Annotated in this window: 43 protein-coding genes and 1 riboswitch (1 of these 44 running past the window's edge); of the genes, 19 read left to right on the top strand and 24 right to left on the bottom strand. The window is 53.4% G+C overall.

Features of this window, described 5'->3' with window-relative positions:
- Window positions 1-398 precede the first annotated feature (398 nt).
- Window positions 399-1,202: a mechanosensitive ion channel family protein gene (locus tag QQ91_RS15465; RefSeq protein ID WP_166275935.1), complete on the top strand. Its 804-nt coding sequence runs from the start codon at window positions 399-401 to the stop codon at window positions 1,200-1,202.
- 159 nt (window positions 1,203-1,361) lie between these two features.
- Here the strand turns inward: QQ91_RS15465 and QQ91_RS15460 are convergent, their stop codons facing one another.
- The 6 genes from QQ91_RS15460 to QQ91_RS15435 all read right to left on the bottom strand — a co-directional run bounded on the left by QQ91_RS15460 (window position 1,362) and on the right by QQ91_RS15435 (window position 7,684).
- Entirely contained in the window at window positions 1,362-2,948 is a 1,587-nt protein-coding gene (locus QQ91_RS15460; protein WP_166275933.1) for a glycoside hydrolase family 57 protein, read from the bottom strand.
- 168 nt (window positions 2,949-3,116) lie between these two features.
- Window positions 3,117-4,457, bottom strand: coding sequence for a gluconeogenesis factor YvcK family protein (locus QQ91_RS15455; protein WP_236095907.1), 1,341 nt, complete (start codon window positions 4,455-4,457; stop codon window positions 3,117-3,119).
- 216 nt (window positions 4,458-4,673) lie between these two features.
- On the bottom strand, window positions 4,674-4,961 hold the full coding sequence (gene minE, locus QQ91_RS15450) for a cell division topological specificity factor MinE (protein ID WP_166275931.1): 288 nt from the start codon (window positions 4,959-4,961) through the stop codon (window positions 4,674-4,676).
- Between the two features lie 87 nt (window positions 4,962-5,048).
- On the bottom strand, window positions 5,049-5,846 hold the full coding sequence (gene minD, locus QQ91_RS15445) for a septum site-determining protein MinD (RefSeq protein WP_166275929.1): 798 nt from the start codon (window positions 5,844-5,846) through the stop codon (window positions 5,049-5,051).
- 83 nt (window positions 5,847-5,929) lie between these two features.
- Window positions 5,930-6,646: a septum site-determining protein MinC gene (gene minC / locus QQ91_RS15440; RefSeq protein WP_250833373.1), complete on the bottom strand. Its 717-nt coding sequence runs from the start codon at window positions 6,644-6,646 to the stop codon at window positions 5,930-5,932.
- 273 nt (window positions 6,647-6,919) lie between these two features.
- Entirely contained in the window at window positions 6,920-7,684 is a 765-nt protein-coding gene (locus QQ91_RS15435) for a DUF8623 domain-containing protein (RefSeq protein ID WP_166275925.1), read from the bottom strand.
- A 241-nt stretch (window positions 7,685-7,925) separates the two neighbouring features.
- Between QQ91_RS15435 and murG the strand changes: the two genes are divergently transcribed.
- Entirely contained in the window at window positions 7,926-9,038 is a 1,113-nt protein-coding gene (gene murG / locus QQ91_RS15430) for an undecaprenyldiphospho-muramoylpentapeptide beta-N-acetylglucosaminyltransferase (protein ID WP_166275923.1), read from the top strand.
- On the opposite strand, the gene QQ91_RS15425 is transcribed toward murG, so the two are convergent.
- From QQ91_RS15425 to QQ91_RS15410, 4 genes are all read right to left on the bottom strand, one after another.
- The gene (locus QQ91_RS15425) at window positions 9,035-9,577 is read right to left on the bottom strand and encodes a thioredoxin family protein (protein ID WP_166275921.1); all 543 of its coding nucleotides are present in this window, start codon (window positions 9,575-9,577) and stop codon (window positions 9,035-9,037) included. The genes murG and QQ91_RS15425 overlap by 4 nt on opposite strands.
- A gap of 189 nt (window positions 9,578-9,766) precedes the next feature.
- Window positions 9,767-10,330: a hypothetical protein gene (locus QQ91_RS15420; RefSeq protein ID WP_166275919.1), complete on the bottom strand. Its 564-nt coding sequence runs from the start codon at window positions 10,328-10,330 to the stop codon at window positions 9,767-9,769.
- A gap of 124 nt (window positions 10,331-10,454) precedes the next feature.
- Entirely contained in the window at window positions 10,455-10,883 is a 429-nt protein-coding gene (mscL, locus tag QQ91_RS15415; protein WP_166275917.1) for a large conductance mechanosensitive channel protein MscL, read from the bottom strand.
- 136 nt (window positions 10,884-11,019) lie between these two features.
- Entirely contained in the window at window positions 11,020-12,180 is a 1,161-nt protein-coding gene (locus tag QQ91_RS15410; protein ID WP_166275915.1) for a glycosyltransferase family 4 protein, read from the bottom strand.
- Window positions 12,181-12,396: 216 nt separating this feature from the next.
- Between QQ91_RS15410 and QQ91_RS15405 the strand changes: the two genes are divergently transcribed.
- On the top strand, window positions 12,397-13,488 hold the full coding sequence (locus tag QQ91_RS15405; RefSeq protein WP_166275913.1) for a glycosyltransferase family 4 protein: 1,092 nt from the start codon (window positions 12,397-12,399) through the stop codon (window positions 13,486-13,488).
- Window positions 13,489-13,632: 144 nt separating this feature from the next.
- Window positions 13,633-14,133: a hypothetical protein gene (locus QQ91_RS15400; RefSeq protein WP_166275911.1), complete on the top strand. Its 501-nt coding sequence runs from the start codon at window positions 13,633-13,635 to the stop codon at window positions 14,131-14,133.
- Here QQ91_RS15400 and QQ91_RS15395 read toward each other — a convergent pair.
- Window positions 14,130-15,551 (bottom strand): D-alanyl-D-alanine carboxypeptidase, encoded by a 1,422-nt coding sequence (locus tag QQ91_RS15395; protein ID WP_166275909.1) that lies wholly within the window; start codon window positions 15,549-15,551, stop codon window positions 14,130-14,132. The genes QQ91_RS15400 and QQ91_RS15395 overlap by 4 nt on opposite strands.
- Before the next feature lie 423 nt (window positions 15,552-15,974).
- On the opposite strand from QQ91_RS15395, the gene QQ91_RS15390 reads away from it, so the two are divergent.
- Window positions 15,975-17,213 carry a response regulator gene (locus QQ91_RS15390; RefSeq protein WP_166275907.1) on the top strand — a complete coding sequence of 413 codons (1,239 nt, stop codon included), beginning with the start codon at window positions 15,975-15,977 and terminating at the stop codon, window positions 17,211-17,213.
- A gap of 53 nt (window positions 17,214-17,266) precedes the next feature.
- Here QQ91_RS15390 and QQ91_RS15385 read toward each other — a convergent pair whose 3' ends face one another.
- A complete protein-coding gene (locus QQ91_RS15385) occupies window positions 17,267-18,493 on the bottom strand; it encodes a M20 metallopeptidase family protein (RefSeq protein ID WP_166275905.1) in 1,227 nt (408 codons plus the stop codon).
- 185 nt (window positions 18,494-18,678) lie between these two features.
- Window positions 18,679-18,758: riboswitch (Glutamine riboswitch) on the top strand.
- Between the two features lie 43 nt (window positions 18,759-18,801).
- Between QQ91_RS15385 and gifA the strand changes: the two genes are divergently transcribed.
- A complete protein-coding gene (gifA, locus tag QQ91_RS15380) occupies window positions 18,802-19,242 on the top strand; it encodes a glutamine synthetase inactivation factor IF7A (RefSeq protein WP_166275903.1) in 441 nt (146 codons plus the stop codon).
- A gap of 183 nt (window positions 19,243-19,425) precedes the next feature.
- A complete protein-coding gene (gene uvrA / locus QQ91_RS15375) occupies window positions 19,426-22,392 on the top strand; it encodes an excinuclease ABC subunit UvrA (protein ID WP_166275901.1) in 2,967 nt (988 codons plus the stop codon).
- 118 nt (window positions 22,393-22,510) lie between these two features.
- On the opposite strand, the gene QQ91_RS15370 is transcribed toward uvrA, so the two are convergent.
- Window positions 22,511-24,622, bottom strand: a complete 2,112-nt coding sequence (locus tag QQ91_RS15370; RefSeq protein ID WP_166275899.1) for a M3 family metallopeptidase — start codon at window positions 24,620-24,622, stop codon at window positions 22,511-22,513.
- A gap of 291 nt (window positions 24,623-24,913) precedes the next feature.
- Here QQ91_RS15370 and QQ91_RS15365 point away from each other — a divergent pair, with 291 nt between their 5' ends.
- Window positions 24,914-25,792 (top strand): S1 RNA-binding domain-containing protein, encoded by an 879-nt coding sequence (locus QQ91_RS15365; RefSeq protein ID WP_166275897.1) that lies wholly within the window; start codon window positions 24,914-24,916, stop codon window positions 25,790-25,792.
- A 54-nt stretch (window positions 25,793-25,846) separates the two neighbouring features.
- Here the strand turns inward: QQ91_RS15365 and QQ91_RS15360 are convergent, their stop codons facing one another.
- The 7 genes from QQ91_RS15360 to gshA form a co-directional block, all read right to left on the bottom strand.
- On the bottom strand, window positions 25,847-26,485 hold the full coding sequence (locus QQ91_RS15360) for a hypothetical protein (RefSeq protein WP_166275895.1): 639 nt from the start codon (window positions 26,483-26,485) through the stop codon (window positions 25,847-25,849).
- Window positions 26,482-26,997: a pilus assembly FimT family protein gene (locus tag QQ91_RS15355; protein WP_166275893.1), complete on the bottom strand. Its 516-nt coding sequence runs from the start codon at window positions 26,995-26,997 to the stop codon at window positions 26,482-26,484. The genes QQ91_RS15360 and QQ91_RS15355 overlap by 4 nt, the downstream gene beginning before the upstream one ends.
- Window positions 26,975-27,703: a PilV family protein gene (locus QQ91_RS15350; protein WP_166275891.1), complete on the bottom strand. Its 729-nt coding sequence runs from the start codon at window positions 27,701-27,703 to the stop codon at window positions 26,975-26,977. The genes QQ91_RS15355 and QQ91_RS15350 overlap by 23 nt, the downstream gene beginning before the upstream one ends.
- A gap of 4 nt (window positions 27,704-27,707) precedes the next feature.
- Entirely contained in the window at window positions 27,708-29,021 is a 1,314-nt protein-coding gene (locus tag QQ91_RS15345; RefSeq protein ID WP_166275889.1) for a DUF7305 domain-containing protein, read from the bottom strand.
- Window positions 29,022-29,770: 749 nt separating this feature from the next.
- The gene (locus QQ91_RS15340) at window positions 29,771-30,112 is read right to left on the bottom strand and encodes an NAD(P)H-quinone oxidoreductase subunit M (protein WP_166275887.1); all 342 of its coding nucleotides are present in this window, start codon (window positions 30,110-30,112) and stop codon (window positions 29,771-29,773) included.
- 72 nt (window positions 30,113-30,184) lie between these two features.
- Complete coding sequence (locus QQ91_RS15335) at window positions 30,185-30,670, bottom strand: tRNA (cytidine(34)-2'-O)-methyltransferase (protein ID WP_166275885.1); 486 nt, start codon at window positions 30,668-30,670, stop codon at window positions 30,185-30,187.
- 43 nt (window positions 30,671-30,713) lie between these two features.
- On the bottom strand, window positions 30,714-31,856 hold the full coding sequence (gene gshA, locus QQ91_RS15330) for a glutamate--cysteine ligase (protein WP_166275883.1): 1,143 nt from the start codon (window positions 31,854-31,856) through the stop codon (window positions 30,714-30,716).
- Window positions 31,857-32,018: 162 nt separating this feature from the next.
- Between gshA and QQ91_RS15325 the strand changes: the two genes are divergently transcribed.
- The 5 genes from QQ91_RS15325 to QQ91_RS15305 all read left to right on the top strand — a co-directional run bounded on the left by QQ91_RS15325 (window position 32,019) and on the right by QQ91_RS15305 (window position 38,210).
- Window positions 32,019-33,125 carry a Gfo/Idh/MocA family protein gene (locus tag QQ91_RS15325; RefSeq protein WP_166275881.1) on the top strand — a complete coding sequence of 369 codons (1,107 nt, stop codon included), beginning with the start codon at window positions 32,019-32,021 and terminating at the stop codon, window positions 33,123-33,125.
- Between the two features lie 163 nt (window positions 33,126-33,288).
- Window positions 33,289-34,260 (top strand): solanesyl diphosphate synthase, encoded by a 972-nt coding sequence (sds, locus tag QQ91_RS15320; protein ID WP_166275879.1) that lies wholly within the window; start codon window positions 33,289-33,291, stop codon window positions 34,258-34,260.
- A gap of 30 nt (window positions 34,261-34,290) precedes the next feature.
- Entirely contained in the window at window positions 34,291-34,902 is a 612-nt protein-coding gene (lepB, locus tag QQ91_RS15315; RefSeq protein WP_166275877.1) for a signal peptidase I, read from the top strand.
- Window positions 34,903-35,005: 103 nt separating this feature from the next.
- Entirely contained in the window at window positions 35,006-36,115 is a 1,110-nt protein-coding gene (gene bchI, locus QQ91_RS15310; RefSeq protein ID WP_166275876.1) for a magnesium chelatase ATPase subunit I, read from the top strand.
- A 334-nt stretch (window positions 36,116-36,449) separates the two neighbouring features.
- Window positions 36,450-38,210: a coiled-coil domain-containing protein gene (locus QQ91_RS15305; RefSeq protein ID WP_166275874.1), complete on the top strand. Its 1,761-nt coding sequence runs from the start codon at window positions 36,450-36,452 to the stop codon at window positions 38,208-38,210.
- A 68-nt stretch (window positions 38,211-38,278) separates the two neighbouring features.
- Here QQ91_RS15305 and aroA read toward each other — a convergent pair whose 3' ends face one another.
- Both aroA and QQ91_RS15295 read right to left on the bottom strand, forming a co-directional pair.
- A complete protein-coding gene (aroA, locus tag QQ91_RS15300) occupies window positions 38,279-39,616 on the bottom strand; it encodes a 3-phosphoshikimate 1-carboxyvinyltransferase (RefSeq protein WP_166275872.1) in 1,338 nt (445 codons plus the stop codon).
- Window positions 39,617-39,701: 85 nt separating this feature from the next.
- Entirely contained in the window at window positions 39,702-40,526 is an 825-nt protein-coding gene (locus tag QQ91_RS15295) for a DUF3598 family protein (protein ID WP_166275870.1), read from the bottom strand.
- Window positions 40,527-41,091: 565 nt separating this feature from the next.
- Here QQ91_RS15295 and atpD point away from each other — a divergent pair.
- The 3 genes from atpD to QQ91_RS15280 all read left to right on the top strand — a co-directional run bounded on the left by atpD (window position 41,092) and on the right by QQ91_RS15280 (window position 43,967).
- Complete coding sequence (gene atpD / locus QQ91_RS15290; RefSeq protein ID WP_166275868.1) at window positions 41,092-42,546, top strand: F0F1 ATP synthase subunit beta; 1,455 nt, start codon at window positions 41,092-41,094, stop codon at window positions 42,544-42,546.
- A gap of 108 nt (window positions 42,547-42,654) precedes the next feature.
- The gene (gene atpC / locus QQ91_RS15285) at window positions 42,655-43,071 is read left to right on the top strand and encodes an ATP synthase F1 subunit epsilon (RefSeq protein WP_166275866.1); all 417 of its coding nucleotides are present in this window, start codon (window positions 42,655-42,657) and stop codon (window positions 43,069-43,071) included.
- Between the two features lie 233 nt (window positions 43,072-43,304).
- Entirely contained in the window at window positions 43,305-43,967 is a 663-nt protein-coding gene (locus QQ91_RS15280) for a hypothetical protein (RefSeq protein ID WP_166275864.1), read from the top strand.
- A gap of 145 nt (window positions 43,968-44,112) precedes the next feature.
- Here the strand turns inward: QQ91_RS15280 and QQ91_RS15275 are convergent, their stop codons facing one another.
- Window positions 44,113-44,847 carry a phycobilisome rod-core linker polypeptide gene (locus tag QQ91_RS15275; RefSeq protein WP_166275862.1) on the bottom strand — a complete coding sequence of 245 codons (735 nt, stop codon included), beginning with the start codon at window positions 44,845-44,847 and terminating at the stop codon, window positions 44,113-44,115.
- A 225-nt stretch (window positions 44,848-45,072) separates the two neighbouring features.
- On the opposite strand from QQ91_RS15275, the gene QQ91_RS15270 reads away from it, so the two are divergent.
- Both QQ91_RS15270 and QQ91_RS15265 read left to right on the top strand, forming a co-directional pair.
- Window positions 45,073-45,519 (top strand): hypothetical protein, encoded by a 447-nt coding sequence (locus QQ91_RS15270; protein WP_166275860.1) that lies wholly within the window; start codon window positions 45,073-45,075, stop codon window positions 45,517-45,519.
- 103 nt (window positions 45,520-45,622) lie between these two features.
- Complete coding sequence (locus QQ91_RS15265; RefSeq protein ID WP_166275858.1) at window positions 45,623-45,850, top strand: Calvin cycle protein CP12; 228 nt, start codon at window positions 45,623-45,625, stop codon at window positions 45,848-45,850.
- Between the two features lie 84 nt (window positions 45,851-45,934).
- Here QQ91_RS15265 and QQ91_RS15260 read toward each other — a convergent pair whose 3' ends face one another.
- A complete protein-coding gene (locus QQ91_RS15260; protein WP_166275856.1) occupies window positions 45,935-46,204 on the bottom strand; it encodes a hypothetical protein in 270 nt (89 codons plus the stop codon).
- A gap of 27 nt (window positions 46,205-46,231) precedes the next feature.
- Between QQ91_RS15260 and QQ91_RS15255 the strand changes: the two genes are divergently transcribed.
- Window positions 46,232-46,961: the 5' portion of a phosphoribulokinase gene (locus tag QQ91_RS15255; RefSeq protein WP_166275854.1), read on the top strand. It continues 179 nt past the right edge of the window; only the first 730 of its 909 coding nucleotides appear in the window; its start codon is at window positions 46,232-46,234; its stop codon lies off the right edge, out of view.

Here is a 46,961-nt window from a genome sequence, read left to right as displayed (position 1 = left end):
TGATTTCAGCTCAATGCCCCGAGTTTGCTTTGGGCGAACCGGCTGGGGAGAAGGGGTGAGAAGATCCGTGAGAATATTCATGCGCTTGCTGTGAAGAGAACCCTGAATCAGTGGAAGAATCTAGTCCCTAGCATAACGCCAAACCCGCAGCCCGTGCAGAGCGAGCCGTGCCTGGGCCAGGAGATCTGGGGGCAATTACATCATTTATTGTCACAAGAGTTTGCAATCTGCTGATTTAGCAAAAAATCTGTGGTATCAATCACTTTCTGGGGGATATCTCCTTTTAGGAGATCAGCAGTGCATAAAACCTATGTCTGTCGGTTCTCGCGTCAGGAGAAAATTAAGTTCAGCGCTCCCGCGGAATCGACAGGTTTCATCCACCTTCCGGACACCTTGCTATGAACATTGATGCTATTTTGCAAACCTACGTTATTCCCATTGGTTTGAAGATTCTAGGGGCCATCGTCCTCTGGATTGTGGGCCGCTGGTTGATTAAATTTGGCCTGGGTCTTCTCAATCGTATTTTTAAGCGCAGCAGCGTAGATGCCACCTTACTCTCCTATATCAAGGGAACTCTGGGGGTACTTCTCAATATTGTCCTCATTGTGGCGATTTTGGGCTACCTGGGCATTGAAACCACCTCCTTTGCCGCGCTGTTGGCGGCAGGCGGCATTGCGATTGGCGCCGCCTGGGGCGGTCTGCTGGCGCATTTTGCCGCAGGCGTCTTCCTGGTGCTGTTCAGTCCCTTTCGAGTGGGAGACTACGTATCAGCGGGTGGGGTTGAAGGGACAGTGGCGGAAATTGGGTTGTTTGTGACCACCATTAATACGCCGGACAACATCAAAACTATCGTCGCCAACAACACGATCTTTTCCGACACCATCAAGAATTTCTCCGCCAATCCCTATCGACGGGTGGAACTGGTGGCCCAGTTGGATCACTCGGTTGATCCCGAAGATGCCATTAACCGTCTCAAGCAAGGACTGGCTCAAATTGCCAATATTTCAGAAAGTCCAACGCCCGATGTTGAAATTCTGGAGTTTTCTCCCATGGGTCCGGTTCTGGCGGTGCGTCCCTACTGCGAAAACCAGTACTACTGGCAGGTTTATTTCGACACCAATCGCCTCATTCGCAGGACCTTTGGAGAAGCAGGCTATCCCGCACCGCAGCAGCACTATGCCATGCTGAATCGTGCCCAATAGTCTGGGTAAGGAGTCCCCTCCCAGCTTGGTATCGTCCTTTAGAGGAGGGCATTGGCAGCAGAGCCGCTAGCGGGCCTTCTCCATTGGGCCTAATTTCAGGCCCAATGGAGAAGGTTGTTGTTGAAGAGCCTACCTGTGAGGGGATAGAAAGGGGATACCTTAAAGGGGACGGTAAACCCGATAGTTAATGTTGGGAAAAATATTGTCAATGACCTCAACCTTTTCCAACCAGCCCGCGTCGACAGTCCCAGCATTCAGCTGTTCATACAGGCGATTAAAGCGCATCAGGTGCGATCGCGTTCGCCGGACGGCATAGGGCACCATGGTGCCAGTGCGCATGATAAAGGCCCAGTCAGAGGACTGAGCGAGCAGTAGCTCACGCGCCGCTTGATTCAGCGCCTTCCACTGCAGTTCATCCTCGGGTTCGCGCCTGGCTAACTCAATCATGCGTTCTGCAGCCTTGTGCAAATGGGGATAGATCCATTGATTGGTATCGTTCAACCAATATTCATGGAATCCCTTGTATCCCCAGCTTGACTGGGAGGGGCGACAGACCTGTTGATGAGGATGGGCGCGCAGATAGTCGGCCAGGTGAGTCATCTCGAAGGTGTCCTGGTCAAACCACACCTTGCGGTATAGATAATCAATGAACCAGGGTCCTTCGTACCACCAATGCCCAAATAGCTCTGCATCGTAGGGAGAAACCACAATGGGGGGGCGCTGCATAATCCCGTGTAAGTGGCGGACTTGCTGCTCACGGTTGTACATAAAATTACCGGCATGGTCGGCGGCTTTTTCCCTGGCCCAGTAGGGATCATAAAGAGCCTTATCCCCGATACCGCTGCGGTCGGTAATCTTGTGATACTTGATGCCCACGTTCTTGCGCTGACCATTGGGCATGATGTAGGGCTGGATATATTCGTACTCGGCTTCCCACCCCAGATCCTTGTAGAATTCCCGGTATTCAGGTGCTCCCGGATACCCCACCTCCGATGACCACACCTGCTGGGAGGACTCATGGTCGCGCCCAAAGGCGGCCACCCCCGTTTCTGTGAAAATGGGGGCATAGGCCCCAAAGCGAGGTCGGGGACGGGCGTAGAGTAGGCCATGCCCGTCCATAATAAAGTAGCGCAATCCAGCATCCGCAAGCTGCCGCTCTAAGCCTTCGTAGTAGGCGCACTCTGGCACCCAAATACCGCGCGGTTGGCGACCAAAATTTTCTTCGTAATGTTCACAGGCCACCTGAATTTGTGCCCACACTGCCTGGGGATACATTTTCATCAGTGGCAAATAGCCGTGGGTTGCCCCGCAGGTGATAATCTCCAGGTTGTTGGAGGCTTGATACTGGTTGAAGGCGGTTACCAGGTCGCGCTCATGCTGCGTCCAAACTTTGCGAACCTGGCTAAACTCTTCAACGTAGTACTCGGCTAAATACTTTAGATGGCCATTGTGGGTGTGGCGGAGGACCTCCTTTTTGGCCAGTTCTTCAAGTTGGGCTAGGTGGGCCTCAAAACGGTCCTGGAGCAATTCATCACGCAGCATAGACACCAAAGGAGGGGTCATGCTCATGGTGAGCTTAAAATCTACTCCATCGCGCTTGAGACCTTCAAAGACCTTTAGCAGCGGAATATAAGTTTCAATAATGGCTTCGTATAGCCACTCTTCCTCTAGCACATAGGAACTTTCGGGATGGCGGACAAAGGGCAGATGGGCGTGCAGGACGAGTGCAAGATAGCCAATACTCATACAAATATGAACTTTATTGTATTAATTGTTAAAAGCATAGGCTAAAACATGCGCACAAGCGTGCTTTTTACTACACCTTTGCGGAGAAATGACGGGGGTTGGCGAGGCAAAATTTCTTGGCGAGGCTGCTCCTCATCAAAGCTTCCAGGTTGTTAAGGGGGCAGAGGCTTAGCGATCTGAGGGAGGGATGCCAGCTTTTTTCTCGTACCAGCGAATGATGACCCGTCCCAGCCGTGGGGAACTGTGGCGAACGTATTTGAGCTTGGTATTTTCATCCATGACGTTTGCTAAGATGACTCGGCATCCCATGCGAATGAGCTCCTGGCGATCGATGGGAATCGGAAAGGAATATTTATGGGCATAGCGCACCAGTACCGAGGGCGAGGGTGGAATTTTTTGGACCAAGACAGTGTTAAACAGCTTGCATCCGGTGGCTCGATAGATAGCTTTAATATGGTCAGAGACGGAGTAGCCATCGGTTTCACCAGGCTGACTCATGATGTTACAAATGTAAATTTTTGGCACGTTCCGGGCCGCGATCGCCTCCACGATCTCTGGTACCAACAGGTTGGGAATGACGCTGGTGTATAAGCTGCCGGGGCCAAAGACGATCAGCTCTGCCTCGTTGATGGCTTCAATCACGCGGGGCAGCGCAGGCGGACATTCGGGAAGACAGCCAATTTTCCGAATTTTTCCGCCAGCCGAAGAAATTTCAGACTCTCCCTCAATTCGACGGCCGTCTTCTAGTTCAGCCCAGAGATTAACATCGCTGAGGGTTGCCGGGAGGACTTGTCCCCGCACTGCTAGCACTTCCGAACTGGCCGCGATCGCCTGTTCCCAACTTTCTGTGACCTGATTCATCGCCGAGAGAAACAGATTGCCAAAACTATGGCCCGCCAAGCCATCTCCGGCATCGAATCGATACTGAAACAGTTCGGTAATCAGCTTTTCTTGATCGGCCAGGGCGGCCAAGCAGTTGCGGATATCCCCAGGGGGAATACCGCCCAGTTCCTTGCGCAATCGTCCAGAGGATCCGCCATTATCGGCCACCGTCACCACGGCTGTAATGTTGGCGCTATAGGTTTTTAACCCGCGCAGCAAGGTAGAAAGTCCTGTTCCCCCTCCCAGGGCGACCACCTTGGGGCCACGATTTAAGCGGCGGTGGGCAATGAGCTTATCCACCAGCTCATTTTTATGATCGGGAATCAACACCTCCGTGATGGAGCCAAGGGTGCGCGTTTGTCCCCACCAAACCAAGATCGTGCCCAGGAGAATAACCAGTGATCCGCTCAAATAGCTAGGTAAGATCCGCGCCACCCAGGCCAAACCCCGAAATAGCTGCTGCAGGGTTAAAAAGATGGGAGAGGGCTGAATTAAGATAGTTAGCCCAAAGCCAATTAAAAACAAGCCAATTAAGCTGATAACCATCCAGCGCTTAATGGCAAGCCCCGGAGAAAGCCATTTAGCCGCCTTACCCACATATGCCGTTGTTGGCGAATGTTGTCTCAAGTGATTGGAGGAGCGATGAAACTAGACGTCAGCTAACTAGACTTCCACGACTTGGGACTGGTGTTGACCTAGCTGCCTCAATTAAACTGCAAGGGAGGGAGGATGAAAAGATCCATTCCGATGCCAATGGCCTGGGTGTGCTTGAGCCCGAATCTATGCCTGCCCCCATCCTGCGAACTTGCAGGGAATCGAGCCACAAACCTGGGCTGCTCATCCTTAGGCCAAGGGGGGATCTTGTTCAGCTTTAATTCTGCGAATGGGGAGATTAGCAATTAAGGCTGTGGTGCGCTGGTCGGATTCCAGGGAAACGTTCAGCCCGTCGTTGTCTAGTTCGACATAGCGAGACACCACTTCTAAAATTTCCCGGCGCATGGCTTCCATCATCTCAGGGGTTAAATCCGCTCGGTCATGGGCCAGAACCAGCTTTAAGCGTCGTTTGACTTGATCCCGGCTGCTAGATAAATCTGAGCCAAAAAATAAGCGTTCAAGCAATTCAGTAATCATAGGCTTTAGAACCAGGACAAGATGAGTAGGCTAATTGCTATTGTTCCAATGGAGACCAGAAATTTTTCCATGGACTCATGTTGCTGGTTACCGCGAAAAGAACCGTCGAATTCTAGCCAGCAGGGTATCGTAGGGGGCATCCAGGTCAAGAAGGTCAACCTCTTTTCCTTCGATGCGGTCTGCGATATTCCGAATGGCCATGCCGCTGAGGGAGAGATCCTCGGACAGGACCAGTGGCTCACCGCGATTGGTCGAAACAATTACCTGTTCATCATCGGGGATAATGCCGATCAGCGGAATGGAGAGAATTTCCTGCACATCGGCTACGGACATCATGTCGTTGTTCTGAACCATGGCGGGCCGAATTCGATTCACGATGAGCTGAATCTTTTTAATCTCGTGGGCCTCAAGCAGTCCAATCACACGATCGGCATCCCGCACTGCCGAAATTTCTGGAGTTGTGACAATTAGGGCTTCTTCAGCCGGGGCGATCGCATTTTGGAAGCCCATCTCAATCCCCGCCGGGCAGTCGATGAGCACATAGTCATAGCGTTGGGTGAGTTCCAGGGCGAGCTGGCGCATTTGATCCGGGGTGATCGCATCCTTATTTCGGCTCTGGGCCGCAGGCAACAGCACCAAATCCCGCTGACGCTTATCGCGCACCAATGCTTGCTCCAGGCGACACTGGCCATCTAGAACGTCGAGAGCCGTGTAAACGACCCGATTTTCTAGCCCCAGCAACAGATCTAAATTCCTCAGACCAAAATCTGCATCTAGCAGCGCCACGGATCGATTCAGGCGAGCAAGCGCCATGCCAATGTTGGCAGAACAGGTCGTCTTTCCAACGCCTCCCTTACCCGATGTAATGACAATGATGCGACCCATAATCGTAAAAACTTGAATTGAAATTTTTAAAGCTTGAACTTAGACAGGAAGATATAGACGGCCTATAAGGTATTAACCATAGCCTATGTTAGCCGCGAGTAATCGTAGGCTCGGGTAATTCGGATGCCCTCGGCTGCAATATGGGCGACCTCTGGATAGATTTCTTCTAATTTTGCCGCCGGTGCCCGAGCGACCTTGTTTGCAATGCGCAGTTGGGTTGGCTCCATCCTCAGGGCCATAATACAGGCTCCGCGATCGCCACTCGCACCTGCGTGGGCAACGCCCCTCAATCTCCCCCAAATCACAATATCACCATCGGCAATAATCGTTCCGCCTGGGTTGACATCTCCCAGTAAAAAAATATGTCCCCCATGCTGGATTTCACTGCCCGAGCGAATGGTCTTGGTTAAAAATAACGGGGTGGCTAAGGTTGCCTGGGGCTGAGGGGGAGGCGCAAATTTAAGCTGAGTTCCCTGGGCCTGATTCAACTTTTGAACCAGCTGATCTGGGGCGGTTTGCTGAACCGAATACCCGGCAGTCACCGCCGCCACCGCCGTTTGACGGCGACTGGTGTGGACGCAATCCAGGATCAGTTTGGCCTGACCTAGTGCCTTTGCCAGCACCTGCATCTGTCGGGGATCGAGCAATCGCTTCCCGACAATAAGATCAACCTTACTATTGGCTGCCCAAGGCGGAGTCGGTTGGCAGATGTGCTGCTGAATACGCTGCAAAATGGAGGACCAGTCACTTTCTGACCCGTCCTGTTCGGGTAACAACAGGACCACCCGACCATCACACATTGAAAGCTCAACGGGGCGCAAGGGGTGAGTGGTTAGAAAGTTTTGTGCACTCTCACGTCGGTTTGAGGGTTGAGTCGAAGCATCTGCTGAACGATGAGGTGAGGCATTTGAATTACTCATGAAAAGCCGTCAAAACCTATGGACACAAGATTCCATCCAGCATAATACGGGGCATCGAGATTTTGAAATGGATTCCGGTGGGGAACTCTTCCCCATCCCTTTTCCCTCAACCTTAGGCTTTCTGGGCAAGCACGCCCTGGGCCGGAAGGAATTCTAGGGATTAGATTTTGCCGAGGATCGAGGCTCGACGGACAGGCGTTGGCTAACCACAAGCATGCCACCGTCCTGGATTAAAATTGCAGAAATCCATTCATCCTGGGCAGTTTCGGGGGCTTTGCCCACCTTAAACAGTCCCCCGGTTGACAGGGATTCCAGCTCAAACTGGGCCGGTTGAAGATGCCCCTGGGGATCCACGGTTTCCTCCAGGGCGGCTCCGAGCAGAATGCGGTTGCCGAGCGGCTCATCCACGATCACATCAAAGTAATATTCCTCTCCGGCTCGAACCGACTCCGGCAAATTGACCTGCACCTTGGGCGGGTTGCTTCCGGAGGTGACCATGGTTTTTTCTGAGAGCGTCGCTTGACGAATAATTCGAGAGTTTTGAATTGTTTGCTGGGAGACCAGCGTTGTTTGTAGCGACTTGGGCTGGGGTTTCCCCTGGGTTTGGCGACCTGAAATTGTGGTGGTTGTTTGGGTCGTGTAGACGCCCGGCTCAGGCATTTCCCAGGAGTCAATGCGGGTGGTGTAGGTGAGTTGATCATATTGCTGCCAAAAGTTGCGAATGGCCTTCTTCATCTGGGCACGCGTCAAACCATCACTGTGGACGAAGTCCCGTTCATATTGCTTCAGCAAGGTGTTCAGCTTTCGCTCATTGGCGGCTTTGTCCATGGTGGCAACCCAGGCCGCCAGATCCGGAGGAGCGCTGTCCTGGGCGAGTTTGGGTTCGGCTGCTTCGATGGCGGAGGGGGGGGACCCCATCTGTGACCATGCGGGAGGTAGCCCCACCAGGGAAGTTGTGACTAGGGTTGTACAAAGGAGACATACCTTAAGGGGGGATGGAAGCATGGTCAAAATCTCAGCCTTATGAATCGTTCATTACAAAGTTCCCATTGGGGTCGTCGCACTCTATGTAACAATTCGTACTAAAATTGCGACGTTCTTGCCAGCTTGGGTGATTTGATTGTAGCCCACCTTTTTTTCTTATTTTTTACCCAGAGCGATGAACCTGCGCACCCTAGATTCTAACCCTGCTGCTTGTCCTCCCCAGGGGACCCACCCATCTCGGCTACTGATTGCTGCCAGTGGCACCGGAGGACATCTGTTTCCGGCCCTGGCCATTGCTGATCAGCTGCGGGCGGAGCAGGTAAGTGTGGAATGGTTGGGGGTCAGCGATCGGCTTGAAACTCAGCTTGTGCCTGAGGATTACCCCTTGCGAGTTATTTCGGTGGAAGGTTTTCAAAGTAAGGATCTGCGCGCCCTTTGGGTCTTCCTCAAATTTTTGGTGTCCATTTGGAGAACCCGTCGAATTCTGCAGCAGGGCCAATTTAAAGGGGTCTTGACCACTGGGGGATATATTGCCGCCCCCGCAATTATTGCGGCACGTACCCTTGGGTTACCCAGCATTCTGCACGAGTCCAATGCGATCCCTGGGAAGGTAACCCGCAGTCTGAGTCGCTGGTGTACAGTCGTGGCGCTCGGGTTTGAGCGTGCTGCCCAGTATTTGCCTCAAGCAAAGACTACCCGATGGGTGGGAACCCCGGTGCGATCGCAGTTTCAATCGCCTCAGCCCCTCGATTTACCCATCCCAGAGACGGCCCCTGTGATTGTTGTGGCCGGTGGCAGTCAGGGGGCGGTTGGACTCAACCGCAAGGTTCGGGCCTGTTTAGAGCCGTGGCTGGAGGCGGGGGCTTGGATTGTGCATTTAACAGGCGATCGCGACCCAGACGCTCACAGCTACACCCATCCCCACTACCTAGAGTTCTCTTTTTTTGAGAACATGGCGGGCTTGCTGCAGCGAGCTAACCTGGCCATTAGTCGATCTGGGGCAGGAACCCTCACGGAGCTGGCCGTTACCGGGACCCCGGCGATTTTGATCCCCTATCCCTACGCAGCAGAGGATCATCAAGCCTTTAATGCCAAGGTGTATGTTGAGGCGGGGGCCGGGGTGATGTTCCGCGAGGCAGATCTCAATCCCGCAGATCTAGAAGCCCTGGTCCTCGATTGGCTGGCCCATCCCCAGTCCTTAGAGCGGATGGCAGCCCAGGCGCGGCAGGTGGCAGTTCCCAACAGTACGGAACAGGTGGTGGCCATGGTCCGCCAGTACTGCGCTTAGGTTTTCTGCACCTGAGCGCCATGGCTGCGAGGATTGTCCTGCGTGGCGCCAAACTGAGGAGACTCAATCTCCGATGTACTCCCCATCTGGGCGACGTAGGGGAGAGGCTGGCCTGCCACTAGGGCCGATAGGTTACCCTCCAGAATGAATCGGGGCTGCTCTCCCACTGCCGCAGCCACCGCCGCAGCGTTTCGGTCAAAAAATACAAAGTGGGGAATGCCATCCACCCGGTACTGGATTAATTCAGGCAGCCACTTACTGTTATCAACGTTGAGCATGACAAAATTAAGCGTCTCGCCGTATTTCTGCCGCAGGGCTTCCATATCCCCCACCATGGCTCGACAACTGGTGCACCAATCCGCATAGAATTCGACTAACGTGGGCTTCTGGTTCCCCATGGCCACCTCCAGCGGGGTTGCCGATTCAGCCAACCCTGCCAGAGAGGGAGATTGGCTTTGGGTGCGCAGGCCAAGAACTAAAAAAAGACTCAGAACAATTGCAGTAACGGTTATTACAAAGTTTCGCAGGGTGTGTTTCATGCAAGCTGGGGACTGAATTTTTCATCTGGACCTAACTGCATGATACTGAAAGTTGTTCCTCCCGGCTCAAGGACCGGAGGGTTGCCCTTGAAAAGAGGAAGGTCAACAAAAGGCCACAGAAAAAGACGATCAGGACTCACCCTTGATCGTCTCAATCGCAGTAGACGGTAATCGTACAGAAGTTGGGGACTACCACATCGCTGGGACTGGTCCAGCTGGAGGGGTATAGGTGGGAGCAGGGGTTACCACCGGGGGAGTTGTGGCCACGGACTGGGTGATTCGGGTGGCAATGGAATAATCGTAAACGCGAGCCACCTCATTGGCGGTAAGCTTATACCAGTCTTCTCGAACCACATCACCACGGGCATTGACAATCACGCGATCGCCATAGCTCAGGTAGGTGCGGCTCTCACGATTGATAATGTAGGTCATCACATCCCCATTATCGTGCTTGACCTTAATGGTGTTGTCATCAACCCCAGTGATGACACCGCGGCGCAGATCCTTTCCACTAATTGAAATCTTGGATCCTGCCTCTAGTCCCAGAGCAGAGGGCAGGGCAGGGTCTACCAGATAGTGCTGAGTTGAGCCATCAGCGGTTTTGACGGTGAGCGTTGTGCCCTCCACCGATTCAACTTCGCCGCTAATTTCATTGCCAGGAATCGTGCTATTGGCGCTTGATCCAGCCAATGCAGGAAAACAGGTTCCCATCGCGATAACGAGAGCCAATGCAGTTCTAGTCAGGAGTTTCATAGCGTTGCCTCCAAGGCAAAACTGATTCTGACCTTGATTTTAAGGCCATAAATCGGTCTTCCCGCGCTTTTTTGCTTTTATTTAATCTTAGAGAGGCTCTGTTCGGATCCGTCTAGATCCCTGCCTAGGACTGGCGTTCGATGGCTTGCGTGAGTCGATTCATCGCCTCCACCAGCTGCTGTTGCGGATCGGGGGGGGCTGCTTCTTCCGCTAGGGTCTGCTGTCGTTGCAGTCGGCGCTGGGCCGCTTCAAAGGATCGAATCACCAGAAAAATCACAAAGGCAATCACGATAAAGTTTAAAACAGCCGCTAAGAACGACCCGTATTTGATTGAATTAAACTGCAGTTGTGCCAGCTCCTCAACCTTGGCCGCCTTCATGGCGGGATTGAGAATGGCGGGGGTCAACACATCCTCCACGAGTGAGGTCACGATCTTGCCAAAGGCTCCTCCAATGACCACGGCAATCGCTAGGTCAAGGACGTTTCCACGCATCAAAAAGTCTTTAAAGTCGCTAAAAAAGCCGTTTGCTCGCTGGCGATAATTCGCGGTCATACCTAAGGTCATCCAGAAAAAAGTCAGAAAAATTTTATTTTGTTTTGAAAGGAAGAAGGCAATTTGTTGCGCAATTGACACAAACGGAGCTGATTTCCCGAATCTCCCCCGGCTCTGATTGCCTCAGGAGCAGTTATTAATGGATGTCTTCCAGTAAAACCTGTCGCACTCGCTCAGCCACCCCTGACCAGTCATAGTGCGCGCAGATATGGGCGCGGCAATCGGCACCTGTGGGCAGCGGCAGTTTCTGATCTAAAATCTGCTGTAATGTTTGGGCGAGGGCCTGAATACTGGTGCCTGCGGTAATCAGCTGTGGACTAAAGGGCTGGAGGACTTCAGGCATACCGCCAACGGGGGTGCAAACCACCGGCGTTCCACAGGCCAAAGACTCAAGCAACACCAACCCGAACCCCTCCAGAGCCTGGCTGGGAATTAGGGTGAGGTCTGCGGCCTGATAGGCCGTGGGCAAATCCTCATCAGGCATAAACCCCAGCAGGTGGACAGAGTCGGATAGCTGCAGATCCGTAATTTGCTGTTCTAAGGACCTTTGCAGAGGACCCTTGCCAGCAATTGCCAGGCTCAGGGCTGGATAATGGGGTTTAAGCTGGGCCACTGCCTGAATTAGAATCTCTAGACCCATGCGCGGCACTAACCGCCGCGGCGTGAATAAGGTCCAGCGATCCCTGGGCCAGCCCAGAACCTGCCGGGCCTCCTGCTGATTGTATTTCGGCGCGAATCGTTCAATATCAACGCCCCCTGGAATAACACGAATTTGATCCCACGGAATGCCGTAATCCCGGTGCAAAATGGTGCCAAAGGCATGGCTGAGGACAATGAAGCGATCCATTTCGTGGTAGACCCGCCGCTCTACCCAGCGCTTGAGGGCAACGCTGAACCAGTTGGCGCCCTCCTGCTGGCTTTCCGCAGCCCAGGGACCGTGAAAGGTGAGGGTTACGGGGATGTGAGGGGGAAGTACCGACAGGAGCGGTAATCCGTAAAGGGGAAAGTGAAGATTGATGGCATCTGGAGTTTGCGAGCTCCGTTGCAGGAACTGTCGGCGGGTTTCTCGCAGTCGTTTCGGCAAGGGCCAATGACTTTGACACAGATTTGTCAATATCAGGGCGTTGTCTGGCTGCTCATTTGGCAGGTCAACCCCGCATAGCTCAATGCGATCGCCCCGCTTCGCCAGCTGACGGGTTAGCTCATAGACATATCTCTCGTTGCCGCCGGGACTGTGGGGAAACCATCCCAGGCCAATAAAAACGATGGTTGCCGGAGTTTGGGGAGAGGTGGACATGGTCAATTTAAAGCTGAAGGGAAAAATCGATGGCGCCGCACAGAGATCGAGGCAGAGCAAGGTCAGGGAGATCCCTCGCTACCATATCAGCCGAAGGGCTTCAGGCGGGATTTTCAGATTGCCCTTCCCCGCCTGATCGGTCCTGGGGGCATAGGGTATACTCACCTGGGTTTATTTCTCCCCTTGCGATTGCGGGGCTATGCAACTTCTCAATTCATGCAACTTTTTATTAACGGTCGGTTCTTAACGCAGCAGGTTACCGGTGTTCAGCGCTATGCACGGGAGTTGGTTCAGGCAATTGATACGCTAATTGCCGCTGATGAACTCCCCAATCCCTTTGAGGCGATCACGGTTTTAGTGCCCCCAGGCACTGAAATCTCCCTGTCCTTGTCGAATCTCCCGATTCAGGCCGTGGGTCGATGGCAGGGGCATCTATGGGAGCAGATCGATCTGCCCCGCTACAGTCGTGGGGGACTGCTGGTTAATTTAGGCAATACCGCTCCCCTGGGGAAACGCGACCAGGTGCTGACCCTCCACGACGTTTCAATTTACGCGGTTCCAGAGGCCTACTCGTGGGCCTTCCGAGCCTGGTATGGCCTATTGTTCCATCAGTTGAGCCGGAAGGTTCTTAGGTTGCTAACCGTGTCTCAGTTCTCAAAGCGTGAGATTGCTCACCATCTTGGGATTCCCCTAGACCGAGTCAAGGTCATCTATGAAGGCCGTGAGCACATGCAGCGTATTTCTCCGGACCCTTCCATTTTGCGCCAGGCTCAGCTGGAGAATCAGCCCTTTGTGTTGGCGGTGAGCAGTCTCAGTCCCCACAAAAATTTCAGGGCTGTGGTGCAGGCGCTGCCCTACCTGAGCGATTTATCAGATTTAAAAGTGGTGATTATTGGGGGTCGCAACCGTCAGGTTTTTGCCGCAGCGGATGATTTGGCACAGTCTCAGCAAATTGTGCGGCTGGGCTATATTGGCGATCGCCAGCTTAAAGCCCTCTATGAATCTGCCTGGGGATTCATCCATGCTTCCTACTATGAAGGGTTTGGGTTAACACCCCTTGAGGCCATGGTCTGTGGCTGTCCGGTTCTGGTTTCTAAGGCTGCTTCTATGCCGGAGGTCTGTGGGGATGCAGCGCTCTATTTTGACCCCTCAGATCCCCAAGCCATTGCCCATCAAGTGCGGCGTCTGTTTCTCAATCCAGCCCTGCGGGCAGAGCTCCGGCAAAAGGCGATGGCCCAGGCGCAGAAGTTCTCCTGGCTAACCTGCGCTCGGGAAACCTGGGCTGTACTCCAAGGACTGGTGCCGTGAGTGTGCCTCTGGCTCCATGGCTGTTGACCTTGGGCAATGGATCCTGACCAGGGCCTGATCTAAATCACTGTAACGCTCCCACCGGATCACCCTCGGCCCGCCGAATCTTTGGCATCTTTAGGCTAATACTGGAGATAAAGTCCCATGAAACCCTCTCTTTTGTGTTGCGCTCTTTTCCCTCTGAGTCTTTTGCTGTTTTCTCCTCCTGTCCTGGCTCGCACAATAGCCTTTGAGACCCTGCCGGCCTTGACGCGGCAGAGCGGAGACCCCAACTGTCCCCCCACCGTCATTGCCTATGAGACGAACCTTCCCTACCAAGAGGGGGGATACGCCCTGAATGGCACTGCAAATTTGACCGCGATTGCCACCAATATTCGCTTTGCCGAGAGTCGGCCGTTCAGCGTGACCTGGACCGGGACCCTCAAGCCTGCCTATCGCAATTGCCTGGGCACAGCGAGGATGACAACCGTCGATGGGGAAGCCTACCAGGATCATTCCTACATGCGGGTTTGGTATGAGGGGGGACAGGTCTACTTCACTTTGGACATGACCGGCAACCGAGATCCCAATAACTACACCACCAGCATTCTGTTTCAGACGATTCTCAATGGGAATCCTCGCTGGCGGTGGGGAGGCAGTGATTAACGTCCTGGTTGGGAATTTGGGGGAAGGAGAACTTCATTGATGGCAGTAAAGTCTGCGCCCGAGCGGGTGGGCTGGAGTTGATTCGCTTGGGGTTGCGTGGGTCCCCAGCGCTCAATTATGGTTCGGAGCATTTGCTCTTGATGCTCTCGGTAGCGGTCAACATCGCCCTGGGAATTGAGCATGGAAAACCAGATCAGGCCCTGCTGTTGGGTGGGAATGACGCCGACCAAGGCGCTGACCTGGTCAAGGGTTCCTGATTTTACGAGAATATGCTCTGGAAGTGGACGGGTATCGAGGATGCCTTCATCCAACCCAATCAGGGTGATCACATCCCCAAGACGGTATTGCTGGGACTCGAGCAAATTGGCCAGGGCAATCAGCATGAAGCTGGCACCGCGGGCCGAGATTTTATTCTCCTCGCCCAGCCCAGACCCGTTGATGAAGGACACCTCCTCTGGATCAATCCCCGTCAAACGCAAGACCGTAGACTCCAGCATCTGGGGGCCGCCAATATAGTTGGCAATTTGATCCGCCATCGGATTGTTGCTATAGCGATTCATGCGCTTGAGTAATTCAATTAGCGGCAGGGACGAATGGCGCACCAGGAGCTTGGTGTCCGTGGGAGGCGAGGGAATGACCTGTACCTGACCTGCGATCTCTAGGCTTGGTCGCGGTGTGTTGGGGGGGAGGGTCTGATATTGGGCGCTCGCTTCCTCTGACCATTGGGATTGATCCATTGCCTGCTTGAGTAATTGACCTGAGCGGAGTGGATCGGTCTCAAAATTCATCTGAAACCCAGGGGTTACCAGAATATTCCCGGTCACCTCTCGAATGCCCAGGGTCTCAAGCAGGTTTGCTAACTGGATGCCATCTTCCCAGACGAAGAAAGGGTCTGCACCGCCGGACACCACCAGGTTCCCCAGCAGTTTTCCAGAAGATAGGGTCCCTTGATAGTTCAGGGTGGTTTGAAAGCGGTGCTGCGGACCTAGTTTTTCCAGGGCAGCCAAGGTGGTTGCAATTTTGGTGATGGAGGCAGCGGGGAGGGAAACCCTACCCTGATGGGAGGCCAAAAGCTCAGATTCATTTTGCACCCAAAATCCCTGATCCTGACTGTTGAATCCCTGATCTTGCAGACTAGAAAGATACCGTCGCGTTAATTCAGCCTGATCAGCCTGGGGTTGTACAAGAGCAAACTGCGCAATCGTCGTCACCGCTGACGGGGAGGCCGCTGGAGGATCGGGAATGGATGGGCCAGACGACGATGTTTGGGTCCCATTACAAGCAGTCACGAACAGCAACAAGCCTCCTAAAATCGCTGCTTGACCTAACCGTCGGTTGCACCCCAGCCCGCCGGGCTGCAAAGTGACAAAATGGAGGTCTAGATGAATATCCAGAGGCCAGAAAATTTTCTTTTTCATCAGTCTATTTACCGTTAGAATTTTGAGTTCCTTGCTCTCCTGTGACAATGCTTAAAAACTTCCTTTAAAAAAAATTAGGAAGAGGCGACACCCGGCCTATACAGATTAAAAAAATATTAAGAAACCCTGACCCGATAGTTCAACCCGGAAGGTCTCCATCGCCCTTCCGTTGAATAGTTGAGGGGCGTAGCGTCCTGGAGTCGGTATTGAATGTAACTTTATGCAAAGAACCCTTAGGTTTATAATTTGTGACAAATGCAGGCACAGGCTTAATAAAAATTTAATGCGCTGACGGGGCTGCTTCCTTGGGAATCCTCCGGATGTTTATTCGCTGACTAAATCTTAATTGTCACGCTCCCGACTTAGACGGCTATTCTCGCTATTTTGTAACAGTATTCATTTGCCATCCCCGTGATTTCTTTTATGAAGAAAACAAGCGACGCTCAATTTCACCTGGCAAAGGAGGTTGCTGCGGATGGGCAGCTGCATCAGCTAGAGCCTTGCACAATGCCGTCCCAGGCTCTGTCTGGTTGGACGCCAGGTCATTTGTGTGTGGTGGGAACTCCCAATGTGGTTTTACTGAAACTGCTGGCGGAGCACCGGTCCGGAAGTCTGACCATGCGAGATCCCGATGATCCTTCGGTGGAATGGCGCATTCACCTGGATCAGGGAAAGATTGTGTTTGCTGAGAGTACCATGGGCCTGCGCGATCGCCTCAGCTATGTGATCAGTCGGCTGAATCTGGAAGAGGCTAGCTGGCAGTGGCCGGCCGGTGGAAGCCTCTCCTCTAGCTATGCGTTACTTTGTCAGATTTGGACTCAAGCAGGTTGGCCCGCTTCTATGCTCCAAAAGGCGCTGGCCTTTTCTACCCAAGAGGCGCTAGTCCAAATTTTTGCCCTCCGTCGCTGTCAAATTGTTTATCATGCCGAGAGCTACTTTCCGCCGGTGATTAAATCTGACTCCTTTTCTTCCCTTGTGAATCCCATTGAGCCTTGGATTAGTCAGTGGCGCGGCATGCGTCGCGAGATTAAGTCGCCATTTCAACGTCTCTATATTCAAAATTGGGACAAGCTCTTCCAGCTAATTAGCTATGCCCACGCTCGCTATCCAAGGCTTTCCAAGTTGAATTTGGGCTTGGGGAAAAACTTTAGCCTCTACCAGTTGGCAGCTCACCTTCAGTTTGATGCTCAGGAACTGGCTGTCACCATCCATCCGCTGATTAAGGCCGGGGCTGTGGGCGTCAGGCCATTCCAAAAAGCGCCGGAGGCACAGCGGCCCCTAGTGGCCAGCATCAACGAGAGCGCATTGATTCAAAAGCTGACAGAGCGCACCCTGGAACGGTCTGGATTTGATGTTTTAGCCCTGAGTAATCCTCATCAAGCGCTGAATGTTCTCTCCAAGGCAAAACCAGCCCTCACCATTTTAGATTCCCAACTGTCCCAGGCCAACGGGTTTGAAATTTGCCGTCGGATGCGCAGCAGTGAATCCCTCAAGTCCATGCCGATTATTTTTATGCTGCGGGAGCGGGAGTTGTTTGGCCAGACGCGAGTTCGGCTAGCCGGGGCGAATGCCTTTTTGAGTAGCCCGATTCGGCCCCAGGATCTGATTAATTGCGTGAACCAATGGGTTGAGCGTCCCCGCAAGGACCGCCGCTCCCTCTAGGGCTGGCCCTTCGTTCTGTTCGGTGTCGTTTTCTTGTTTGGGTGCCGTTTTTGTTAAGCTTTAGCGCAAAATCGCTCAATGCACCGGGCAAAGATCTCAACCCCGACGCTAAGCACTGACTCGTCAAAATCGAAGCGGGGATGGTGATGGGGATAGTCCAGATGGAGATCCCGATTTGCTGACCCGAGAAAAAAGTAGCATCCTGGGACTTCCTGGAGAAAGTAGGACATATCTTCTCCGCCCATGGTTTGACAATGGGGAACAACGTTGGCAGGGGGTTCAATAACCCTTGTGGCCACGGCCTGAACCATTTGCGCCATGGTGGCATCATTGATCACAGGGGGATAAAGATGGTGGTAGTTCAGGTCAAAGCTGGCCCCGTAACTGTGGCAAATCCCCTGGATAATCTCTCGCATCCGTTGGGCAAGGAAGGTTTTGAGTTCCGGGTTAAAGTAGCGCACAGTGCCGGAAAAAAAGGCGGTATCGGCAATCACATTTTTGGCCGATCCGGCATGACACTGCCCAACGGTCAACACCGCTGCATCCAGGGGGTTAACATTGCGTGAAACCACTGATTGCAGCGCATTAATGATGGCGGCTGTGACTACAATGGCGTCTGTGGTTTGATGGGGCATGGCTCCGTGCCCCCCTTTGCCCTGGATATGGCACTCAAATAGCTCGACGGCTGCCATTAAGGGGCCACTGCGCACGCCCACGGTACCTAGGGGGAGATTGTTCCAAACGTGGAGACCGAGGATGGCATCCACGTCTGGATTTTTGAGAACCCCCGCTTCAATCATGGGTTTGGCGCCGCCGGGACCTTCTTCAGCCGGTTGAAAAATGATCTTCACGGTGCCACTAAAGGTGTCCCGATGACAACTGAGATAATAGGCCAAGCCTAGGGCGATCGCCGTGTGGCCGTCGTGACCGCAGGCATGCATTACCCCATCGTGACGCGATCGATAGACCACCTGGTTTTCTTCCTGAATGGGTAAGGCATCCATATCGGCACGAATCGCCAGGATTTTGGGGGCTCGGTTCGGTAAGGTGCCCCTAATGGTGGCCAAAATTCCAGTCTGGGCAATTCCAGTTTGATGCTCAATCTCCCAGGTTGTGAGCTGTTGCCCAATGAATTCCGAGGTCAAAGCTTCCTTGAAGCCGAGTTCTGGATATTGATGTAGCCGTCGCCGCCATTGCACCAAACTGGGCTGAAGTGCCTGAATGGCTGGCCTGACGTTTGGCAGTTGCTGATCGGAGAAGACTGGAGGAGAAGAGATCATCGCTTTGAAACAATACCGCTCGCCTTTGAGGACAGCGAAATCCTGGAATTCATAAATTGTGACACTTTCTGAGAGAGCTTGCCCCCATCGGACGTTAGATTTGTGATCCCTGGAGGTTCGGCATTTACGTCTTTAGAAAATTGACAGTTATTTCCAAAAACTGTTACATTTTATACAGAAAATAAATCGTTCATCCCCTGTTAGATTTACCTAGCCGACTTGGTACGGGGGACGGAAGTAAGGATCACACCTGAAGGAACGCGCCTTTAATCGAACCATAATTCACTAATTGATTGGAGGCTGTGAATATGAAACTTACCTACCGTGGCGTTACCTACGACTACAATCCCCCAGTGGTCGAAATGGAACCCTCAAAAATTCAGGGAAAATACCGGGGTCTAGAATGGCGCTTTCGGAACCCGAAGCGGGTGCCGGTGCTCCAACCCACCCTAGATCTAAAGTATCGTGGCGTTTCCTACCGCACGGGAACCCCCGCTCCCGTGGCCGAACGGTCCCATGTCCAGCCTGCCCCCGTGCAGACCACTGGTGTTTCTGTGAATGATTTAGCCCGTAGCTTACTGGTTAAGCATCACAAAGATGTGAAGCTGCGTCAGCAAACGCTTCTGGGCCGTGCCTTTGCAGAAGTAGGACTGAATGCTGACCCCAGTAAATATTGGGCGCCTATCCAAGGCAAAATTTCCTCGGCGAACTGGTTGAGTTACGACCGCTCCCATGTCGCTATGAGCTAGGGGATAACGACATCAATCACCCTTGATATACGGCTAGGCTTCAGCCTCTTGAACTCAAGAGGCTGTTTTTTTTTATTGGGTGCGGGACAACCCTGCCTCCTGAGGGCAGGAATGCGCTGGATGAATCCAACGGTTGCTGGGACAGAACGATAGAATTATTAAGTCAATTTTAAGTTTTTGCCCATGCCGCGTTCTGCCCCTGGAAACAAAGTCTCTCCGTCCAGAAAGCAAGGTCAAGAGGTCAGCGACTCGGTCCAAGATCCAGTGATCAAGGTGCGCGGAGCGCGGCAGCACAATTTAAAGAATATTGATCTCGATCTTCCCCGCAATCGACTCATTGTGTTTACGGGGGTATCGGGGTCTGGGAAATCTTCCCTTGCCTTTGACACGATTTTTGCGGAGGGGCAGCGACGCTATGTGGAGTCGCTCAGTGCCTACGCGCGGCAGTTTTTGGGGCAGGTGGATAAGCCGGATGTGGACACCATTGAGGGGCTGAGTCCGGCTATTTCCATCGATCAAAAGTCCACCTCCCACAATCCCCGCTCTACGGTGGGTACCGTCACGGAAATCTATGACTATCTGCGGCTGCTCTATGGACGGGCCGGAGAACCTCACTGTCCCAAGTGCGATCGCGCCATTAGTCCGCAATCCATTGATGAAATGGTGGATCGAGTGATGCAGCTGCCGGATCGCACCCGGTTCCAGCTTTTGGCGCCGGTGGTTCGGGGTAAGAAGGGGACCCATCAAAAGCTGCTGTCGGGCTTGGCCTCCGAGGGCTTTGTGAGAGTTCGCATCAACGGCGAAGTGCGGGATCTTGCCGATGCCATTGACCTCAAGAAAACCCACCAGCATGATATTGAAATTGTGGTGGATCGGCTGGTGAAAAAGCCAGGAATTGAAGAACGGGTGGCGGATTCCCTCTCCACCTGTCTGCACCATGCGGAAGGGTTGGCGATGGTGGACATTGTGGATCCGCCCGAGGGTTTAGAAGAGACCCTGATTGTGTTCTCGGAAAAGTTTGCCTGTCCCGAACATGGAGCGGTGATGGAGGAGCTATCCCCCCGGTTATTTTCCTTTAACTCCCCCTACGGCGCCTGCCCAGACTGTCATGGGTTGGGACATCTGCAATGTTTCGATGAGCATCTACTGGTGCCGGATCCATCCCTGCCGTTGTATGCGGCTATCGCTCCCTGGTCTGAAAAGGACAACACCTACTATTTTTCGCTGCTGTATAGTGTGGGCCAAGCCTACGGGTTTGAAATTCAGACGCCCTGGAATCGGCTTTCCCCGGATCAGCAGCAGGTGATTTTGCACGGGAGCCCAGACAAAATCTCCATGGAGGTAGATTCGCGTTACGGGGGATCGAAGAGCTATATGAAGCGCTATGAGGGGGTCATTCCCACCCTAGATCGCCATTATCGCGAAACCTCCTCGGAACTGTACAAGCAAAAGCTGGAAAAATATCTGGTGGAACGCCCCTGCGAGGAATGTGGGGGCAAGCGCTTAAAGCCGGAGTCTCTGGCGGTGCGTGTAGGCCAGTTTCGGATCACGGACCTGACGGAAACCTCCATTGGGGTCTGTTTGGATCGGGTGGAGCAAATGCGCCTTAGTCCCCGGCAGGCGCAGATTGCGGAGTTGGTGCTCAAGGAAATTAAGGCCAGACTTAAGTTTTTGCTGGATGTGGGGCTGGACTATCTGACCCTGGATCGGGCGGCGATGACCTTGTCGGGTGGGGAAGCGCAGCGGATCAGGCTGGCGACCCAGATTGGAGCCGGTCTGACAGGGGTGCTGTATGTGCTGGATGAGCCGAGCATTGGTCTGCACCAGCGAGATAATCATCGTTTGCTGCAGACCTTGACAACCCTGCGGGATTTGGGCAACACGCTGATTGTGGTTGAGCATGATGAGGATACGATTCGATCGGCGGATCATCTGGTGGATATTGGTCCAAGGGCGGGGGTGCAGGGCGGCCGCATTGTGGCGGAGGGAACCTTGGAGTCTCTCTTAAAGGCTTCAGACTCCCTAACTGGTGCCTATCTGTCGGGGCGCTGTCGCATTGAGACGCCCACCGAGCGGCGAAAGGGAAACGGGCGATCGCTGCATCTAAAGAATGCCCACCGGAATAATCTCAAGGCGATTCACGTCGAAGTGCCCCTGGGAATGCTGGTGTGCATGACCGGAGTGTCAGGGTCGGGGAAATCGACGCTGATGAATGAGCTGCTCTATCCGGCGCTGCAGCATCACTTCGGGCAGAAGGTGCCCTTTCCGGCGCAGCTAGGTGAGCTGAGGGGATTGAAGGCCCTGGATAAGTGCATTGTGATTGATCAATCTCCCATTGGGCGGACGCCGCGATCCAATCCGGCCACCTATACGGGGGTGTTTGATGTGATTCGATCCGTGTTTAGCGAGACGATTGAAGCCAAGGCTCGGGGCTACAAGCCGGGGCGCTTTAGCTTTAATGTCAAGGGCGGACGCTGTGAAGCCTGCGGTGGTCAGGGCGTGAATGTCATTGAGATGAACTTTCTGCCGGATGTGTATGTGCAGTGCGATGTTTGCCGGGGGGCGCGCTATAACCGGGAAACGCTGCAGGTGAAGTATAAGGAAAAGACCATTGCCGAGGTTTTAAACATGACGGTGGATGAGGCGCTGGAGTTTTTTGAGAACATTCCGCAGATAGTGAGCCGGATGCAGACCCTCTCGGACGTGGGGCTGGGCTACATTAAGCTCGGCCAAAAGGCCCCGACGCTTTCAGGGGGAGAGGCGCAGCGCTTAAAGCTGGCGACGGAACTGGCGCGGCGCTCCACGGGGAAAACCCTCTATCTCATCGATGAACCCACCACAGGTCTTTCCTTTTACGATGTGCATCGGCTTCTAGATGTGTTGCAGCGTCTGGTGGATAAGGGGAACTCGGTGCTGGTGATTGAGCATAACCTGGACGTGATTCGCAGTGCGGACTGGGTGATTGATTTAGGGCCAGAGGGGGGCGATCGCGGGGGCGAGATCCTTGCCACGGGAACACCGGAGGCGATCGCCCAGGTGAAATCTTCCTATACGGGGATTTTCTTGAAGGAGGCGCTGGCTGCGGATCATAAGACGGTCAAGGCCAAGGTTCCGAAGCGCCGGAGTGCCAAGGCGAAGTCGGTGTCTTAGGGGGAGATTGCGCCGCCACCTTGGGGGGTGGCACAAGGGAGGGTTGTACCGGAGGACTGCAGCCGGCCCCGGTATTGGGATCAGCTGCTGATCTGCGCCTGTGCCGACCGGCCTGACCCTAGGCTGCAAGTAACCCGCTATGGCGGAGTAAGGCTTCGGTTTGGGGCTCGCGATCGCGGAAGGCCTTAAACACTTCCATGGGGTGTAAGCTACCCCCTAGGCCGAGAACTGTGTCCATAAAGCGCCGTCCGATGGTCTGGATGGCCTCCTCATTATTCAGCCCCACCTCTTCAAAGGCAGCAAACGCGTCTGCACTCAACACCTCAGCCCATTTATAGCTGTAATAGCCGGCTGCATAGCCTCCCGCAAAAATGTGACCAAAGGCACAGAGGAAGGAGTCGTCGGGTAAGGGCTTGAGCACCGTGGTGGTTTCCGCAATTTGATTGCGAATATCGTTGGCGCTCTGGCCAGATCCAGGTTGATAGCGATGATGGAGCTCTAGATCCACCAGCGCAAAGTGGAGCTGACGCAGCATGGCTGAACCGCTCATGTAGGTGCGAGCCGCAAGCAGCTTTTGATAATATTCCTCTGGGAGTGATTCTCCCGTTTGATAATGCTGGGCCATGCCCAAGAGAGTCACGCGGTCGTAGCACCAGTTCTCCATAAACTGGCTAGGCAGCTCCACGGCGTCCCACTCCACATTATTGATGCCAGCCGCACCCGCAAAGTCTACTTGGGTCAGCATGTGCTGCAGGCCATGGCCAAACTCGTGGAACAGAGTTTCCACTTCCTGGAAGGTCATTAAACTGGGTTTTTCATCCACCGGTGGCGTCTGATTGCAGACCAGGTAGGCAACCGGCAACTGCATGTAGGTGCGATCGCCCTGTTTTTTCAAGGCTCTGCCTAAACAATCGTCCATCCAGGCTCCGCCCCGCTTTTCCGCTGGCCGACTGTAGGGATCTAAATAGAAGTGGGCGACGGCCTCTCCCTCTGCATTATTAACTTGAAAATAGCGCACGTCCGGATGCCAGACCGGGGCCTCTCCGTCCGCAGCAACAATGTTCACGCCGAATAGACGATGCACAAGGGCAAACAGTCCATCTAGCACCTTGGGTAAGGAAAAATAGGGACGCAGCATTTCGTCCGTTAGCTCATATTTTTCTTCGCGCAGGCGTTCAGACCAGTAGCTAATGTCCCAATGCCTCAGGTCCACAAAGTCCTCTCCCTGGGTTGCTTGGGCAAAGGATTGAAGCTGTTCATATTCGGACTGGGCGGCGGGATAGCTGACCTTGCGCAACTCCTCTAAAAGTGCCTCAATGGTCGCCACATCCTCCGCCATTTTGCTAGCCAGGCTAACTTCTGCAAAGGTTTCATAGCCCAGTAATTTGGCCTCCTCCTGACGCAGCGCTAAGATTCGCTCCAGGATTTGGGAGTTGTCATACTCGCCGCTGGCTGCGCGACTGATGTAGGCCCGATACAGTTTTTCCCGCAGGTCACGCCGCTGGGCATGCTGCATAAAAGGGCCAAAGCTGGGAAAGTCCAGGGTAATTAGCCAGGGGCCTGTCTCGGCGGTGGCAGCCTCGTGACCCTCTGCACGGGCCATCTGGGCGGCCAGGCTTAGGGCACTTTCCGGTAAGCCCGCAACCTCTGACGGGTCCCTCAGCAAGAGCTTGAACGACTGGGTGGCATCAAGGGTGTTGTTTGAAAACTGGGTGCTCAGATTCGCGAGCTCCATCTGGATTGCATTAAAGCGATCGCGGGCCTGCCCCTCCAGGCCAACCCCCGAGAGTTCTGCATTGCGCAGCGAAGTTTCCACGATGCGCTGTTGCGCCGGGGCCAACCCCCCCCATTCCTGGCTCTTGCGCAGGGTCTTAAACGCTTCGTAAATGGGACGACTCTGGTTCAGGCGATTGATAAATTCAATCACCTGAGGTTGAACCGATTCATAGGCACTTCGCAACTCAGGACTGTTTTTGACCCCCATGAGATGCCCCACAATGCCCCAGGTCCAGCTCAGCTTTTCCTCGATGGCTTCCAGGGGCTCCACCAGCCCGTCCCAGGTGGCGGTTACCTGGGCTTCTAGGTCAGAAAACTGCTCGCCCAGGGTTTGGAGGAGCGCCGTGACCGCAGGCGCCACATGCTCAGCCTGAATCCGATCAAAGGGTGGCAGTCCCTGGCCTATCAGGAGCGGATTTTCAGACAAAGAACTAGAAGACTCAAATGGGCTCATGGCAGTTTCTCTCGCAGAATGCACCGAGATGGTAGATGCAAAAATGTCAGTCTTCATTTTAAGAGGATTCCTGGAGATTCGGTCTGTCGCAATTTCCTCCCCCCGCTGCTGGGCGCCAGTTCCTCCTGGACAAGGGCTGCCCTTGGCCGCACCTTGAATATTCCTTTACAACTAGACGGCATCCCCTCAGACAGCGCTAATATGGTTCTGTTCTTGATTGATGAACGACTCCCCTGCAGGGGGACTTGTGGAGCGGAGTCGCGTATTGATTGTGTTTTAGGAGTCCTTCACTTGACCTTTTCCGTTGATGATTTTGCCCGCGCGATAGAGGGGCAAGATTTTAATTTTGAAGTTGGCACTAAAGTTTCGGGTAAGCCGTTTTCCCTGGATAATGAAGGCTTTTATGTGGATATTGGCGGCAAGGCTGCGGCCTTTCTTCCGCTACGAGAGCTGTACATTCCTGATGGCGTCTCACCGGAAACTGTCCTGCCGCTTGAACAGGAACGGGAATTCCTCATCATCAAGGAACCGAATATGGATGGTCAAGTCGTCCTCTCGGTGAAGCGTCTGGAAATTCAGGCACTCTGGGAGCGGCTGGGCCTAGGGCTAGAGGATAAGGAATCGGTTCAGGTCAAGGTGACCGGCACCAATAAGGGAGGCGTGACGGTGGACTACCAGGGGTTGCGGGGGTTTATCCCGCGATCGCACCTGGTGGATCGGGGTGATTTAGACGCGTTGGTGGGTCAGTCCCTCAGCGTCTTGCCCATTGAAGTAGATCCCGATCGTCAGAAGCTGGTGTTTTCCCACCGACAGGCGACACAATCCAATCGCATTCAGGAGTTCCAGATTCACGAGCTGGTTTCGGGAACAGTCCGTGATCTAAAGCCCTTTGGGGTATTTGTGGATCTAGATGGCATTACCGGGCTGCTGCATATTCAGCAGGTGAGCAATAAATATGTCTCTTCCCTGGAGAGCGTCTTTCAGCGGGGAGATACGATCAAAACCGTAATTGTGGATCTCGATCCGCAGCGCGGCAGAATTTCGCTTTCCACCAAGATTTTGGAAAAGCGCCCCGGTGAGATCCTAGATAGCACAGCTGCGGTGTTTGAGGACGCAGAAGCTCGCCTGGAGAACTATCTGGAAAAACTGGGCGAGAGGACATCAGCCTAGGTGCGGGGGGAGTTGCAGACGGTTGGGATAGACGACACCGATTGCCCTTTCCGCCTAAAAATTGCGGACAGAAACCCGTGAGGAGACAACGTAGGGTAGTTTGTCAGCCGTCGTTTTACCCTGAAGACAAATTTGAATTTGGGTCGCAGCACTTTCAAGGTTGACGCGAAGTCCGGCGTTGCCTGCCACCGTCCCTCCCCCTGTGCAGCTGGGGGGGACAGCGTTGGTAATGCCATCAACCAAAGGGGAAACAACGTATTGAGACCCATTATGATAGACCCGGTAGATCACCTTGTCCGTTCGCCAACCTTCCGAGACTGAGGGAGTCTTCACATAGTATCCAACGACATTATCTTTATCATTCGCTGGATCTTCATCGGATGAATCTAAAACCTTGTAGGGCTTATCCAGGAAAAATACCGCTTCATACCCCGAAGGATCCACCCAACTGCTCGGTTTTGTTAACTGCACAGCTCGGGCTTCTCTGACGTCATTAGAGATATAGTCCAGGGCTCGATTCAGATGTACCCGTCGTTCACTTTGGGTTCTAGAACTGGTACTTACGGACCCCAAGTTAATCAGAGTCATCGCGGATAGCGATAGCACGAAACCTGCCAATACCAGACCCACCAACAGTTCGGGTAAGGAGACTCCCTGAATTAAAAGGATACTGGGCTCGCGGGTTTGTTTCATGGTGCTGTTTTGCAATTGCTAGGAGTGGTCCCTGTGGGATCGTTTTCGGCATAAAGACCCGTGCGCATAAGTCCCAGCGGTCCATCTATGACCAGACAATACTGTTTAGAAGCATCGGAAGACGATAAAACAAGGGTTTCAGGGGTAAAACGGCCCGTTTCTCCCTGGTAGTTAAAATTCAGCTTGTTTAAGCCCCCCGAATGGCGGAGATTAATCCCGGTTAACTCGATCTGTCCCTCCATCAGGCAACTGGAGGGGGAAGCGGATATCGTCGGTGGGTTTGCGGTTGCCGCTAGGGTCAATTCACAGGTTCGGCCCTGGCTGGCCGCGGATTGCTGAGCCTCTTGAAGCGACACCTGAACTTTTAATAGAGAATCTTCTAGCTTTTTGTTGCTATACCAGCTCAGCAAGCTCACACTGGACAGGGAAGCAATCACGCCCAGCACAACCACCGTGATCAAAATCTCAATGACCGTGAAACCCGTCTGTCTAGGAGCATTGAAAATACGCACGGGGTACCACCTCTGTATCAAAACTCGCGACTGTGTTTCCAGATGCATCCGTCACTTGATAGTTAATTTCTAAGACTGCGTAGGGATTGACATTGCGCACTGCGGTGCTGCGGCGGATGCTATGGATTTCGCCTCCAACGGTCCGTGTTCCTACATTGGGGGTGCCGCTGTTATTAGACTCGGATAACACCGGCAAGAGTTTGCTACGCAAATATTGTGCAAATCCACCGGTCATGCTGTCGGAACGGCAGCGGGCCTCCACGGATGAACCCGGATTCTGCGCCGTTCCTAAGGTAGAGCTAAGGGTAATTGTGTTTCCAGAAATGGTAGATATCACATTATTCACTGAATCATTCCCCACCATGAGCGCGTCTCCAACCTGAAAACCTGCCGCGGAAGCCACAGTTAAGGTGTTTGATCCGCTGGTTGCATTAGTGGATAAAGTAGACATTGTGTAGGAAACCTGGCTTAAATCAGAGGACCGTTGTCGATCGCGTTCTAGATTTTCCTGCACCCAATTTTTAGCCTCAGAGAGTCTTTGGGCTCTGGTTTTCATCACGGTTGACGTCACTGCTAACTGGAGACCCACCAACATAAAGAGCGAAATTAACAGGATGGACACAATGGATTCAATTAATCCAAAGCCAGCTTGCGGCTCTTCAAAACTGCTTCGCTTCTCTAAATAATCCTCAATCCGATTCTGCATGATTTTATTGAGACCGTCGTTCCCAACGCTTAGAGTTAGTCGTTTGGTTCCCGACCACAATGGTGGAAAAGGGATTACCTAGGAGCTGCGGCATGTTGTTTGGAACCGATATTTCGGCATTATTCGAATTTGAACCAATTAATCCCCAGGTTTTTACCCAGACTGCTCCATAGATGTCTGGATTGCTGCTTCCTCCGTTAATCCCTGCATCTGCGTCGGGGGCATAAATAAACACGTGGGCAGCAGACGCCCCGCCGTTCAGCACAAACTGCTGATCGTTGCTCTCGTTGTTATCGGCGGGATTGCCATAGATTCGAAATCGCTCGGGAGAATTGCTGTGCTGAAAGGAGGCATTGCCGGACAGCGTGATATTTCCTGAAACAAACAGATATACGGGTCGATGGGAGGTGTTAATCGTTAAACTCTGAGAGCCACTCAAATTAATGTTCGTGACAACATAGATATAGGGATCTGTACTGTCCGTGGGGGGCGAAAGCGTTCTCGTACTTGTGATAGATCCAATCGCTTCAGCATTTGGATCTGAGGCTGGATCTGCAGGAGCTATGGGTAAGACTGGCCAATTCAAGTCCCGAACCACAATTTGCCCCTGCACAGTTCCGTTGGCCCCTGCGCCGATGGCATTTCGGAGCGCAGCCTGGGTTGGTGCATTCGAGACACAATTGCTTGAGTTAATGGGGACTGAACAATTTGCAGTATTCGTGCAGATCACATTGCCGGCCACCGCGCCCAGAATATCATTATTTCCTAGGTCAATATCTTTTGCCAAAAGCCCTGGAAAATTTTCCGGTTTCGAACTCAGCCGATCTTCAATCTGTAAGGTTTGTTGCAGCAGAGTGACCGCTTTGTTCTCGGTGTTTCGACCCCGAACCAGAAGTGTGCCAGTTGCTGACGCGCTGTTATACCGATAGGCCAGCAGATCATAATTATGGGTTGCACTGGCACCAATGGCTCCGCTGAGTAAGGTTGTTGTAAAAGCAGTGGGATTAAAGCAGGGCGGTAAATTAGACTGCACTGACCATTCATCTACTGCGGTAGACTCTTCATCGCCATCTCCAGAAATCCCGTTAGGTCCCAGGTAGGTTTTGTTTGTGGCTGGGTTAATGGGATCGTATGAGAGACGCAGCAGGGCCTGATAATTACCATTGAGAAGCGATAAAGAACGCGCAATTCCTCCCTCAGCAAGGGATAAGGAATCATAGGTTTGACGCTGGAAAGAGGCTGAAGTTCTATCCTTATTTGAGCTGAAGACAAGGGTGATTCCCACCAGCAGCACCATCAACCCAAATCCAATTGTCACGGGCAGGACAAACCCTGAATGAGATTGATTTATTGGTTTCACGCTCTTCATTACATTGGGGAAATCTGGGAGCATAGTCGTAACTTAGGGCTCTAATGGGAGTGAGTAAAGCCAATTGTTTTTTTAGATAAAATTATTGAAACCTCATAGCATTCTTAAAATTTTTAAGATTAGCTTTAACGTCTCCTTTATTGATCATTCCCTGTCAAACAATAAACCAACTCCGTACTCGTACGGATTTTTTCGTGCGGAATGAATATATCGTTTCCCCCTTTGCCGAGGATCCTTTAAAAGTTTACTGCCCATGTCCGAAGCCCTACAGAGTGTGGCGCCATACTCTGTCCGATTTGGGGCCTTGCGCTTTGGGTTTCTTGTCTCTAGTGGGTGAGCGAACCCACTCCGGCCCTCCTGTATCTTGGCCCGTCGCGCTTAAATGGGTAGATGTGTAGCTGTCTAAATGTGTGGCGCTTTGATGGATAGGGGCTTAACCTCTGAGATCTTTGCCTGTCCTGCCGTCTGCGACTCGGTCACCTTGACTGAGTGTGTTGAGGGGAAGCTGTTTTCTGAGATCTGTATGATCCTTAATCTGACTCTGGTGTCTGGGATTATCTGTAAATTGAAGGCGATCGCATTGAATTAACGCGATCGCCCCTCTACGGCCGCCTGGCTCTGCAGTTGTGCGATCCCGAGGTTGTGAGCTGGCTGACTCTGCTGCGACGTGCCTGATTCTGAGGGTATTCTGAGGGATATTAAGATTCCGACTGCACCACTTGGGGTAAACCCATGCTGTAGTTGCGCACGCGACTGGTGAGGTTATAGCCAATCAGGCCCTTTTGCAGCAGCGATCGCACAAAATGCTCTAGGTCTGATCCAATTCGCCGAATGTTGTACTCGGTTAAATCTTCACCGCTGTAAGACTCCACCAAAGAATCGAACTTGGAGTAAACGCGCTGCAAGGCATCTTCATTCCACTGGAGTTCATTGTCAGGGTCTACGTCCAGCGTTAGCACGTTATCGCTGGGCTTGAGCTGTTCTCCTTCCACCTCGGCTGCAAAGATATGAATGTGACGGGTCGTAGACTTCAGAAGCATAGTCTCAGCAATGAATTTTCAGAGGATAAAGCGATATTGCTAGTGTAGCGGCTGGTCTAGGGAGAACTCAAGCTAAAAATTTCCCCTAGCTTGCAGGGCGGGACGGTGGATCAGTTGACGACGAGCTTCAAAGAGCCCTAGGGCGGCGCTCACCGACAAATTCAGACTGCGCACCTGAGGCTGGGTCATGGGGATTCTTAGGCAACCATCGCACTGAGCCAGCATTTGGGGGGAGAGCCCGGCGGTTTCGCGGCCAAACAGCAGCCAGTCTCCCGGCTGAAATTGACAGTCCCAATAGTCAAGGTTCCCGCGCGTGCTGAAGCCCAGCAGCCGCCCTCCGGCTGCCGCCGCCGAGGTCACAAAGCTAGCCCAGTTTGGGTGGCGCGTCAGCTTTACATAGGGCCAATAGTCTAAGCCGGCGCGCTTTAGATAGCGATCGCTAATTTCGAAGCCCAAGGGCTCCACCAGGTGCAGTTCGGTGTCCGTAGCCGCGCAGGTTCGGGCGATCGCGCCAGTGTTGGGCGGAATTTCAGGATTCACTAAAACAACGCGGATCATAGCTGCGGCTGAAGGGAATTTAAAGGAGAGGAACCCCCACAGCTTACAATGCAACGGGTTCGCAGAGCTTATCCCGAACTTCAAGCTCCTGCTGAACCATCGTGGCGATCGCCTGAATCAAAATGGATTGGGGAGCATATCCTTCCTGATGCAACCGCAGCCACTGCTGGGCCTGGTTCCCCTCTCTCAGAATTTCTAGAATGGGTGATAGAAAGCAGCTATAGCCCTTTGTTTTGGCTAGGGGCCAAACCTGATCGTAGAGATCCTGAATCCAGTCCCGAGCAAGGATGGGTTGGCCACTCTGCCAGTGAATAAGCTCTGCCTCAAGGCTATGGCGGGCCACCTGCGCTTCATTTTGATCGGCTAGACTGGCAAGCTGGAAGCCGTCGTAGCCTAACCCATTGGCCAGCAGGGGATCTAAGTCTGGATTGTCCAGGATCATCTGAATTCGAGCCTCCAGCAGCGCAGTGATGGCCAGCAAATGAATCGGACTGGCGACTAGATCACAGATGCGGAGCTCTAGGCGATTGAGATCGTAGGGACGCTGGTTGCCATTGGGACGGACTGAACTCCAGAGATGACGAACATTCTGCATGGATCCTGAGGCGAGCTGAGCATTGGTCCAGTCAATGAAGTGCTGATGACTTTCAAAGAGGGGGACTTGCTCAGGGGTTTTGGGAAAGGAGGCCCATCGCGTCGAGTGATATCCCGTTGCCCCACCGTCTAAGAAGGGAGAAGACGCACTCAATGCGAGCAGGAGCGGGGCTTCCATCCGCACCAAGCGGCAAGCTCGCATCAGGATCTCTGGGTCCTCAATGCCGATGTTGATGTGTACGCTGGCCGTGACCACGCGAGTGCCATAGGTGGACTCGATATAACTGTGGTAGGGATGGGTCGGATCTGATCGATAAAACTGACGGGAGTCTCCAAGCGATAGGGTGCTGCCCGGAATAATGGAGTAATCTCCCAGACCGCGCAGGTAGTGGCGCAACCTCATGCGCGGCGTTACCAGATCGCACAGCGCCTGGGCGTAGTGTCGGGTGGGAGCGGTTACGTATTCAACGTTACGGCTATCGGGCTCCTTAACAAATCCCGCTAAATCCTGGCTAATGAAGTGAGAAAGCCCAACGATTTTGCCGAGGGGCGTCCCGGTATAAACTTCGACCTCAAATCCTTTTAAAAGCATGGTCAATAGACCTCCAACATGAACTTTGGCACGGTGGTTGACCATGCAATTACAGGCTTTATTTTATTCTGGCATGCTTTTGCGAGGAATCTACATTCGGGAATACCGCACCCAATGGCGGATAATGCCATGTTAGATAGTTGACAATGCTGTGCAAGTCTTATGTCCGCCTCTGATACCTTTGGGATTGCTCTTGTGGGAACCGGTTTCGGTCAAAAGGTTCACCTCCCTGCCATTGGCGATACCCGGCAGGGATCGGTCGTTGCGGTTTATCATCGGCACCGAGCCCAAGCCGAGGCGATCGCCGCCCAACATCAAATCCCCCACGCCAGCGATCGCCTGGAGGAGATCCTCGCCCTTCCTGCTGTTCAAGGCGTTAGCCTTTCGACTCCGCCTTTTCTTCACTATGAGATGGCCCGCAAGGTGCTCAATGCCAAGAAGCATTTGTTTCTGGAGAAACCCATGACCCTGGAGCTGAATGAGGCCAAGGCGCTTTACACCCTCGCCCAGCATCAGCAGGTCACTGCAGCCCTCAATTTTGAGTTTCGCTTTGTGCCGGCTTGGATGCAGCTGAAGGCCTATCTTGATCAAGGCTATGTGGGTCATTTGAGGCTGATTCACATCAACTGGCTGGTTCCCGGACGGGCCGATGCTCAGCGGCCTTGGTCCTGGCATGCCTGTGCGGCCATGGGGGGAGGCTCCTTGGGTGCCCTTGGCTCCCATAGCTTTGACTACATCCACTGGCTGTTTGGCCCTGTAAAATCCCTGAGTGCAAGGCTCTCTACCACAGTGCCCCAGCGTCCTGACCCCCAGACCGGATCCCTCAAAACCGTTGATGCCGAGGATACCTGTACACTCATCCTGTCTCTAGAGGACGGACCCGTCTGTCAGGTAAACATCAGCGCCACCACCTACGCAGGGCGCGGCCATTGGGTGGAAATCTATGGCGATCGCGGCACCTTGCGCCTGGGATCCGACAACCTCCAGGACTATGTCCACGGCTTCCAACTGTGGGGATGCCAGCAGGATGCGCCCCTGCAGGTCTTGCCGGTTGATTCGCGGTTTGAGTTTGCCACAACCCACACCGATGGCCGCATTGCTCCGGTTTCTCGCGTGTTTCAGGCTTGGATTGATGCCGCCATCCAGGGGCAGCCTCTCATTCCAGGACTCCGGGAGGGAGTTTATAGTCAGATGCTCATGGACCGGGCTCGGCAAGCAGATGCAACCTCATCCTGGGTGGAGGTGCCAGCCCTGGCGGCGATCCTCTAGGGACGTGGACCGAGGCTTCGCGCCAGCGCCCTGTGGGTGGCGCGGACGGGACGCGGCCTCAAAACTTTCGATGCAAAGTCAGTGGCCAAAGCTTAGAATAACTCTTATAGATATGTAAAATTTTGTAATCTTTTTCTGCATCTCCTTTACCTGAGCCACCTCCATGACCCCAGTGACCTCCCTTTTTGCCCCGGTTGAAGATGATCTCAAGCTGCTGGTCGATAACCTCAAAGCCCTGATTGGGGCCCGTCATCCGGTTTTGTACGCAGCCGCTGAACATCTGTTTCAAGCGGGGGGGAAGCGGGTCCGTCCGGCGATTGTGTTTCTTCTTTCTCGGGCGGTTCTGCGCACGCCAGACCTCCCCGAGACTCACCGCCGTCTGGCAGAAATCACGGAGATGATTCACACGGCTAGCCTGTTCCATGATGATGTGGTGGATGAAGCGGCCCTGCGGCGGGGGTTGCCAACGGTGCATAGCCTGTTCGGGAATCGGGTGGCCATTCAGGCGGGGGATTTTTTGTTTGCGCAGGCCTCTTGGTATCTGGCGAATTTAAACAACTTAGAGGTGGTTAAACTGCTGTCTGAGGTGATTAAGGACTTTGCGGAAGGCGAAATTCAGCAGGAGATGAATTGCTTTGATACCCAGTTTACGCTTGAGGAATATTTAGAAAAATCCTACTACAAAACCGCATCCTTGCTGGCCAATAGCGCTAAGGCGGTGGGCGTGCTGTGCGAGAGTCCTGTCCACTGGCAGCAGCATTTCTACGACTACGGCAAGGCCCTCGGCTTGGCCTTCCAAATTGTGGACGATATTCTTGATTTCACCAGCTCCGCCGATGACTTGGGCAAACCCGCTTGCTCCGATCTCAGGGGCGGAAACCTAACCGCTCCTACCCTCTATGCCATGGAGGAGAAGCCCTACTTGCGCGAGTTAATTGATCGCGAGCTTAAGGAACCTGGTGATTTAGAGGAGGCGATCGCTTTGGTGCATAACAGTCAAGGGATTGCGCGATCGCGCCAGCTAGCCGAAAGCTATGCCCACCGCGCCCTACAACAGCTTGATGTCCTGCCCGACTCCGCGGCCAAGCAAGCCTTGATTGACCTGACGGACTACACCCTCAAGCGGTTATATTAAGGGTGCTTGACTGCTCTATCTTGCGTTTGCATGGCCAATTCTGACTCCCAGCCTCCCGATTCTCCTGGCCGCTGGTCCCGCCTTTGGGCGGCTCAAAAGGAAAATATCTGGACCCTTGCGATCGCGTTGATCCTGGCCTATTTGGTTAAAGCCTTTGTGGCAGAATCGCGCTACATCCCCTCGGTCTCCATGGTTCCCACCCTCTATCCAGGGGATAGAATTGTGGTGGAAAAGCTATCCTATGACTTCCGCCCTCCCGGATCCGGGGATATTGTGGTTTTTCGCCCTCCCGATCAACTTCAGTCCATTGGCTACGGCGCAGACCAAGCCTTTATTAAACGAATCATTGCCACTTCCGGCCAGAGGGTTTCAGTCTCCGCAGGGCAGGTGTGGGTGGACGGTCAGCCCATTTCAGAACCCTACATTGCCGCACCACCCAACTATGAGATGTCTGAAGTGGTTGTTCCCGAAGGCGCTTTGTTTGTGATGGGGGACAACCGCAATAACAGCAACGATTCTCATATTTGGGGCTTTCTGCCTGAGGCCAACATCATTGGCAGAGCTAATTTTCGCTTTTGGCCCCCCGGAGCCGCTGGGCAAATTTCTGACCCCATGCAGGGGGCAATAAGTATGGCAAAATGAGAGTTCCATCTGATTGGTTGGAGTTCAGATCCGTTTCTGGTCGCTCTGCCGGTCCCCCTCCCTCTGTTTGATTTAGCTTAATTCAGTCATTGCGTAAATTATCGTGAGTTCTACATCCTCTGTTACCCGTCGTCCTGTGTTCCCGTTTACGGCCATTGTGGGTCAGGAAGAGATGAAGTTAGCCCTGATGCTCAATGTCATTGATCCAAGAATTGGCGGGGTCATGATTATGGGCGATCGCGGCACCGGGAAGTCCACCACGATCCGCGCCCTAGCAGACCTGTTGCCGGAAATTCCCGTGGTGAAGGATGACCCCTTTAACAGCCACCCCAGCGATCCTGAACTGATGAGTGACGATGTGAAACAGCGGGTGTCGGCGGGACAACCTGTTTCCACCGGCACGATGCAGGTGCCAATGGTGGACTTACCCCTGGGGGCTACTGAGGATCGGGTCTGTGGCACCATTGATATAGAAAAAGCCCTCGCAGAAGGGGTGAAAGCCTTTGAACCAGGGCTGTTGGCTAAGGCAAATCGCGGCATTCTCTACGTGGATGAGGTCAATCTCCTGGATGATCATCTGGTGGATGTGCTCCTTGATTCAGCCGCTTCTGGCTGGAATACCGTGGAACGGGAGGGAATCTCAATTCGTCACCCGGCCAGGTTTGTGTTGGTGGGATCTGGAAACCCAGAGGAGGGAGAACTGCGACCGCAGCTGCTAGACCGATTTGGGATGCATGCCGAGATTCGCACCGTTAAAGAGCCGAGTCTGCGGGTCAAAATTGTGGAGGAGCGATCTCTGTTTGATCAAGACCCCCAGCATTTCAACGACGTGCATCAAGCGGAACAGCAACAGCTCCAGGCTCGTCTGGTAACCGCTCAACAAACCCTGAACCAGGTCACCATTGAACCTGAATTGCGCGTGCAGATCTCCCAGGTGTGCGCTGAGCTAGATGTGGACGGTCTGCGGGGAGATATTGTTTCCAATCGGGCCGCCAAAGCCCTCGCAGCCTTTGAAGGACGCACCGAAGTCACCGTTGAGGATATTCGTCGCGTCATTACGCTGTGCCTGCGCCATCGCCTGCGTAAGGACCCCCTGGAGTCCATTGACTCTGGGTATAAGGTCATGAAAGTGTTTAACCAGGTGTTTGGACTCGAAGATGAGTCGGAGCTTGAGTCCGTCAATCAGAAGCAGCCGGTGGGGGGGCGCCGCTAGGGGATTTTGTGGGAAAGCAATTCTATAGTTGTAGAAAATACTCTAAAAATGGGTATATTTTTAGGCAATAGATTGACGGGGGAGACCCACCTCAGACTCATTTAAGACAAGCTTATCTTGAGCTCCCGGCCGCCTCTGGCTAAGGGAAAGGAGATCTGAGGAAAATTCGCGAGAATGGCGCAGGCAATGACCCTATTTGCATCGGATTTGGCGTAGGGTTGAATTTCTATTCGATTAGAGATATTCTTTGCGGTGTTTACTGTTCAGAATGCAACTGGGTCTTCTGACATCAAGTTCTTAGATCAACACCGAGTGGCTGGGGTAAAGAGGCAAAATGAAGGGTGCGACAGGTTTAGCAAAAAACACGCCAGATCAAGAGTTTGAGTCCTTAAAGCAAAGATGCAACGTTTTATTTCTGGTTGAGCTGATCTCAGCGCTGTCCTCCATCGGCGGCACGATTGCAGCAATCGTTTGGAATCAGGTGGCCTTTGCGGCTTCGCCGTTAACCCTGTCGGTGTGCCTCAATTTGTATAGTCGGGCCTTGCATGATCGACTGACCATGCATACGGCGACCGCTGATTTAATCGAGGCCCAGCGCCAGTATGCCTCCAAGCTGCAAAGTATGAGAAGCGAGTTCCTGGGGGCAGAGCTGTTGGATGAAGAAGGATCTGAGAATTTTGAACGGGGCGAGCGTTTCCAGGAGCTGGCGTCGAAGGTGCAACAGCTTGAGTCTTTTCTGGAAATACAGGGCAGCGATTTTTATTCCCAAGGGGGAGCCTTGAACCAGGAGGTGGGCATCCTCAGAAATCATCAGCTAGAAATGGCTGAAACCATTGAAGGCCTGACGCAGCGATTAGAGGGCCAGGCGGCCCCGAGCGCGGTACAAACTGAACTTCAAGAAGATGTGGCGCGCCTGAGCGCCGCTATCTATGAACTTGAGCAGCGCGTTGTCCAGTCCAATGTAGGACCAGAAGCCACGGAGTTCTCCCAGTCCCTTGATCTCCAGGCGGAGATGGGGGCGCTGTTGCATCCGCTCCAGGATCAAGTTGTTGCCCTGGAACATCGGCTGAACGAACTCTCCCACTCTGCCTCGGAACCTCAGCCCAGTTCCTACGATGAGCAAGCCGTTCAAGCCAGGATTGAATCTTTTGTCACGCCTCTACAGTCCCAGCTTTCAGATTTAGAAAATCGGTTGGGTGAGATGGCCGCGACTCCTGCCCCTGAGGCTCAGGATGGGGGTGCAGCAGAGTTACTAGTGCAGCTGCAAACCGATGTTTCTACGCTTCAGGAGGCTTTGGATCAGTCCCTGCACCAAATTTCCACGGAAGTTACCCATTTACAAGGCGCTATCCAGGACTCTCATCAGCAGCTTGATGAGATCCACCACCGTTTAGATGCGGTGCAAAAGCTGGCCCAAGAGACCTCCCAGGCGGCCAATCCAGATGCTACTCAGGCGCGTATTGATGCTGCGAATGCCTCTGTGCGTGAACAGTACGAGGCGATTGCAGGCAAGCTCGGTGAGCTGAACACGATTCAAGATCGGCTAAATCAGCTCCAAGAGGCGACCCAGGCCTCAGCGAATGCCCTCAGCCGAGAGGGCCTACAGGCCGAGCTAGACGCTGTCAATCGTCCGATATACGACCAGCTTGCCGCGCTGCAAGCTCAGGCTGAGCAGTCCTCTGCAGACCTGCAGCCAGAAATTCAACGGGCCATGGGGCCGCTACAGGGACATCTGGAGAGTCTAGATCATCGGATGACTCAGCTTTCTGAACAAAGTCAAGATCGGGCCACCCAAGACCAGCTGCATGGTGTTCAACAGCAGATCCAGGCTCTGGAGGCACGGCTCACAGGGCTCTCCTCCCAAGCGCCGGAGCAGGCAGAGCAGATCAACCAGCTTCAGGGGCAAATTGCCACGCTGCAATCTCGGGTTGAGACGGTGGCCCAGCAGGTTTCTGGGGACCTCTCAAGAATTCCGCAATTGGTTGAGCAGCAGGTGGAACAAAGGGTGTCAGGCCTCGAAGGTCAGCTGGGAGCTTCTCTACCTGAAAATCCCCAGGATGAGCTAGATGAGGTGCTGCGAACGCTGAACTTCTAGCGCGACCCGATCACTCCTGTGGAGGTTCGACTCAGCATTTACAAAATATTTCTCCTGCTGTAGCGGGGCTAGGGCAGGAGCGCTTCTAGGGTGGAGGTAAAGCTAGGGTAGGAAATGGCGGCTGATTCTGCGCCGTGAATCTCGGTGGTTCCCTGGGCGACTAAGGCCGCAATGGCCAGACTCATGGCAATCCGATGATCGCCAAAACTGTCCACCACGGCTCCCTGAAGACCTTTTGCGCCGGTAATTTCCAGACCATCGGGGCGCTCTTGGACCGCCGCCCCCATGGCTTGAAGCTGGCTGGCCATGGCCTGAATGCGATCGCTCTCCTTGACTCGCAGCTCCTCGGCATCTTTGATGAGGGTGGTGCCCTGGGCGCAGGCTGCGGCGATGGCCAGAATAGGCACCTCGTCAATGAGGCGTGGAATCAGGCCTCCTGAAAGAACGCAGGCCTTGAGGGGCCGATAGCGCACCCGCAAATCGGCCACGGGCTCCCCGGCTACCTCCCGCTCATTAATCCGGGTGATGTCGGCATCCATCAGCGCGAGGGCGTCGAGAACCCCGGTGCGGGTTGGATTAACGCCTACATTCTCAATCACCAGATCAGATCCGGGTAAAATGGCCCCGGCCACCAGCCAAAAAGCAGCTGAGCTGATGTCTCCGGGGACCACCACTGGTTGTCCTGTCAGTTTTGCTGGGCCTGTTACCGTGGCGCTAATCGTCTCCGGATCCACCGTGATCTGAGCGCCAAAGGCCTGGAGCATCCGCTCGGAATGATCGCGCGATAGGGCCGGTTCAGAGACGGTGGTTTGGCCTTCGCACATCAGTCCTGCCAGCAGCAGGCAGGATTTCACCTGGGCCGAGGCAATGGGAGAGTGGTAGTGAAAAGGATGGAGGGCTTGTCCCTTGACCGCCAACGGGGCCAGGGTGTTGCCTTGACGTCCCCAAATCTGAGCGCCCATTTCAACAAGAGGCGCAATCACCCGACCCATGGGGCGCGATCGCAGCGAAGCATCCCCGGTGACCATAAATAGCCGATCGCGGTGGGAGGCCAAAACGCCTAGCATTAGACGCATGGTGGTGCCGGAATTGCCAGCATCTAGAATCGTATCGGGTTCCCACAGCTTCCCCAGACCAATTCCCTGAACGGTCACCCGCTCCGTATTCAGGGGAGAGATTTTCGCGCCCAGGGCGCGAAAACAAGCTGCGGTGCTGCGAGGATCCTCCCCCAACAGCAGCCCCTCGATAGTGGTTTCGCCCTCTGCCAAGGCTCCGAGCATGAGGGCGCGATGAGAAATAGATTTATCGCCGGGTACCCTCACGGTTCCCCTGAGAACTGGATCCTTGGGCGTCAAGGTCCAGAGAGTCTTCCCTGGCTGGTCAGGGGCGTGGGACAATTGCAGCATTTAACCTACACAGCGGCACAACCAGAAGTTATCGTAGCCTGTTTTCTGGACCCTGGATGGCTGAAGTAGCCCTGACCAGGGATGGCTAGCGCGGAGAAATTTGACGCTCTATCACCAGGGTGAGGCTTTCCCATTCGCCGCGATCGCTGTAGCGTCGAATGAGTCGCTGGCGCAATCCGGGCTCAATCCACCAGCCCGCCTCCAGGAAAAAGGGAACGCCCGACTGGATTTCTAGCGGACCAAGGGAAGACCCACCCCCCGGCAACATCAGCAGCCGCAGCGGTTGCGGACCGGAAGTAAACTCAATGGCACAGGGATGGATCTGGCCGGTGGTTTCCATCTTGTAATCTGCAAACTGCATGCGTTGCTGCACCTGATCTCCCCTTTGGATGACTTGCAGATCAGTGGCATAGCGATCCGGGTTTCGGCCATCGGCATAGGAGGTGTGAGCCTCGCCTTGCCAGTGCCCGAGCAGTTTTTCCAGAGTGAGCGGCGGAGAGGGGGGGCAATCGGCTCGGGTTTCGCAGATTAGGGTGAGGTGAGTGAGCTGCGATCCCGTGGCGTATTGTGGCACCAAGCGCAGTCGGCGATCGCCCCAGATCATAGATAGCTCCGCGCCAAAGCGACTCACCTTCGAATATTGCAGGGTTCCCTGAGAAAAGGCCCCCTGCTCTAGAAAGGGCACCTGCCGCCCTGGTCCTGGGTAGGAGAATTGAAGATTGATCACCGATGCGGGTTGATGGTTAGGAAAACGCTTCAAGCAAAGGTCAACCCGTTGCTGATTCTCGGATAGCGTCAAGCTCAGCTGGCTGGGGGTTTCCTGCAAAAGGGTGCCATCAGGAGAAAATTGGGCAAAGGATCCGGTCCAGAGGCCAAGGTTTTGCAATAGGCCCCTCCACTGGGTAGTCATCGCTGTACTTCTATCGGTGTACTTCTAAGGTGCAGGTGTACTCGTCCTTACTGTATCGAACCTGCATTACTGTATCGAAATCGAACCTGCATTGTCTTGAAACCCGATCGCCTCTGGTTTGGGCCTCCCCGGTCTAGGTCCCTATGACCGGGCATGAACCCTGGCGCCATGCCTCGACGGGATCTCCGAGGGAGTGCTGATCCCTGCGGGAACGAGACAGCCTTGGCTGAGGAACGTTGCTGACCGGGGGGAGTTGTCTGCTGGGGAGAGGCGTTTGTCGGGGAGAGTAATAAGTATTTTCAATGAGTTTTCTCCTTCCCACAAGCTACGCTAGGAACGCTTTTTTCACTCTTCGCACTCACTCGCAAAGGGCTCAAAGGCTTACTCAGTCGCTGATCGACAGGTCTCTGAAATACCCATTGCGGCGCTTTTCTGCGCGTTTGGCCATAGATTCAAGAAAGTTTACGTTGTACCCGTTCGGTGATAGGTTTGTTAATGGCGAATTTGTGAATTGTGTTACTTTTCTAGCCGCAATTCGATCATCACTATTGAAGTAGGCGCGAGCATGGTCACCACCGCAGAGAAAACAAATATTGGCTACATTTCGCAGGTTATTGGTCCAGTTGTAGATATTGAATTTCCTGGCGGTAAGATGCCGCGGATTTACAACGCTTTGACTGTGACAGGCACGAATCCAGCCGGCGCAGAAGTTTCCGTAACCTGTGAAGTCCAACAGCTCTTGGGCGACAATCAAGTTCGGGCTGTTTCCATGAGTTCCACCGACGGTCTTGTCCGCGGGATGGAAGCCGTCGATACAGGCGCACCCATTAACGTTCCGGTTGGCAAGGCTACCTTGGGACGAATTTTTAACGTTCTGGGTGAGCCTGTGGATCAACGGGGAGAGGTGAACAACAGTGAAACCTTCCCCATTCATCGCCCTGCTCCTAAGCTGACAGAACTCGAAACCAAGCCCTCGGTCTTTGAAACAGGCATTAAGGTGATCGATCTCCTCACGCCCTATCGTCGAGGTGGCAAGATTGGATTATTTGGGGGCGCCGGGGTTGGCAAAACCGTAATCATGATGGAGCTGATCAACAATATTGCCCTCAAGCATGGCGGTGTATCCGTCTTTGGAGGGGTTGGTGAGCGGACCCGTGAGGGGAATGACCTCTACAACGAAATGATTGAATCTGGGGTAATCAATCCTGAAAACCTCAATGAGTCAAAGATTGCTCTGGTTTACGGCCAGATGAATGAGCCCCCCGGAGCGAGAATGCGGGTTGGATTGACCGCCCTGACGATGGCGGAATATTTCCGGGATGTGAATAAGCAGGATGTCCTTCTGTTTATTGATAATATCTTCCGATTTGTACAGGCGGGGTCTGAGGTGTCCGCCCTTCTGGGTCGGATGCCTTCTGCGGTGGGATATCAGCCTACCCTGGGGACGGACGTGGGGGATTTACAGGAGCGGATTACTTCCACCACCGAAGGATCGATTACCTCCATTCAGGCGGTTTATGTTCCAGCGGATGACCTGACCGACCCTGCGCCAGCTACCACCTTTGCTCACTTGGATGGAACGACGGTACTGTCTCGGGGACTAGCGGCTAAGGGAATTTATCCCGCTGTGGATCCCCTAGATTCTGCTTCAACCATGCTGCAGCCGGGTATTGTTTCTGCGGATCACTACGACACGGCTCGTGCTGTTCAGTCGACCCTGCAGCGCTACAAAGAGCTACAGGACATCATTGCAATTCTGGGTCTGGATGAACTGTCCGAGGATGATCGGCTGGTGGTGGCTCGTGCCCGTAAGATTGAGCGATTTTTGTCGCAGCCCTTCTTTGTGGCGGAGGTGTTTACGGGGTCTCCTGGGAAGTACGTTTCTTTGGAAGATACCATCAATGGCTTTAAGCGCATTTTGTCCGGTGAACTTGACAGCTTGCCGGAGCAAGCCTTCTACCTGGTCGGTGGCATTGATGAAGCCATTGCTAAGGCTGAAAAAATGAAAGCTGACAGTTAATTCTGGCCGACCCAGCGCCGATCGGTGCTGGGTCGGGTTAATTTTATTGAGACAATCTTGCATATCGATCCGACAATTCTGAAGGAATTTGCGGTTTGGAGAGAAACTATGACGTTATCGGTTCGTGTAATTGCACCGGACAAGACGGTTTGGGATGCCACGGCTGAGGAGGTAATTCTTCCCAGTACCACAGGTCAGTTAGGTATTTTGACAGGCCACACTCCCTTGCTCACTGCCCTGGAAATTGGGGTAATGCGCGTCCGCATGAATAATGACTGGACCGCGATCGCACTGATGGGTGGATTTGCAGAGGTGGAAGCAGACGAGGTCACCGTTCTTGTGAACGGTGGTGAAGTGGGAAACGCCATTGATCGCGAGGCGGCCCGCAGCGCCTTTGGCGATGCACAAGCTGCCCTCCAAAAGGCGGAACAGGGTGAAGACAAGCAGCGGCGCTACCAAGCCCTTCAAGACTTTAAAAAAGCTCGGGCGAAGTTACAGGCTTCTGGAGAAGTTGTTCAGATTTAGCGCTAGAGGTTCTAGCCATTGTGGTTTGACGGGACCCTGATTCAGTAGTGAATTAGGGTCTTTTATTGGGCAGATTTTATTGGGCAGATTCGTTTCGCCAAAGCTAGGGTTGTGATGGAAACGTTAACCTTGGCTGCTGCGTGGATTGTGGGATGCCGTTCAGAGTAGCCTTGATACCGTTCTGCTGACTTAAATTCCAATGTTTGAAATTCTATTGATGCCTTATTAATGATATGGATCGTGATTTAGTTTTTAAAGAATTAGCCATTGTCCTGGCGGTGGAAAGTCAAGAGTCAAGGGCGATTACCCCTGATTTTCTGGCCCAAAGCGGAATTAGTCGCAAAGGCTGGGAGTTAGCCACTAAACCGCTGCTGTCGGATCGCGGGGCGTTGATTCGCTACAAAAATGGGTTTGCGATCGCCTCTAGTCCGAAGCAGTTTCAAATTGTCCAACCCTTTGACGGGACTCCCGTGAACGTACTGGCCCCTAAGATGGCCCTTCGTTACTGTGAAATTCTCAGTGGTGTTGACTACCGGGCGGTGGGCGTCAACTTCCGCAGTTTTTTAAGCTTTAGTGGCCAGGAGGAAGCCGCGCGGCAATATATCCTGGGGTTACTTAATTCCAACCGCCTGAGTACAAAGCCCTACCAGGCTAGCCTGAACTTGAGCTATGCCTTTGAGCGCAACACGCTGAACCTAACCATCCAGGACGCTGTAGTGACGGAGCCAGACGGCACTGCGGTTCCTGGAATTGTCTTTACCGGAAACTGTGAAACTAGATTCCAACCGGAATCGGGTCAGCCCCCCATAGACCTGCTGCACCAGGCCTTGAACGCTTGGGAAACCGACTTTGCCAAGTACACCACTCTGGTAACTGAGATTATTCGCAATCCTTAACTCCCTGAGGTTCTATGCTCCCTCGCACGGGGCACTCAAGCGGGACAACCTACGGGGCAGGGGTGAGCTTGGGTGCCCAGATCAGGTTGTCCCCCGCAAGCCCTGGCGAAGGTCGGCACGGCTTTGGGCTGCTTTTCTCTCGCAGTTATATGGAGATTAAGCCGAACCAGGATAAGACAACCGCAAGTACCCCTATCAAGAGCAGCGTTGCGCCCGTGTAGGTGATTACGGCCCCAATGCGGCGAATATTCTCAGGGGGTAGCCCGCCTCCCAGTTCGCGATTGGCAGAAAAGTCGTTCCCCATGGCCTGAAGCTGTTGCAGATGGTTGCGATCGTAGCGAGCCATACGCTCGAAGGGAATCGCCCCCACGCTATGCTGGGCAATCACCCGGCGACGCTGATAGGGAACGGTGTTTTCCCCAAAGGTGTTGAGGTATTCCTCGGTGTTAAGCAGCTCATTCACAAAGCCCTCCAGTCCCCGAGTGGCCAATACAATGGACCAGGCTAATTTCTCCCGTTCATCTTCCACATCTCGCCCGAGCACCCGCTGGATGCACATCTGCACAAAGCGATAGTTGTTGTTGCTTTCGTAGTTGAAGGTGCGAAAGTGAGGGGAGATCAGCAAGCCCCGAATAAAATCGCGCACTGTAATGGTTCCATTCCGCAGCTGAGATTCCAGCGGCCGAATTCGGCTGCTCACGGTGAAGTGCTGCGCATTGAAAATTTGGCGATAGGCCGCTTCAATCAGAGCGTCATATCCTTCGCTCTGCTGCAGATAATCGGTGGAAAACTGCCTGGGAGCTTCGTCTCCAGAAATCTCATAGCTGGCGACCCGGTAGTTTCTAGAGGTCGTTGGGAATTCAAGTAATGGAAGTACCATATTCAATACCTACTGGTTAACCCCATCTGAGTTGGACAATTCTAAGCGTAAGTGATTATACTTACGATTTTTTTCAAGGTAATGAACTGTAATAATGAGGTTGATGTTCAACCTTTTTTGCCCTCGCGGAGCATGGGTCCCCGACCTGGGCGAGGGCGATCTGGGGGATCAATTTTTCTCTGGGATGGGTAAATTAAGCTTGGACCTCCTTCCCTAGCAATTCCTGTGCTGAAATCTATCCTTTCCTTTTCCCTGGCTGGTTTTTGTATTCTTTCTGGCAGCCTCGTTCGAGCTGAGTCCTGGCAAGATTGGGTCCAGCAGCATCCCACCTACGACTCACCGGCTGCCCCGCCATCGACTTCTCCCCAGATTCCGGGGGCACCTGCTGAGGTTCGACCTGTAGACCCCTCCGCTCCCGACCCAGTTTCGGGGAATCGTGGGGCTGCCCCTCCTGTGCTGAGCACTCATAATCCGCTGTTCGAGCAGCAGTTTCTGGCGGGGTGTGAAACTAGTAATCTCCCCTCCTCCTATTGCCAATGTGCCCTCCGAGAGGTCCAAAATACCTTTACCTTTCAGGAGTTACTGGTTATGAGCCAGGGAATGAAGAACCGCAGGGGCGAAATTCCTCCGGAACTAATGACGGTGGCCCTGAGGTGTTTTCAGGGGCAGTGAGCAATTGTAGAACCGTCCCGATTCATCGGACTCGGTCTGTACAAACAAGTTAAACTGAAACAGTTAGCGCGTTTTACCCACAAGTTGTGATTCAGTTATAGCTATGAGTGATATTCAAGAAAAAATTTCCCAGGAAATAGAATCTGCCCGAGAAGTCTGTAGCGCAGATGGTTCAGATTCCCAAGCCTGTGCTGCGGCCTGGGATGCTGTTGAGGAATTGCAAGCTGAAGCGTCCCACCAACGTCAAAAGGCAGAAGAGGAAAAGACGTCCCTGGATAACTATTGTGCGGACAATCCCGATGCCGTTGAGTGCAGAATTTATGAAGACTAGGGTGACGTTGGGCTCACTTGAGCGCAAGGGCGTTATTTGAGCCAGATTGACTCAGGTTTGAGCTCTAAGGCCAAATCTAAATTTCTAAAACAGGATCGAATGGGGCAAGAGCGTGGGGCTATTGGTGGCCCACGCTCTTTTTTCCGGGAATTTTACCGGTGTCTTGCGATTACAAGCCGAAGCGCCAGTGATTGGACGAAGGACCGAGGCGGGGGTAAACGCGATCGCAGATCCGGTCTGGTCCCGCTGAGTCTGGTGACTGCTGAAGGCTGGGAGAAAGTCAAGCTTTGCTTTGGGGTCATTAAAAATTAAGATAAAACCAATCAAAGGGCTTTTTCGGGTCTGCTGCTTCATTAACTCACCTTAAATTTTCGCTTCACCATGTCTAGTAAACATCCCATTATTGCTGTTACCGGGTCTTCGGGTGCGGGAACCTCTACGGTTAAACGCGCCTTTGAACATATTTTTATTCGCGAAGGCATTACCCCAGTGGTGGTGGAGGGAGACAGCTATCATAGGTATAACCGCGTTGAAATGCGTCAAATGATGGCTCAGGCCTCCTCTGAGGGCAAGAACTTTAGCCACTTTGGCGTAGAGGCCAATATTCTCGATAAATTAGAGATTCTCTTTAAGGAGTATGGCGAAACTGGAACAGGCCAAAAACGCTACTATTTGCACAATGGTGAGGAAGCCGAGCACCACAACGAACGCCTGGGGACCGACTGCAAATCCGGTGAATTTACTCCTTGGGAACCGCTAGATGCCAACAGCGATATTCTCTTTTACGAAGGGTTGCATGGTGGTCTGGTCACCAAAGAGATTGATGTGGCCCAGTATGTCGACCTTCTGGTTGGGGTGGTGCCGATTGTAAATCTAGAGTGGATTCAAAAAATCTCTCGAGATAATGCGGAGCGGGGCTACAGTCCTGAGGCCATTGTTGATACTATTCTGCGCCGCATGCCCGACTATGTGAACTATATTACTCCGCAGTTTTCTCGCACCCATATTAACTTTCAGCGCGTTTCCACTGTCGATACCTCTAATCCCTTTATTGCTCGCGATATTCCAACGGCGGATGAAAGCTTTGTCATCATTCATATTAATCGCTGCT

Source organism: Lyngbya confervoides BDU141951 (assembly GCF_000817775.3).
GTDB lineage: Bacteria > Cyanobacteriota > Cyanobacteriia > Thermosynechococcales > Thermosynechococcaceae > Lyngbya > Lyngbya confervoides.
This window is presented reverse-complemented; position numbering and strand designations above follow the sequence as displayed.

Excerpts from the sequence above, each read along its gene's own strand:
- QQ91_RS15275 (WP_166275862.1), bottom strand. The coding sequence starts at position 44,847 with ATGGTACTTCCATTACTTGAATTCCCAACGACCTCTAGAAACTACCGG.
- gifA (WP_166275903.1), top strand. The coding sequence starts at position 18,802 with ATGAAACTTACCTACCGTGGCGTTACCTACGACTACAATCCCCCAGTG.
- QQ91_RS15410 (WP_166275915.1), bottom strand. The coding sequence starts at position 12,180 with ATGTCCACCTCTCCCCAAACTCCGGCAACCATCGTTTTTATTGGCCTG.
- QQ91_RS15350 (WP_166275891.1), bottom strand. The coding sequence starts at position 27,703 with ATGCAGAATCGGATTGAGGATTATTTAGAGAAGCGAAGCAGTTTTGAA.
- QQ91_RS15340 (WP_166275887.1), bottom strand. The coding sequence starts at position 30,112 with ATGCTTCTGAAGTCTACGACCCGTCACATTCATATCTTTGCAGCCGAG.
- QQ91_RS15295 (WP_166275870.1), bottom strand. The coding sequence starts at position 40,526 with ATGACTACCCAGTGGAGGGGCCTATTGCAAAACCTTGGCCTCTGGACC.
- minE (WP_166275931.1), bottom strand. The coding sequence starts at position 4,961 with ATGATTACTGAATTGCTTGAACGCTTATTTTTTGGCTCAGATTTATCT.
- murG (WP_166275923.1), top strand. The coding sequence starts at position 7,926 with ATGAACCTGCGCACCCTAGATTCTAACCCTGCTGCTTGTCCTCCCCAG.
- aroA (WP_166275872.1), bottom strand. The coding sequence starts at position 39,616 with ATGCTGCAATTGTCCCACGCCCCTGACCAGCCAGGGAAGACTCTCTGG.
- minC (WP_250833373.1), bottom strand. The coding sequence starts at position 6,646 with ATGTGTGATGGTCGGGTGGTCCTGTTGTTACCCGAACAGGACGGGTCA.
- QQ91_RS15370 (WP_166275899.1), bottom strand. The coding sequence starts at position 24,622 with ATGAGCCCATTTGAGTCTTCTAGTTCTTTGTCTGAAAATCCGCTCCTG.
- QQ91_RS15405 (WP_166275913.1), top strand. The coding sequence starts at position 12,397 with ATGCAACTTTTTATTAACGGTCGGTTCTTAACGCAGCAGGTTACCGGT.
- QQ91_RS15305 (WP_166275874.1), top strand. The coding sequence starts at position 36,450 with ATGAAGGGTGCGACAGGTTTAGCAAAAAACACGCCAGATCAAGAGTTT.
- QQ91_RS15360 (WP_166275895.1), bottom strand. The coding sequence starts at position 26,485 with ATGAAACAAACCCGCGAGCCCAGTATCCTTTTAATTCAGGGAGTCTCC.
- QQ91_RS15395 (WP_166275909.1), bottom strand. The coding sequence starts at position 15,551 with ATGAAAAAGAAAATTTTCTGGCCTCTGGATATTCATCTAGACCTCCAT.
- QQ91_RS15280 (WP_166275864.1), top strand. The coding sequence starts at position 43,305 with ATGGATCGTGATTTAGTTTTTAAAGAATTAGCCATTGTCCTGGCGGTG.
- mscL (WP_166275917.1), bottom strand. The coding sequence starts at position 10,883 with ATGACCGCGAATTATCGCCAGCGAGCAAACGGCTTTTTTAGCGACTTT.
- QQ91_RS15425 (WP_166275921.1), bottom strand. The coding sequence starts at position 9,577 with ATGAAACACACCCTGCGAAACTTTGTAATAACCGTTACTGCAATTGTT.
- QQ91_RS15260 (WP_166275856.1), bottom strand. The coding sequence starts at position 46,204 with ATGAAGCAGCAGACCCGAAAAAGCCCTTTGATTGGTTTTATCTTAATT.
- QQ91_RS15400 (WP_166275911.1), top strand. The coding sequence starts at position 13,633 with ATGAAACCCTCTCTTTTGTGTTGCGCTCTTTTCCCTCTGAGTCTTTTG.
- lepB (WP_166275877.1), top strand. The coding sequence starts at position 34,291 with ATGGCCAATTCTGACTCCCAGCCTCCCGATTCTCCTGGCCGCTGGTCC.
- QQ91_RS15465 (WP_166275935.1), top strand. The coding sequence starts at position 399 with ATGAACATTGATGCTATTTTGCAAACCTACGTTATTCCCATTGGTTTG.
- QQ91_RS15390 (WP_166275907.1), top strand. The coding sequence starts at position 15,975 with ATGAAGAAAACAAGCGACGCTCAATTTCACCTGGCAAAGGAGGTTGCT.
- QQ91_RS15325 (WP_166275881.1), top strand. The coding sequence starts at position 32,019 with ATGTCCGCCTCTGATACCTTTGGGATTGCTCTTGTGGGAACCGGTTTC.
- QQ91_RS15460 (WP_166275933.1), bottom strand. The coding sequence starts at position 2,948 with ATGAGTATTGGCTATCTTGCACTCGTCCTGCACGCCCATCTGCCCTTT.
- gshA (WP_166275883.1), bottom strand. The coding sequence starts at position 31,856 with ATGCTTTTAAAAGGATTTGAGGTCGAAGTTTATACCGGGACGCCCCTC.
- QQ91_RS15420 (WP_166275919.1), bottom strand. The coding sequence starts at position 10,330 with ATGAAACTCCTGACTAGAACTGCATTGGCTCTCGTTATCGCGATGGGA.
- QQ91_RS15335 (WP_166275885.1), bottom strand. The coding sequence starts at position 30,670 with ATGATCCGCGTTGTTTTAGTGAATCCTGAAATTCCGCCCAACACTGGC.
- uvrA (WP_166275901.1), top strand. The coding sequence starts at position 19,426 with ATGCCGCGTTCTGCCCCTGGAAACAAAGTCTCTCCGTCCAGAAAGCAA.
- sds (WP_166275879.1), top strand. The coding sequence starts at position 33,289 with ATGACCCCAGTGACCTCCCTTTTTGCCCCGGTTGAAGATGATCTCAAG.
- atpC (WP_166275866.1), top strand. The coding sequence starts at position 42,655 with ATGACGTTATCGGTTCGTGTAATTGCACCGGACAAGACGGTTTGGGAT.
- minD (WP_166275929.1), bottom strand. The coding sequence starts at position 5,846 with ATGGGTCGCATCATTGTCATTACATCGGGTAAGGGAGGCGTTGGAAAG.
- QQ91_RS15435 (WP_166275925.1), bottom strand. The coding sequence starts at position 7,684 with ATGGGGTCCCCCCCCTCCGCCATCGAAGCAGCCGAACCCAAACTCGCC.
- QQ91_RS15265 (WP_166275858.1), top strand. The coding sequence starts at position 45,623 with ATGAGTGATATTCAAGAAAAAATTTCCCAGGAAATAGAATCTGCCCGA.
- atpD (WP_166275868.1), top strand. The coding sequence starts at position 41,092 with ATGGTCACCACCGCAGAGAAAACAAATATTGGCTACATTTCGCAGGTT.
- QQ91_RS15385 (WP_166275905.1), bottom strand. The coding sequence starts at position 18,493 with ATGATCTCTTCTCCTCCAGTCTTCTCCGATCAGCAACTGCCAAACGTC.